The 54,719-nt window shown below is 66.9% G+C and carries 57 protein-coding genes and 1 pseudogene (1 of these 58 running past the window's edge); 17 read left to right on the top strand and 41 right to left on the bottom strand.

What is annotated here, in order from left to right; genetic code table 11:
- A protein-coding gene (locus DVH23_RS15005) for a hypothetical protein (RefSeq protein WP_114578247.1) crosses the window boundary here: on the bottom strand, positions 1-664 show its beginning. The gene continues 1,595 nt to the left of window position 1, outside the view; the window shows 664 of its 2,259 coding nt (coding positions 1-664); its start codon is at positions 662-664; the stop codon falls past the left edge of the window.
- A gap of 117 nt (positions 665-781) precedes the next feature.
- Here DVH23_RS15005 and DVH23_RS15000 point away from each other — a divergent pair, with 117 nt between their 5' ends.
- Together DVH23_RS15000 and DVH23_RS14995 are read left to right on the top strand one after the other, a co-directional pair.
- Positions 782-1,504, top strand: coding sequence for a V-type ATP synthase subunit D (locus tag DVH23_RS15000; protein WP_114578246.1), 723 nt, complete (start codon positions 782-784; stop codon positions 1,502-1,504).
- A gap of 7 nt (positions 1,505-1,511) precedes the next feature.
- Complete coding sequence (locus DVH23_RS14995) at positions 1,512-1,922, top strand: DUF6276 family protein (protein ID WP_114578245.1); 411 nt, start codon at positions 1,512-1,514, stop codon at positions 1,920-1,922.
- A 10-nt stretch (positions 1,923-1,932) separates the two neighbouring features.
- On the opposite strand, the gene prf1 is transcribed toward DVH23_RS14995, so the two are convergent.
- Complete coding sequence (gene prf1 / locus DVH23_RS14990; protein WP_114578244.1) at positions 1,933-3,192, bottom strand: peptide chain release factor aRF-1; 1,260 nt, start codon at positions 3,190-3,192, stop codon at positions 1,933-1,935.
- A 49-nt stretch (positions 3,193-3,241) separates the two neighbouring features.
- A complete protein-coding gene (gene argS, locus DVH23_RS14985; RefSeq protein WP_114578243.1) occupies positions 3,242-5,011 on the bottom strand; it encodes an arginine--tRNA ligase in 1,770 nt (589 codons plus the stop codon).
- A 129-nt stretch (positions 5,012-5,140) separates the two neighbouring features.
- Here argS and DVH23_RS14980 point away from each other — a divergent pair, with 129 nt between their 5' ends.
- Complete coding sequence (locus DVH23_RS14980) at positions 5,141-5,425, top strand: hypothetical protein (protein ID WP_114578242.1); 285 nt, start codon at positions 5,141-5,143, stop codon at positions 5,423-5,425.
- Between the two features lie 15 nt (positions 5,426-5,440).
- Here the strand turns inward: DVH23_RS14980 and DVH23_RS14975 are convergent, their stop codons facing one another.
- The 5 genes from DVH23_RS14975 to DVH23_RS14955 all read right to left on the bottom strand — a co-directional run bounded on the left by DVH23_RS14975 (position 5,441) and on the right by DVH23_RS14955 (position 12,070).
- Positions 5,441-5,980 carry an NUDIX domain-containing protein gene (locus tag DVH23_RS14975; protein WP_114578241.1) on the bottom strand — a complete coding sequence of 180 codons (540 nt, stop codon included), beginning with the start codon at positions 5,978-5,980 and terminating at the stop codon, positions 5,441-5,443.
- 1 nt (position 5,981) lies between these two features.
- Entirely contained in the window at positions 5,982-7,088 is a 1,107-nt protein-coding gene (locus DVH23_RS14970; RefSeq protein ID WP_114578240.1) for a pyridoxal-phosphate dependent enzyme, read from the bottom strand.
- Positions 7,088-8,044 (bottom strand): succinylglutamate desuccinylase/aspartoacylase family protein, encoded by a 957-nt coding sequence (locus DVH23_RS14965; RefSeq protein ID WP_114578239.1) that lies wholly within the window; start codon positions 8,042-8,044, stop codon positions 7,088-7,090. Before DVH23_RS14965 ends, DVH23_RS14970 begins: the two co-directional genes overlap by 1 nt.
- 24 nt (positions 8,045-8,068) lie before the next feature.
- Positions 8,069-10,843, bottom strand: a complete 2,775-nt coding sequence (locus DVH23_RS24300; RefSeq protein WP_198667941.1) for a glycosyl hydrolase family 28-related protein — start codon at positions 10,841-10,843, stop codon at positions 8,069-8,071.
- Between the two features lie 504 nt (positions 10,844-11,347).
- Positions 11,348-12,070, bottom strand: coding sequence for a hypothetical protein (locus DVH23_RS14955; protein ID WP_114578238.1), 723 nt, complete (start codon positions 12,068-12,070; stop codon positions 11,348-11,350).
- A 236-nt stretch (positions 12,071-12,306) separates the two neighbouring features.
- Here DVH23_RS14955 and aglF point away from each other — a divergent pair, with 236 nt between their 5' ends.
- Positions 12,307-13,038 (top strand): UTP--glucose-1-phosphate uridylyltransferase AglF, encoded by a 732-nt coding sequence (gene aglF / locus DVH23_RS14950; RefSeq protein WP_114578237.1) that lies wholly within the window; start codon positions 12,307-12,309, stop codon positions 13,036-13,038.
- A 42-nt stretch (positions 13,039-13,080) separates the two neighbouring features.
- On the opposite strand, the gene DVH23_RS14945 is transcribed toward aglF, so the two are convergent.
- On the bottom strand, positions 13,081-14,100 hold the full coding sequence (locus DVH23_RS14945; RefSeq protein ID WP_114578236.1) for a phosphoribosylaminoimidazolesuccinocarboxamide synthase: 1,020 nt from the start codon (positions 14,098-14,100) through the stop codon (positions 13,081-13,083).
- 123 nt (positions 14,101-14,223) lie between these two features.
- Between DVH23_RS14945 and cofH the strand changes: the two genes are divergently transcribed.
- On the top strand, positions 14,224-15,594 hold the full coding sequence (gene cofH, locus DVH23_RS14940) for a 7,8-didemethyl-8-hydroxy-5-deazariboflavin synthase subunit CofH (RefSeq protein WP_114578235.1): 1,371 nt from the start codon (positions 14,224-14,226) through the stop codon (positions 15,592-15,594).
- Positions 15,595-16,504: 910 nt separating this feature from the next.
- On the opposite strand, the gene DVH23_RS14930 is transcribed toward cofH, so the two are convergent.
- From DVH23_RS14930 to DVH23_RS14905, 5 genes are all read right to left on the bottom strand, one after another.
- Complete coding sequence (locus tag DVH23_RS14930; protein ID WP_114578233.1) at positions 16,505-16,786, bottom strand: hypothetical protein; 282 nt, start codon at positions 16,784-16,786, stop codon at positions 16,505-16,507.
- Complete coding sequence (locus tag DVH23_RS14925) at positions 16,783-17,160, bottom strand: helix-turn-helix domain-containing protein (protein ID WP_114578232.1); 378 nt, start codon at positions 17,158-17,160, stop codon at positions 16,783-16,785. The genes DVH23_RS14930 and DVH23_RS14925 overlap by 4 nt, the downstream gene beginning before the upstream one ends.
- A 291-nt stretch (positions 17,161-17,451) precedes the next feature.
- Positions 17,452-18,432 carry a transcription initiation factor IIB family protein gene (locus DVH23_RS14915; protein WP_114578230.1) on the bottom strand — a complete coding sequence of 327 codons (981 nt, stop codon included), beginning with the start codon at positions 18,430-18,432 and terminating at the stop codon, positions 17,452-17,454.
- A gap of 227 nt (positions 18,433-18,659) precedes the next feature.
- Positions 18,660-19,277: a GAP family protein gene (locus DVH23_RS14910; RefSeq protein ID WP_114578229.1), complete on the bottom strand. Its 618-nt coding sequence runs from the start codon at positions 19,275-19,277 to the stop codon at positions 18,660-18,662.
- 291 nt (positions 19,278-19,568) lie between these two features.
- Positions 19,569-21,026 (bottom strand): TIGR00341 family protein, encoded by a 1,458-nt coding sequence (locus tag DVH23_RS14905; protein ID WP_114578228.1) that lies wholly within the window; start codon positions 21,024-21,026, stop codon positions 19,569-19,571.
- Positions 21,027-21,330: 304 nt separating this feature from the next.
- Here DVH23_RS14905 and DVH23_RS14900 point away from each other — a divergent pair, with 304 nt between their 5' ends.
- Entirely contained in the window at positions 21,331-21,828 is a 498-nt protein-coding gene (locus DVH23_RS14900; RefSeq protein ID WP_114578227.1) for a DUF1269 domain-containing protein, read from the top strand.
- Between the two features lie 833 nt (positions 21,829-22,661).
- On the opposite strand, the gene DVH23_RS23600 is transcribed toward DVH23_RS14900, so the two are convergent.
- Positions 22,662-22,805: a hypothetical protein gene (locus DVH23_RS23600; RefSeq protein WP_157972409.1), complete on the bottom strand. Its 144-nt coding sequence runs from the start codon at positions 22,803-22,805 to the stop codon at positions 22,662-22,664.
- Between DVH23_RS23600 and DVH23_RS14895 the strand changes: the two genes are divergently transcribed.
- A complete protein-coding gene (locus DVH23_RS14895; protein WP_114578226.1) occupies positions 22,804-23,316 on the top strand; it encodes a hypothetical protein in 513 nt (170 codons plus the stop codon). The two genes, DVH23_RS23600 and DVH23_RS14895, sit on opposite strands and share 2 nt — an antisense overlap.
- 24 nt (positions 23,317-23,340) lie before the next feature.
- Here the strand turns inward: DVH23_RS14895 and cofG are convergent, their stop codons facing one another.
- From cofG to DVH23_RS14875, 4 genes are all read right to left on the bottom strand, one after another.
- Positions 23,341-24,477: a 7,8-didemethyl-8-hydroxy-5-deazariboflavin synthase subunit CofG gene (cofG, locus tag DVH23_RS14890; protein WP_114578225.1), complete on the bottom strand. Its 1,137-nt coding sequence runs from the start codon at positions 24,475-24,477 to the stop codon at positions 23,341-23,343.
- A gap of 40 nt (positions 24,478-24,517) precedes the next feature.
- Positions 24,518-25,141: a 2-phospho-L-lactate guanylyltransferase gene (gene cofC, locus DVH23_RS14885; protein WP_114578224.1), complete on the bottom strand. Its 624-nt coding sequence runs from the start codon at positions 25,139-25,141 to the stop codon at positions 24,518-24,520.
- A 131-nt stretch (positions 25,142-25,272) separates the two neighbouring features.
- A complete protein-coding gene (locus DVH23_RS14880) occupies positions 25,273-26,181 on the bottom strand; it encodes a complex I NDUFA9 subunit family protein (protein ID WP_114578223.1) in 909 nt (302 codons plus the stop codon).
- Positions 26,182-26,239: 58 nt separating this feature from the next.
- Positions 26,240-26,695 carry a hypothetical protein gene (locus DVH23_RS14875; protein ID WP_114578222.1) on the bottom strand — a complete coding sequence of 152 codons (456 nt, stop codon included), beginning with the start codon at positions 26,693-26,695 and terminating at the stop codon, positions 26,240-26,242.
- Between the two features lie 120 nt (positions 26,696-26,815).
- Here DVH23_RS14875 and tmk point away from each other — a divergent pair, with 120 nt between their 5' ends.
- Positions 26,816-27,400: a dTMP kinase gene (gene tmk / locus DVH23_RS14870; protein ID WP_114578221.1), complete on the top strand. Its 585-nt coding sequence runs from the start codon at positions 26,816-26,818 to the stop codon at positions 27,398-27,400.
- Here tmk and DVH23_RS14865 read toward each other — a convergent pair.
- Together DVH23_RS14865 and DVH23_RS14860 are read right to left on the bottom strand one after the other, a co-directional pair.
- Positions 27,397-27,720, bottom strand: a complete 324-nt coding sequence (locus DVH23_RS14865) for a hypothetical protein (RefSeq protein WP_114578220.1) — start codon at positions 27,718-27,720, stop codon at positions 27,397-27,399. The two genes, tmk and DVH23_RS14865, sit on opposite strands and share 4 nt — an antisense overlap.
- A gap of 118 nt (positions 27,721-27,838) precedes the next feature.
- On the bottom strand, positions 27,839-28,069 hold the full coding sequence (locus tag DVH23_RS14860) for an Lrp/AsnC ligand binding domain-containing protein (protein WP_114578219.1): 231 nt from the start codon (positions 28,067-28,069) through the stop codon (positions 27,839-27,841).
- Between the two features lie 104 nt (positions 28,070-28,173).
- Here DVH23_RS14860 and DVH23_RS14855 point away from each other — a divergent pair, with 104 nt between their 5' ends.
- Both DVH23_RS14855 and DVH23_RS14850 read left to right on the top strand, forming a co-directional pair.
- The gene (locus DVH23_RS14855) at positions 28,174-28,866 is read left to right on the top strand and encodes a TrkA family potassium uptake protein (RefSeq protein WP_114578218.1); all 693 of its coding nucleotides are present in this window, start codon (positions 28,174-28,176) and stop codon (positions 28,864-28,866) included.
- Positions 28,866-29,096, top strand: coding sequence for an Lrp/AsnC family transcriptional regulator (locus tag DVH23_RS14850; protein WP_114578217.1), 231 nt, complete (start codon positions 28,866-28,868; stop codon positions 29,094-29,096). Before DVH23_RS14855 ends, DVH23_RS14850 begins: the two co-directional genes overlap by 1 nt.
- 117 nt (positions 29,097-29,213) lie before the next feature.
- Here the strand turns inward: DVH23_RS14850 and DVH23_RS14845 are convergent, their stop codons facing one another.
- The 3 genes from DVH23_RS14845 to DVH23_RS14835 form a co-directional block, all read right to left on the bottom strand.
- Positions 29,214-29,705, bottom strand: a complete 492-nt coding sequence (locus DVH23_RS14845) for an Hsp20/alpha crystallin family protein (protein ID WP_114578216.1) — start codon at positions 29,703-29,705, stop codon at positions 29,214-29,216.
- Between the two features lie 163 nt (positions 29,706-29,868).
- Positions 29,869-30,675, bottom strand: a complete 807-nt coding sequence (gene pheA / locus DVH23_RS14840; RefSeq protein ID WP_114578215.1) for a prephenate dehydratase — start codon at positions 30,673-30,675, stop codon at positions 29,869-29,871.
- A 46-nt stretch (positions 30,676-30,721) separates the two neighbouring features.
- A complete protein-coding gene (locus tag DVH23_RS14835) occupies positions 30,722-32,047 on the bottom strand; it encodes an MFS transporter (RefSeq protein WP_114578214.1) in 1,326 nt (441 codons plus the stop codon).
- A 397-nt stretch (positions 32,048-32,444) separates the two neighbouring features.
- Here DVH23_RS14835 and serA point away from each other — a divergent pair, with 397 nt between their 5' ends.
- A complete protein-coding gene (gene serA, locus DVH23_RS14830; RefSeq protein ID WP_114578213.1) occupies positions 32,445-34,025 on the top strand; it encodes a phosphoglycerate dehydrogenase in 1,581 nt (526 codons plus the stop codon).
- Between the two features lie 80 nt (positions 34,026-34,105).
- The gene (locus DVH23_RS14825) at positions 34,106-34,300 is read left to right on the top strand and encodes a cold-shock protein (RefSeq protein WP_114578212.1); all 195 of its coding nucleotides are present in this window, start codon (positions 34,106-34,108) and stop codon (positions 34,298-34,300) included.
- Positions 34,301-34,456: 156 nt separating this feature from the next.
- On the opposite strand, the gene serB is transcribed toward DVH23_RS14825, so the two are convergent.
- Entirely contained in the window at positions 34,457-35,131 is a 675-nt protein-coding gene (gene serB, locus DVH23_RS14820; protein WP_114578211.1) for a phosphoserine phosphatase SerB, read from the bottom strand.
- Positions 35,132-35,240: 109 nt separating this feature from the next.
- Between serB and DVH23_RS14815 the strand changes: the two genes are divergently transcribed.
- Positions 35,241-35,519: a hypothetical protein gene (locus DVH23_RS14815; RefSeq protein WP_114578210.1), complete on the top strand. Its 279-nt coding sequence runs from the start codon at positions 35,241-35,243 to the stop codon at positions 35,517-35,519.
- A 32-nt stretch (positions 35,520-35,551) separates the two neighbouring features.
- Here DVH23_RS14815 and thrC read toward each other — a convergent pair whose 3' ends face one another.
- From thrC to DVH23_RS14800, 3 genes are read right to left on the bottom strand one after another with little or no spacing between them, the layout of a single operon-like run.
- Positions 35,552-36,814, bottom strand: coding sequence for a threonine synthase (gene thrC, locus DVH23_RS14810; RefSeq protein ID WP_114578209.1), 1,263 nt, complete (start codon positions 36,812-36,814; stop codon positions 35,552-35,554).
- Positions 36,815-36,854: 40 nt separating this feature from the next.
- The gene (locus tag DVH23_RS14805) at positions 36,855-37,238 is read right to left on the bottom strand and encodes a helix-turn-helix domain-containing protein (RefSeq protein WP_114578208.1); all 384 of its coding nucleotides are present in this window, start codon (positions 37,236-37,238) and stop codon (positions 36,855-36,857) included.
- Between the two features lie 43 nt (positions 37,239-37,281).
- Positions 37,282-37,572 (bottom strand): hypothetical protein, encoded by a 291-nt coding sequence (locus DVH23_RS14800; RefSeq protein ID WP_114578207.1) that lies wholly within the window; start codon positions 37,570-37,572, stop codon positions 37,282-37,284.
- A 135-nt stretch (positions 37,573-37,707) separates the two neighbouring features.
- Between DVH23_RS14800 and DVH23_RS14795 the strand changes: the two genes are divergently transcribed.
- Positions 37,708-38,172, top strand: coding sequence for a histidine kinase (locus DVH23_RS14795; RefSeq protein ID WP_114578206.1), 465 nt, complete (start codon positions 37,708-37,710; stop codon positions 38,170-38,172).
- A gap of 1 nt (position 38,173) precedes the next feature.
- Here DVH23_RS14795 and argF read toward each other — a convergent pair whose 3' ends face one another.
- From argF to DVH23_RS14745, 10 genes are all read right to left on the bottom strand, one after another.
- A complete protein-coding gene (gene argF / locus DVH23_RS14790; protein ID WP_114578205.1) occupies positions 38,174-39,079 on the bottom strand; it encodes an ornithine carbamoyltransferase in 906 nt (301 codons plus the stop codon).
- Entirely contained in the window at positions 39,076-40,182 is a 1,107-nt protein-coding gene (locus DVH23_RS14785) for a [LysW]-lysine hydrolase (protein ID WP_198667940.1), read from the bottom strand. The genes argF and DVH23_RS14785 overlap by 4 nt, the downstream gene beginning before the upstream one ends.
- The gene (locus DVH23_RS14780; RefSeq protein ID WP_114578204.1) at positions 40,179-41,324 is read right to left on the bottom strand and encodes an aspartate aminotransferase family protein; all 1,146 of its coding nucleotides are present in this window, start codon (positions 41,322-41,324) and stop codon (positions 40,179-40,181) included. Before DVH23_RS14780 ends, DVH23_RS14785 begins: the two co-directional genes overlap by 4 nt.
- Positions 41,321-42,187: an acetylglutamate/acetylaminoadipate kinase gene (locus DVH23_RS14775; RefSeq protein WP_114578322.1), complete on the bottom strand. Its 867-nt coding sequence runs from the start codon at positions 42,185-42,187 to the stop codon at positions 41,321-41,323. Before DVH23_RS14775 ends, DVH23_RS14780 begins: the two co-directional genes overlap by 4 nt.
- A gap of 84 nt (positions 42,188-42,271) precedes the next feature.
- Complete coding sequence (gene argC, locus DVH23_RS14770; RefSeq protein WP_114578203.1) at positions 42,272-43,354, bottom strand: N-acetyl-gamma-glutamyl-phosphate reductase; 1,083 nt, start codon at positions 43,352-43,354, stop codon at positions 42,272-42,274.
- Positions 43,354-44,232 carry a lysine biosynthesis protein LysX gene (gene lysX / locus DVH23_RS14765; RefSeq protein ID WP_114578202.1) on the bottom strand — a complete coding sequence of 293 codons (879 nt, stop codon included), beginning with the start codon at positions 44,230-44,232 and terminating at the stop codon, positions 43,354-43,356. Before lysX ends, argC begins: the two co-directional genes overlap by 1 nt.
- Before the next feature lie 103 nt (positions 44,233-44,335).
- Positions 44,336-44,500, bottom strand: a complete 165-nt coding sequence (gene lysW / locus DVH23_RS14760; protein WP_114578201.1) for a lysine biosynthesis protein LysW — start codon at positions 44,498-44,500, stop codon at positions 44,336-44,338.
- A 186-nt stretch (positions 44,501-44,686) separates the two neighbouring features.
- Positions 44,687-46,138, bottom strand: coding sequence for an argininosuccinate lyase (gene argH / locus DVH23_RS14755; RefSeq protein ID WP_114578200.1), 1,452 nt, complete (start codon positions 46,136-46,138; stop codon positions 44,687-44,689).
- Positions 46,139-46,141: 3 nt separating this feature from the next.
- Positions 46,142-47,380, bottom strand: coding sequence for an argininosuccinate synthase (locus DVH23_RS14750; RefSeq protein ID WP_114578199.1), 1,239 nt, complete (start codon positions 47,378-47,380; stop codon positions 46,142-46,144).
- A 280-nt stretch (positions 47,381-47,660) separates the two neighbouring features.
- Entirely contained in the window at positions 47,661-48,914 is a 1,254-nt protein-coding gene (locus tag DVH23_RS14745) for a hypothetical protein (RefSeq protein ID WP_114578198.1), read from the bottom strand.
- Positions 48,915-49,055: 141 nt separating this feature from the next.
- On the opposite strand from DVH23_RS14745, the gene DVH23_RS14740 reads away from it, so the two are divergent.
- Positions 49,056-49,562 (top strand): 2'-5' RNA ligase family protein, encoded by a 507-nt coding sequence (locus DVH23_RS14740; RefSeq protein WP_114578321.1) that lies wholly within the window; start codon positions 49,056-49,058, stop codon positions 49,560-49,562.
- Between the two features lie 8 nt (positions 49,563-49,570).
- Here the strand turns inward: DVH23_RS14740 and DVH23_RS14735 are convergent, their stop codons facing one another.
- The 3 genes from DVH23_RS14735 to DVH23_RS14725 form a co-directional block, all read right to left on the bottom strand.
- A complete protein-coding gene (locus tag DVH23_RS14735) occupies positions 49,571-50,494 on the bottom strand; it encodes a phosphotransferase family protein (protein ID WP_114578197.1) in 924 nt (307 codons plus the stop codon).
- A 61-nt stretch (positions 50,495-50,555) separates the two neighbouring features.
- Positions 50,556-52,730 (bottom strand): ATP-dependent DNA helicase, encoded by a 2,175-nt coding sequence (locus DVH23_RS14730; RefSeq protein ID WP_114578196.1) that lies wholly within the window; start codon positions 52,728-52,730, stop codon positions 50,556-50,558.
- A gap of 87 nt (positions 52,731-52,817) precedes the next feature.
- On the bottom strand, positions 52,818-53,759 hold the full coding sequence (locus DVH23_RS14725; RefSeq protein WP_114578195.1) for a cation diffusion facilitator family transporter: 942 nt from the start codon (positions 53,757-53,759) through the stop codon (positions 52,818-52,820).
- Between the two features lie 99 nt (positions 53,760-53,858).
- Between DVH23_RS14725 and DVH23_RS14720 the strand changes: the two genes are divergently transcribed.
- Both DVH23_RS14720 and DVH23_RS14715 read left to right on the top strand, forming a co-directional pair.
- Positions 53,859-54,380 (top strand): metallophosphoesterase, encoded by a 522-nt coding sequence (locus DVH23_RS14720; protein WP_114578194.1) that lies wholly within the window; start codon positions 53,859-53,861, stop codon positions 54,378-54,380.
- A 213-nt stretch (positions 54,381-54,593) separates the two neighbouring features.
- Positions 54,594-54,719 (top strand): annotated as a pseudogene (locus DVH23_RS14715) (transposase); the annotation flags it as partial.

The raw sequence follows: 54,719 nt of genomic DNA, 5'->3' as shown, positions 1-54,719 counted from the left end.
TCGCGTCCTCGGTTCGAACGTACTCGCCGTCGTAGTCGCCGATCCCCTCGTTCGCGTCGTCGGTCTCCTCGATGACCTCCGGGGGCCACTCGATGCCGATGACGTAGCCCAGGACGTACGGCGAGACGTCCGCGCGATAGGTCCCGTCGGCCTGGCCGACCCGCTCGGAGACCGAGAGGTCGCCGTGGACGGCGTCGACGATTTCCTCGATCCCCTGGCGATGGATCTCGACGACGGAGTCGTCGAAGGCGTCGCCGGCCTCGGCCAGTGCTGGCTCGGCGATCCAGTTGCCGTGGAGGACGAAGAGGGGCTCTTCGCGCTCTTCGTTGTGCTCGGCCAGCGCCTCGTAGAACCTCGGGGGATGGAGCGTGTACGTCCGAATGACGTTCGCGTTCATCTCCGAGATCCCCTCGAGCCACCGGGCGTACTCCGCTTTCGTGATCGCTGCCTCCCCCGGGAATCGTCCGGGTTTGGCCATGCCGAGATTCACCCCGTGGACCGGGAGGTCCCGCCACTCCTCGCCCTCGCGTCGCGTCCGGAAACTGCCGCTCGTAACCCGGCTCTCGATGTCCTGGGGTTCCGGAAGCGAATCGCGACCGAGACAGCCCGCCGTCGAAGCCACCGCCGCCGCACCGATCGCGCCGAGATAACGCCGCCTGTCCATTCGTCCGGCTGGATGATCGCCCGACGGTTAAACCACTCGACATAATTGGGTACTCCGTCGGAGCCCCGTCGGGAAAACCGTAAACAGTTATCCGGCTGTGGGCGCAAGGGGCCGATAATGGCCAAGGACGTCAAACCGACACGCAAGGAGCTGATGCAGATCGAGGACCGCATCGAGCTCTCCGAGCGGGGCCACGGCACCTTAGAGAAGAAACGCGACGGGCTCATCATGGAGTTCATGGACATCCTGGACAAGGCCCAGGACGTTCGTGGCGACCTGGCCGACGACTACGAGGCCGCCCAGACGAAGATCAACATGGCCCGCGCGATGGAGGGCGACGTCGCCGTCCGCGGGGCCGCCGCGGCCCTCCAGGAACACCCCGAGATCACCACCGAGTCCAAGAACATCATGGGCGTCGTCGTCCCCCAGATCGAGTCCTCGCGGGTCTCGAAGGACCTCGGCCAGCGAGGATATGGAATCATGGGCACCTCCGCCCGGATCGACGAGGCCGCGGAAGCCTACGAGGACCTCCTCGAGAGCATCATCCTCGCCGCCGAGGTCGAGACGGCGATGAAGAAGATGCTCACCGAGATCGAGACCACCAAACGCCGGGTCAACGCCCTCGAGTTCAAACTCCTGCCGGAGCTCTACGAGAACCAGGACTACATCGAACAGAAGTTAGAAGAACAGGAGCGCGAGGAGATCTTCCGGCTGAAGAAGATCAAAGAGAAGAAAGAACAGGAAGAAAAGGAGGCCCGCCAGGCCGAAGCCGACACCGGCTCGACCGGCGAGGTAGACGCAGAACAGGCCACCGCGGGCGGCGTCCCCGGCGGCGACTGACCGTCCCGTGGCCGCCTGCTGTGACGCCGACACGGACCCGATCGCCTTCCGGGTTCCGGCGTCCCATCGCGACACCCTCCCCGACCGCCCTCGCGAAACGGAGCCGGTCGCCACCCTCTGTCCGCGCTGTCTGACCCTCGAGTGGCCCACACCGGGCGACGCCGACGACGAACCCGACTTCTCACGGATCAGCGACGCGTTTCCGACCGGGGAGGCGGCGATTCCGTTCGCGCTCGCGCTGGGGCTCTGTTCGTCGCTCGCGGCCAATCGGGAGGCGATCGCTTCCCTCCTCGAGGACGTCGAACGGGCCGGGACAGATCCGTTGCTCGCGATGGACCGGCTGCTCGACGATCCAGGGGTCGAGCCGGCGATCGATCTGGCGCGTCGTCGCCACCAGGTCGAGCAGTTACTGTACTAACGGCTTAGGCTTAGATCCCCGTCGAGTACCGCAGAATGCCCGCGACGCCGCCGAAGGCGTTGAGGAGCTGGTCGCCCTTCTCGAAGTCTGTCGAGATGAACTTGGTCTCGGTGCCGCGCTGTTCGGCGAGTTCGATCAGGTGGTCGATGGCGTCCTCGCGGTCCTCGTCGCTCGCGAGGACGTCTGCGCCACAGTCACTGCAGGTGTGGTCGGGGATCGACGCGCGCTGGTCGATCATCTCGTAGTCGGTGTTAGCACACTCCGGACAGTCGAAGGTGATCGCCTCCGCCCGGAGGTCCTCGCTGATCAGGAGGCGATCGACCGCGCCCATCATCAGATTCCGGCGGGTCTGGGCGAAGCCGTAGGTCGCGCGTTCGCCCGCGTTGAGTTCCTCGAAGAACTCCTCCATCTCCCGCTTGTCCTTCATCACCTCGGCGTCCGCGAGGGCGTCCTCGGCGTTGTCCACGAGGTCGCGCAGGCCCGACTCGTCGGTGTAGGCAACGTCGAACTTTCCGAGGACCTTGTCCTGAAGCTCGTGGTGGAGGTAGTCGCCGTCAAGGAACTCGTCTTTGGTCGGCGAGGGGCCGCCGACCAGAACGCCCTCTAAGTCGTGGCGCTCGGGGACGAACAGGTCGTTGGCCATCCCCGCGACCTCCTGGTAGAAGTTGTCGATCGCCTCGAGCCGCAGGCGGGCGAACCGCTGGGCGGACTGCCCCCCTTTCCGTTGTTTGCCGGGGACCAGCGAGGAGGCGCTTTTGACGGGTTCGACCCGCTTACCCCGCAGCCAGCCGACGTTTGCCTCCCGCCGGTCGAGGACGATCAGGCCGTAGAGCCCCTGGTCGGCGAGCATGTGCTCCAAGGGCTCGGTGAGGAAATCGGAGTCGCAGTGATACCGGAAGGACTCGACGGGCTGGGGCGGACTCTCGAGGGTCCGGGTGATCATCTCGGTCTGACCGCCGCCCGAGTTGACGGCACCGGAAAAGAGCACCATCCCGTTTTCGGGGGGGTAGGTGTCGTAGTAGCGAAGCCGGTCTTTGATGCTCGTCAGGGCGTCCTGGACGTTGGTCCGGGTCTGCTTCGATTTGATGTTCGCCGCCTCGGAGTGTTCCTGGGTGACGTGGGCGACGACGTCGCTGACCTGGCGGTCCTCGGGGACGTAGATCGTCACGAGTTGGGTTCCCGACCCTTCGAACTCCTTGAGCTCCTCGATGACTCTCCGGAACTCGTACTTCTTTCGGTCGGACTGTTCGGTCGCGCCCTCCTGGCTCATTGTCTCTACGAAGCAGTGCCGGCGCTAAGTATCCTTTGCACCCCACCTGCTACATCGACCGTGGCGCCGCGACCCCGAGGATCGAGAGCGCGTTGGCCATCGTGTGCCGCGAGGCCGCCACGAGCGCGAGCCGGGCGTCCCGGAGATCCTCGTCCACGTCGGAAGCGAGGACGGGACACTCCCGGTAGAAGGCGTTGAACGCCTCGGCGAACTCGCGGGTGTAGGTCGCGACCCGGTGGGGCTCCAAGTCGTCGGCGGCCTCCTTGATGACCGCCGGGAACCGCGCGATGGTCTCCAGGAGGTCGCGTTCGGCCTCGGTCTCGAGCAGCGAGGGATCGAAGGCGGTCTCGACCTCGCTCTCGACGGCTATTCCGGCTTCTTCCAGAATCCCACAACAGCGCGCGTGGACGTACTGGACGTAGGGTGCCGACTGGGCCTCGAAGTCAAGTGCTTGATCCCACTCGAAGGTGATCGCCTTCGCCGGCTGTTTGGCGACGATGTCGTAGCGGACGGCGCCGATCCCGACCTGGTGGGCGATCCGTTCGATGTCCTCCTCGCCCAGATCGTCGTCGCGGATCCGGTCGTCGAGGCGATCCTCGACCTCCTCGCGGGCACGCGAGATGGCCTCGTCAAGCAGGTCGTCGAGTTGGACGCCCGTCCCCCGCCGCGTGCTCATCTTCCCCTCCGGGAGGTTGACGTAGGAGTAGATCACCTGGCGGAGCCGGTCCGCATCGTTTCCGAGCAGGTCGAGCGAGGTCCTGATTTGTTCGGCCTGGAGCTTGTGGTCCTCGCCCAGCACCGTCACCGCCCGGTCGAAGTTCTCTAACTTCCACTCGTGGTGGGCCAGATCCCGAGTGGGGTACAGCGAGGTGCCGTCCGAACGGAGAAAGACCATGTTCTTCTTGATGCCCTGTGCGCTCAGGTCGAGTTGCCAGGCCTCCTCCTCGTATATCGCCCCGTCGAGTTCTTTCAACCGCGCGACGACGTCGTCCGTCTGCCCGTCGAACATGAACCGGGTCTCCTTGACGAACTCGTCGAACTCCGCTGGCAGGCGCGCGAGACACTCGCGCATCCCGCCGAGGACGCGATCGACGACCTCGCTGACGCGCTCGTAGGTCGCCTCGTCGCCCGCCTCTAAGCCCTGCATGATCGACTCGATCTCGGCCTCGGCCGCTTCGACGGCGTCGTCGTCTGCGTTCTCGAGGAAGGTGTTTCCCTTCCGGTAGTAGCGCACGAGATCGTACTCGACGCGGTCGCGGGCGGGTTCGCTCTCGAGGTCCTCCTCGTCGAAGGTCTCGTAGGCCCAGGTGAAGACGGCCATCTGGCGGCCGGCGTCGTTGACGTAGTAGTGGCGGGCGACGTCGTAGCCCGCATACGCGAGGACGTTCGCGACGGCGTCGCCGACGATCGGGTTCCGGGCGCGCCCGACGTGGACCGGCCCCGTCGGATTCGCGCTCGTGTGCTCGACGACGACCGACTCCTCGCGATCCGCCAGACGGCCGTAGTCCGGATCGACCGCCGCCTCGAGGGTCTCCCCGAAGTACGCCTCGCTCGGCAGGAAGTTCAGATAGGGGCCCTGGGTCTCGACGCGGGAGACGAACTCCAGGTGGTCGGCGTCGATCGCGTCGGCAACGGTCGCCGCAATCTCCGGCGGCGGGGCGCCGGCCTCGCCGGCCAGCCGGAAGGCGACGCTCGAGGCGAGGACGCTCTCGACGTCCTCGGGGGGTTCTTCGATCCCGAGGTCGTCCGACGGAAGATCGAGGTCGGCTAGCGTCTCCCGGAGGGCAGACTCGACCTCTGCGCGCAGCGAAAGGAACATGCGAGAGCGTATTCGAGCCGCCAGTAAAGGGATATCGGGTTCGACCGGCGCTCGCCGGCGTCGGAACGTATCAACGGCTTTCGTGATACGGCACCAGCGCGATACCGTCACCTCCCCGCGACCGAGTGCATGACGCTGTTCCAAGAGACGGACGATTCGGAGCCGTCGAGTTCCGACGCGACCGAACGAGCCGAGGAGATCGCCGAGGGAACCCCGCTATCGGCGGGCGACCCGATCACCGTAGCCGCAGCGTTTTCGGTGGTCTACTCGTGGTACAACTTCTACGTAAAGGGCGACGAGGCGGCCGGGATCTTCGTCGGCCTCTGGGCGCCGACCCTGCTGGGCGCCGCGAGCTATCTCCAGCAGAAGGAGATCTACACCAAACTCGAGGAAGGCCTCTTTTTCGGCCGCTGAGCCGACCCGTTTTCCCTACTTTTCTCGTGCGATCGCGCGGAACCGTTCCTCGTGGATCGGGCGGAACCGCTCGTCCAGCCGGTCGAACTCCGCGGGCGTGAGAAAACGGGCGGCCGCGGCGTCCGAGCCGGCCGCCGGCTCCCCCGAGGTCTCCCTGCGATCGACGACGTACTGGAGCGAGAGCACCTGGAGTCCCTCCCGCGGCGGAAGCGCGGTCGCGTCGTAGAGTTCGAGCGCGTCCGGATCGACGACGAGTCCCGTCTCCTCCCCGAGTTCGCGGGCGGCCGCCTCCGCCGGCTCCTCCTCGCGGGCGGCGTCGATGTAGCCGGCGGGAAGCGTCCACTCGCCGACCCCGGGCGGGATCGCGCGCTCGACACAGCAGACGGCGTTTTCCCCCTCGCGATGGTCGACGACCGCGACGCCGGCGCCGGGAACGGGGTTGTGCCAGACGATCCGGTCGCAGTCCCCGCAGTATCGTCGGGCCTCTCCCTCGAGCGTCGTGCTCCCGAGTTCGGTCCCACAGTACGGACAGAATTTCGGTGGATAGTTGACCATCTCACTCCCCCTTGAGGCCGCTGCCGGTGAGGGGAACGACCACGTCCGCGCCGGGCTCTACGACCCCCAGTTCTCGATACCGTTCTACGGCCGCGGGCGCGACCGCCGACGTCGGCTCGACGTAGAACCCGCCGCGGTGGAGCCGGTCGAGAGCCGCCTCGATCCGCCCGTCATCGAGGGCGATCGCGTCCCCGTTCGTGACCTCGACCGCCTCTACGATCTCGGCGTGTCGAGCGGGCGCTTCGATCCTGATGCCGTCGGCGACCGTCGTCGCGTCGGCACTCTGGTCTCTCTCATCGCCGCCGATCGCCTCCGCGATCGGTGCCGCCGCCTCCGACTGGACACCCAGCAGCCGCGGGAGCCGGTCGGTGATTCCCGCGTTGTAGAGCGCACGAAAGCCACGATACGCCCCCAGTAACAGGGTGCCATGGCCGACCGGACAGACGACGGCGTCGGGAACCGACCAGCCGCGCTGGGCCGCAATTTCGAAGGCGAACGTCGAGGTTCCGGCGTAAAAGGCGGGGTTCCAGGCGTGACTCGCGTACCAGCCTTCGCCGCGTTCTACGGCCTCGAGGCAGGCCTCCGTGACGGCCGCCCGGCCGCCCTCGACGCGGACCGGGCGCGCGCCGGCGCGTTCGATCGCCGAAAGCTTCGAGGCTTTGACCCCCGCGGGCACGTAGATCTCCGCGTCGATCCCCGCCCGCGCGGCGTAGGTCGCGATCGCCGCGCCCGCGTTGCCCGAGGAGTCCTCGATCACTCGCTTGACGCCGAGTTCGGCGGCCCGCGAGAGCGTCGTCGTCGCCCCTCGGTCCTTGAACGACCCCGTCGGGAAGACGTACTCGAGCTTGAACCCCACTGCCTCGCCCCATCGCTCGCCCGCCGAAACCAGCGGCGTGAATCCCTCCCCGAGGCTGACCCGCCGCCTGACGGGAAGCCACTCCTCGAACGTCCACAGCCCCTCCCCGGGATCGACTGTCCGCCCTTGCGGGGAGTTCGGGGGAGGATCCGCGGCGAGCTCGAGGGGCGCGCCACACGAACACCGCCAGGGTTCGTCCGGTCCGGGAGCGTACTCGGCGCCACAGGCCGGACAGGAGAGGGGTGACGCCATCAGTAGGTGTCGACGTCGACGCCGATCGAACAGACGTACTCGCCCGTCGCGACCTGTGGTAGCCGACGGCTCCGCCAGAGGATGCCGTTCTCCTCGGCGGTCACCTCCGCTTTCCGCTCGCCGAAGGGGGTCGTGACCTCGAACAGCGGGTCTCCGGACTGGACCCGGTCGCCGAGGTCGGCCGCGAACTCGACGAGGCCGCCGCGGGGCGCGCCGTACTGGTCGAAGCCGGCCGCCCGCGTCTGGTCGCCGTAGTTCGCGTCGCCGGGCAGGAAGCCGTAGTTCGCGAGGACGTTGTAGAGGCCGTCGACGCCCGTCTGGACGCTCGCCTCGTCCCAGCCGACCGATCCCCCGAGCTCGGGATCGATCGTCGGTATCCCCTCGTCGGGTCCGGCTCGTGCGAGCTGGCCGTCGGGACCCTTCTGATCCAGGACGTAGCCCGCGCCGAAGACCTTCGCCAGCTCGAGACACTCCTCGTGGAGGCGGTGGCGCCGGCCGCATCGCACCCGGACCTCGTCGATCATCCGGCTGGTCGACCCCTGGTGGAGGTCGACGATCAGGTCCGCCCGGGAGGCCGCCTCGAAGGTCGCGTGGGCGATGCGCTCGCTGGAGGTCCCCTCGCTGTCGCCCGGATACGCCCGGTTCATCTTCGTGTCGTCGATCGGGTTCCGGTGGCGGGCGACCTGGAAGGCGTGGTAGTTGACGATCGCCGTCACCAGGATCGTCCCCGAGATCTCCGCTGGATCGAGCCGCGGAACGACCCGCCGGAGCACCCCCACCCCGTTCAACTCGTCGCCGTCGCTGACGGCCTGCACGTAGAGGGTCTTCCCGTCCTCGGCGCCGTTTATTACGGCGACCGGGAGGCCGAAGGCGGCCCCGTCTCGGGTCTCCCCCACCTCGAGGCGCCCCGTCGCAAGTTCGCCGGGTGCTGCCTCGGCCGTTCCGAACGTCGTCATACCCGGATCATGGACCCGCTCGACTTAGTGGGTTCGATTGCCGGCCCCCGAACGGAGGTCGGCGTTCTCCTCTACGGTCCCCGCGATCCGGAGGTCGCCGTTCTCGGCGTCGAGTCGGCCGACGACTGTCCCCTCGGACTCGAAGACGAACTCCCGGCTCTCGGCGTCGAAGGAGACGAACGCGCCGTGGTGGCCCTCCTCGTGGAGGTTGATCCGTCCGGTCTCTAAGGGCACGCCGTTTGCGACGGCGAAGTTCCCCCGGAGGTCCTCGCCGATGCCGTCCTCGCCGCGGTAGCGGATCCGGGCGGGCTCCTCGCCGTCGTCGTCGTAGCCGAAGACGTTGTTGTACCGGGGCTGGGAGGGGCCGTCGTCGTCGAAGACGATCCCGAGTTCCTCCCCGCGCATGTCCGAACACCGCGCACCCACGAACGTGTTGTACCGGCCCGTACACCGGGCGCCGACCTCGACGCCGTCGATCGCCGGCGCGACGAACGTGTTGTCGGTCATCGCCGACCACGTCTCGTTGTGGAAGTTGACGCCGTAGGTCTCCCGATCCAGGGCGTCTGCCTCGCTGGCTCGCGCCGAGGAGATCCCGATCCGGCCGCCCGAGAAGGCGTTGCCGTCGACCCGGCCCCCCTCCGTCGCCTCCAGCCGGACCCCTTCGACGCAGTCGACGACGTTCGCGATCCCGTACTGGCCGTTCTCGATGGCCTCCTCTCTGGCAAGAAGGTGGAGGCCGTACTCGAAGCCCCGGACGGCCAGGCGCTCGGTCGTCACCTCGTGGGCACCGTTGGCTCGGAGGCCGCTCCAGGGCGCCCCGAGGTTCCACCGCGAACGCCCGCTCATCACCCCGAGATCCCGCACCGTCGACGTGTCCACGACCTCGATCCCGACGGGCTTCGACGCCTCCCCGAGGTCGAAGCCGAGGGTGACCGACTCCGCCGACTCCCCCGCGAGGACGTGGCCGTCGAGCTCGAGGGTGTCGGTCAGGTAGTAGCCCGCCTCGGGTTCGGGGACGAACACCCGCCTCGAGTCGGCGAGCGCCCGCCGGAACGCGTCCGTATCGTCGGCCTCGCCGTCGCCGACCGCACCGTAGTCGGTGACGTCGGCCCACGACCCGTCCGTCGACGACGGGGCGACGTCCGTCGACTGTGCGCTTGCTCCCCCGCTTCCCCACTCCGTTTCTCCGAGGTAGCCGAGGTTGTCCCGCCAGACGCCCCGCGTGAGGTTGACGGCGTCGTCGTCCGGGCTGTTGGCCGGGAAGACGTCCCCGACCTCCCGGAGGTCACAGTCCCGGATCTCCAGGGAGTCGATCTGGTCGTCGTTGCCGTAGAGGTAGAACCCCTCCGTGACCTCGGTGTCGGTAAACGTCGCCCGATCTATCTCTGCCCACCCGCCCTTGGTTCCCAGGATCACCGCGTAGGTGGGGCCGTTCGTCGCGAGCCGGGAGTTCGTGATCCGTGCCGAACCGCTTTGGATCTGGAGGGCCGCTCGATAGGAGTCCTCGTTGATACAGTCGATCGAGACGTTCGAGAGGTGGACGTTCTCGCGGTCGATGCGGAGTGCGGCCGTATTGATCGAGCCGTCGCCGCCGTCGATGATCCGGACGCCGTCGAGCGCGAGGATCCCCTGTTCGGGGTTCGAGCCCGTACCGGTGACCTGGAGCGAGCGCTGGTCGGTCTGGTTTTCGATATAGACGTCGCGGTAGGTCGCGCTGCGGGCCTCCGCTCGCATCCGGGCCGTCGCGTTTTCCCCCGTCTCTTTGATTATCCGCAGTCCAACGACGGCGGTCCCGTTCGCCTCGTCGGCGTCGAAACAGACCCCCTGTCGTATCTCGTCGACGCCACGCGGGTCGTCCCAGACGCTCCGACAGGCGATCACGACGTCGCTGTAGCCGATCCGGATGTTCGCGTTCCCACAGTTCCTGGCCTCACACCCGACGAGGACGTTCCGCCCGGTACCGTCTTTCACGTAGTAGCCGTTGCCCCACCAGTTCTCGAGATAACAGCCGAGCCAGAGGTTCGTCCCGACGTGAGAAGGCTCGGCACCGATCCCGATCGCGGTGTTGTCCGACTGGACCGAGGGAATGTCGCCGTCGGGCATATCGATGTTCTGGTGGATCCCCATCCCAGCGGGATCGGTCATACAACAGAAGTAGCCGAACTTGCCACCCTCCTCGAGGCGGTGGGCCCGTTGGCCCTCGAGTTTCAGGTTTCTATTCTGAACCGTGTCGTCGACCCAGAACCGGCCCCAACCCGCGTCGTATCCGTTTCGACCGTCGACCACGAGCGTCAGGTTCTGCAGGGAAAGGCGATCGAACGCCCCACCGCGGCTATTGCCGAGCCACGCGAAGTGATCGACGTTCTGATCGTCGACGACCAGCCGGGCATGGGGCTTGCCGATCACCTGGAGCTGGTCGTAGCCGTCGTTCGGCGAGGTCCAGTTAAGCTCCGACTGGACCGAGTACTCCCCTTCGGGCAGGACGAAGACGCTGTTGGGGAACTCCCGGAACAGCTCCATGATGTCCCCGCCAGACCGATCCCCCGGATAGCCGTAGTTCGAGGCGTCGATGACGTTCCATCCCTCGACCGACAGCGAGTCGCTCTGGAGTGCTCCCGCGGCGGTGGCCTCCGAGTCTAGCACGTCGGTTACCACCTGATCGACCTCGATGTCGTCGAAACCGAGGTTCTCCGCGTCGATCGTCTCGGCAGCGAGCGTGCCGACGTCCGTGATATCATTATTCCCTAAATCTATATTGTTTTCCCACGATATATTATTATAAGATGGTCGAGATACCATAAACGAAGTTTCGGCAGGTCCGGGTCGGATAGCACCACCATCACTTGAATGGATACGAACTTCCACATATATCTCGTCCCCCGCTTGAGCGTCTAATTCGTCAATGACTGTTATACTGCCAAAATCTCCGTTCCTTCGGTCTGATTGTGAGACCAACTCTTCATTCTTATAAATCCTAGCTGATATGAGGGTGTCTTTGTCAATAAACTCTAATCGACCATCGAAATAGACCATGTATCGGCCCGGCTCTGGTACTTCAATACTATGATTATTTTGGTTGAACCCATCGAAATCATCATATGAAGCTTCATCAAATTGCATCCTATAGAATTCATTGGAGCTAGTACGCTGATAATCGGAATTGTATATCCTTGTCCCGATCTTCTGTACACGGTTTAAATTATTTTCTGAACTACTCATCTTTGTATACTTCCTTTATGGGGGTTATCAAACGATCATTTGCACTATGCTCTCGAAACGAAATCGTCTGCTGACGTATTCGAATCACTTTATCTCACCCCACACTTGAACGGTCGCCCCCTCAAGGGCGACCTGTTCGTCCCCGCCACCGACTTTCGCCTCGAAACCGAGGACGGCGTTGCGTTTGGGGTCGTAGGCCACTTGCGGGCCGACGACGGGAACCCGGGTCGGACGAGTTTCCGAAACGGTCTCCTGGACCTCGGAATCGGCCAGCGGGTCCCCGGAGGTGAGATCGACGAGCCGAACGGAGAGCGTCGAGTCGGGTTCAGAGGCGACGGCGGCGCCCGACAGCGAGACGAAACAGTTCGAGAACCCCTCGTCGAGCTGGTCGAAGGGAATCGTCACCGGGTTGGGCGCGTGCTGGCGGGTGAAGTGGGTTTCTCGGGGGGAGAAGACGCCGACCTCGTAGTTCTGGATCGGGACGAGCGCGCCGTCGAACGGCGACGTGCTCGTGGCGTGGAGGACGCCGTCGGAACCGACCGAGAGGTTCCGGCCCGCGAAGTCGGTGATCGGTTGAGAACGGGCAGCCATCGACAGCGAGCCCACGTTGGCGAGGCTGTGGCCCCGGAAGTCGACGTCGTGTTCCTGGGTACCGGTGGGACCCGGACCGGGGCCGGTCCCCGTGGCCGCGGTCGCGGACTGCGAACCCAACAGGAGTCCGCTGTGGCCCATCAGACTGAGCGTCGTCCGCCTCGAGAGCCCGACGTGATCGTCGGCAGCGTCGTTCGTCTGTCTATTGTCGCCCATGGTTATCGGTCGGTAATAACCGGACCGGACCGGGTGCACTTAATACTAGACATATTTGTTTGTCGCATGCAATTACGGTCATCCCATTTGTAATAATCGGTTTCTGCTGAACGTCAGGACGGGAGATAGGTACGCGGGACGGCCGCATCGGCCCGGCTCAAGCGGTCACGGTCCCTCTCTTTGGGCAGAACGCATCAACCGAAATACGTATAATCGGGGGCGGTCGTTGTAGGTCCATGCAAGCAGTCGTCCTCGCGGCGGGGAAGGGTACCCGACTCCGACCGCTGACCGACGAGAAACCCAAAGGCATGGTCGAGATAGACGGCAAGCCGATCCTGAGCCACTGTTTCGAACAGCTGGTCGAACTCGGCGCCGAGGAGTTCGTCGTCGTCGTCGGCTACGAGAAAGAGAAGATCATCGAACACTACGGCGACGCGTTCAAGGGCGTGCCGATCACCTACACTCACCAGCGCGAGCAGAAGGGGCTGGCCCACGCCCTGCTCTCGGTTCGCGAACACGTCGACGACGACTTCATGTTGATGCTCGGGGACAATATCTTCAACGCCAACCTCAAGGACGTCGTCCGGCGCCAGCGCGAGGACCGCGCCGACGCCGCCTTCCTCGTCGAGGAGGTGCCCTGGGAGGAAGCGTCGAGATACGGCGTCACCGACACGAACGACTACGGCGAGATCACCGAGGTCATCGAGAAGCCCGACGAGCCGCCGACGAACCTCGTGATGACCGGCTTCTACACCTTTACGCCGGCGATCTTCCCGGCCTGCGAGCTCGTCCAGCCATCGAATCGCGGCGAGTACGAGATCAGCGAGGCGATCGACCTGCTGATCCGCTCGGGGCGGACGATCGACGCGATCAAGCTCGAGGGCTGGCGGATCGACGTCGGCTACCCCGAGGACCGCGACGAGGCCGAGTCGCGGCTCCAGGAAGCGCGGGAGATCGAGGCCGAGTAGTCCGGTTTTCGGTTCGGAGTTCTTCGGGCGCGTGTTTGTTTTCTACAGTCCCTGGACGGAGCCGACCGCGCTCGAAAGCGGCGGTGCGTCGAAGAAGGGGGTGTCGGTGTAGGCGTTGGTCCCCGCACAGTAGACGTTCCGTGCGATCTCGATCACCCGGTCGTCCAGGGGCTCGGGCTCTCGGTCACAGAGCGTCCGCCAGTCGGCGACGTCCTCGCGTTCGGCTCGTTCTTTCGCCTCGCGGACGGCCTCGACCCAGCCCGGCTGGGTCCGCTTGTGGTACTGGCGGAGGACCTCCTTCGAGAGCTGGGTCCCCTCGTAGGCGAAGCGGTTCTCGTCGAAGGTGCCGACGACGTCGGCGACCCGGATCTCGCCGCCGTCGGAGAGACACTCGATCTTGCCGTCCTCGTGGGTCAACCCCGCCCTCTCGGCGCGCTCGGTGACGATCCGGTTGACCTCGCGAGCGACGTCCTCGAGTGCGTCGATGTCGGCGGCGCCGGCGATCGTGGCGGCCTCCGTCCGCGAGAGGTAGCGGTCGCCGGCCTCGAACTTCGTCGAGAACTCGACGATCGGCTCGGCGAGATCGACGGCTTCGTCTGGCCACTCCTCGCGGTCGAGGCCGTGATCGGCGGGTCGAGTGCGCCGCCGGAGGCTCGAGCCGATCGGGACCCGGTTTCGGAAGACGACCTCGAGAGGGATCAGGTAGTTGTCGCCGGCGGCGCCGTGGTAGGCGTCGTAGTCGTAGCTGCGGCCCTCGTGGGGGAGGTCCGGGACGGTGGTGAGGTCGATCGCCATCTCCCAGGGCGGGCGCGTGGTCTCCGCGAGGGGTCGGACGTCGCCGTTCTCGACGACGCCCCGGTAGTGGGTCGGGACGCCCTCGCGCTCGAGAAGTTCGAAGTTGAACGCGCCCATCGTACAGAGGGAGGCGCCCTTTTCGGGGATCCGGTCGGGCATCTTCCCCCAGTCGAAGACCGAGTAGTCGTCGGTGAAGACGAAGGTTCCCCGGCCAAGCGAATCGTCGGTCGCCGGCTCCTCGATTCGGAACTCCTTGACGCTCGTCATCCCTGCCACCCCGCAAAGGCCGCGCGGTCCATACCGGCACTCCTCGGGCGGGGCCCAAGAAGGTTTCAATCTCCGCCGCGCGTTCCATCACGTTTTTGGCCCCGTGCGCGCATCGTGTCGACGATGAACCGACCGGTGACCGAGGCCGACCTCGCGTTCGACGCCCGACCCGAGACCGACCAGTCCTTCGAGAACGCACTCGCGAAGGCGCGGGCGGGCGATCGGCTCTCGGTCGCGGACGCGATCGAACTGCTGACGACCGGCTCCGAGAGCGAGGGGATCGACCCGCGGCGCAAAGAGCAGGTGTTGGAAGCCGCGGACCGCCGCCGGGCGGAGGTCGTCGGCGAGGAGGTCACCTTCGTCGCGAACCTGAACAACAACGTGACGACGGCCTGTAACGTCGGTTGTCTGTTCTGTAACTTCAAGGACGCCGCCCACACCTTCGAGGAGAGCTACGAGGGCGAGTTCGCCGGCTTCACCAAGACGCCCGCGGAGTCCCGCGAGGTCGTCGCCGACGCCGTCGAGAAGGGGATCTACGAGGTCTGTTCGGTCTCGGGGCTCCACCCCGCGTTCGCGCTCGACGACGAGCACCTGGAGATCCTCCGGGCGCATCCCGAACCAAAGGAGGTCAACTTCAAACCCCCCGAAACCTACGATGTCGATCCCGGCACGTACACCGAACAGATCTCGGCGATGGACGTCGGCGGCGTCCACGTCCACTCGATGACCCCCGAAGAGGGCTACCACGCCCGCCGGGGGACCGACTGGTCCTACGAGGAGGTCTACGGCCGGCTGAAGGATGCCGGCCTCGACACCGTTCCGGGCACTGCCGCCGAGATCCTAGTAGACGAGGTCAGAGACGTGATCTGTCCGGGCAAGATCGGCGCCGACGAGTGGATGGAGGCGATGGAGGCTGCGGCCTCCGTCGGATTGGGTCTGACCGCGACGATCATGTACGGCCACGTCGAGAACGAGGCCCACCGCGCCCTCCACTTGGAGCGTGTCCGCGAGCTCCAGCAACGGGTCGACGGCGCGATCAGCGAGTTCGTTCCCCTCTCCTTCGTCCACCAGAACACCCCCCTCTACGAGCACGACGTCGTCTCCGGCGGCGCCTCCCCCGCGGAGGACGAGCTTATGATCGCCGTCTCGCGGCTCTTCCTCGACAACGTCGACCACGTCCAGTCCTCCTGGGTCAAGTACGGCGACGAGGGCGGGCTGAAGATGCTGAACTGCGGTGCCGACGACTACATGGGGACGATCCTTTCGGAGGAGATCACGACCCGCGCGGGCGGCGAACACGGCGAGTTCCGGTCCTTTGGCGACTACGTCGAGATGATCTCCTCGATCGGCCGGATTCCCGTCGAACGCTCGACGGACTACGGGACCCGCCGCGTCATTGACCCCGACGACCCGCCTTTTGGCCCGCGACTCGGACCACAGGCCGACGGGAGTCCGCTGCTTCCCGAGGAGCGGCCGACGGTCGCCGACGACTGACGGTGGTCACAAACGGTGGGCGGGTAACGGCGTGAAACCACGTCCGCCCGAGGGCGTTTCAGCTGCCATGTGGCCAGAGATAAACTCTATAGAATCAGATCGAATCCTGCGTTAGGTCGAGCGTGCGTACGTAACGCTGGCCCCGGTGGTGATCGCTGTAGTCATCCAGCTTGAGGTCGATAGGTCGGTTACGAGTCAGTGGACCGTCGATCGCAACACGATGGCGCGATCGAACGGGAAATCGTTGTAACCGACCCTCCGAGCTATCGACTTCTCACGGAGACGAGCGGCCCGAGGGAAACGGTTCGTTGGATTCGAGGGTCGCCATCAGAGCGGGTATCATCATCGCTGGTCGAGATACTGAACACATGGTCGGAGACGACGCCAGTGAGCTGGTTGTCGTCCGTTTCGACGAAGAGAACGGCCCGGCCGTTCTCTCCGGGGGCTTGGACGACGCCCCCCGTTCGTGAGACGACGTTCCCCGAGCGCGTCGACTCGTATTCGATTTCGACCTGATCGCCAGATGTGAGTTCCTCGTCCATGTCCGATTCTACGAGCGGGTGTGTTATCGCTTTGTTGATTACTTTGCTCACTCCCTCTCTCCGGACGTGGTAAGTCGCTCCCCTGTTTCGACCAGTTCATCAGTGGCGGTTGCCAGCGCATCGACCCGATCACTGAGCTGTGCGACCCCGACACCGGTCGCAGTCGATCGTTTCCTCGTCGGCCACTTTCGGGAGGTGGACATGGATCAACTGCAGGTAGAGTTCGATGGGCCTGGCGAGTACGCCCCACCGAACGATAACCCAGAGATTCCACAGCAGGACGCTCACCAGGACGAACAACGACCGGATGGCTGGATCAGAGGGTCGGTCGAGATCTCTAGCCGACCTTATGGTGGCGACACCGATGGTCAGTGGTCGAGATACAGCGAGTACATGACTATCGCGAGACCGATCGCGACGAGGAGGCTGTTGATGAGGACTCCCTGCTCGAGGGTGACCCCGAGGAACTGATTCGCGATTCCCGCGAGAAGCGCGCCGAGCGTGATCGTTCCGAACCCGATCGCCAACAATCGAAGCGACGTGGCACCGGTCCGGCGATGCGCTTTGTACGCGATATACGTCACCCCGCCTCCCAGCAGGAGGATGATCGTCTTGAGAGCGATGATGGCGGTGTCGACTATCGCGCTCATAGCTCGTCCCCCATCTCCGACCACATCTCCGCGAGGCGCTCGTCCGCATGTCTCGACGGTCGATCGAGTTCGATCGAGAACTCGCCGGTCTCGTCGATCGAAACCGAGACATCGGTCATATCCCGCTCGTACTGTGAAATCCGACCCCCCTCCGAGCCGACGCCGGTGCGTTCGTCGACGAGCGATGCCTCCGTCAGGAGGTCGAGCTTTCGGTAGACCGTCGACTGGGAGATGTCACACGTCTCAGCGAGTTCGGTTGCGGTCATCGGCTCGGTGGCTTCGCTCAGAATCGCCCGGCACTCGGGATCGCCGAGCGCATCGAGGACGGTTTGCAGCGCGGGCGGTCCTTCCGAGGAGGGGAGATCACGTACCATGGCTGGGCGGACCGTCGCGCAAGGAGCGTCCACTGGTGTGGCGATCGGACCCGTACACGGCGACCTACCGTTCCACATCGGCCACTGGTCCGCCGAGTCGCCGCTGTCCGCGATCAGTGATGTCGTACGTTCCACGCGTGGTCGACTCGATATATCCGTTTCCATGCAGGCGAGCACAGGCGTGGTCGATCGCGACGGGATGTTCCCCGAGCCGCTCGGCGAGATTCAGCACGTGAGTCGGCGTGCTCTCGCCCAGCGCGTGGGGAACGGCGACATCTAGGTCCCTCTGATTCATCCATCATCACCGTGTTCCCCGTAGATCTCGAGGAGTTCCTGGTAACGGTTTCGAACCGTGACTTCGCTCACGCTCGAGACTTCACTGACCGTCTCCTGTGTAAGTCGCTCGTTCGTCAGGCGTGCAGCGGCGTAGATTGCAGCGGCGGCGATCCCGGCGGGGCTTTTCCCGCTGTGGGCGCCGCGAGCCTTCGCGGTGTCGAGGATCTCCCGTGCGACACGCTCGGCCTCGTCGCTTACGTCGAGTTTCGAGGCGTACTGGCGGAGGTACTGTGTGGGATCCGCCGGTTTCATCTCGAGGCCGAGCTCCGTAGCGAGGTACCGATATCCTCGCTGGATCGGGAGTCTGTCCACCCGGCTGACGGACGCGACGGTATCCAACGTGCGTGGGGTGTCATGTTGCCTGGCGGCTGCATACAGGCTGGCAGTCGTCATCGCCTCGATCGATCGGCCCGGGAGCAACTCCTCGTCGACGGCACGCCGGTAGAGGACGCTCGCCGTTTCGCGACACGACTGGGGAAGACCGAGCGCCGAGGCCATCCGCTCGATCTCTCCGAACGCCTGCCGCAGGTTCCGTTCCTGGGCGTCTTTCGTCCGAAAGCGTTCGTCCCACGTTCGTAACCGCTGTATCTGCGCGCGCTTTCGCGACGAGAGGGAGTTCCCGTACGCGTCCTTGTCCTGCCACCCGATCGTCGTACTGAGTCCCCTGTCGTGCATGAGCTCGGAGGCCGGGGCGCCCACACGGCTTCGATCCTCGCCGTCGGCGCCATCGAAAGACCGCCACTCTGGACCACGATCGATCTCGTCCTCCTCGAGGATCAAGCCACACTCCTCACAGGCTCGTTCGCCGTGTTCCTCGTCGTAGGCGATCCGTCCATCACACTCGGGACATCTCGTCTGCGATCGGCTCGAGGACGTCGTTTCCGTCCCGTGTCGTGTTGACTCTCGTGTCTCGGTCGTCACGCGTGTCTCGGTCATGGAAGGTGGTGGCGCCAGAGTGCGGTGTGCCTCTGATCGTGTGCTGTTCTCTTTCAAGCGGGGGCATGAACGAACGGCGGATTCCCAGTCCGTGGGAACGGCGTCCGTGGCGACGTCCGGTCCGGGTAGGGGCTGCTCTCGAACGAAGAGACGGATGGCAACGCGGTGGGTCACGGTTCTTGGCGGGGCGGGCATCGAGAACCGTCAGCCAGGGACGGTCAGCGGTATCAGCCCAGGAGGTTGTTGAGGGCCAGTCCGATGAAAAACACGATCACCACCTCGTTTACGATCCACGAGTTCTCGTTCATCCAGTCTCGCGCCTTCGGAAGGAACGATTCCGCGCGCTCGCCGAACCCGACCAGGACGAGCGACGGGAGAGCAAGGACGAACAGCGTCAGCAGAACAAAGGGGACTGCGTCCGCCCACGGCGCGTCGTTCGCTGCGAGATAGGAGCCGACGGCGGCCGACGTGAGAACGTCGGTCGGGAAGAATCCGAGGAGGAGAAACCCCAGTCTGAACGAAAACCGCGGCGTTGCGGCTCCCAGTTTCCCCATCCATCGTGGTGGCTCCGACTCGTTTCTGGTCCGGTAGGTGTGTCCCATTGCGAGCAAGAGCACGCCCAGGATGATCGCGCTGAGGGTCGTATTCGACGCGTCCTGACCGACTGCGCCAACACCGAACACGTATGCGAGCGTGACGACGAGGGTGATCGAGAGCGATGCACCGGCGACGTACGCGGCGGAGTTTGCGCGCCAGTGCTCGGTCGTCGCGAGGAAGATCGGGGTGAGGATCTGTGGCCCCGCAACCATCACGAACACGAGGGGGAGGATCTCGAGCCAACTCATCGCTCGGGTTCCTCCGACTGCTCGATCCGTGCTTCCTGCCAGCGGAGGTGCCCGCGATGGGACCTGCCTGCGATGGTCGTTCCTGCCCGTTTCGGTTGCCGTTCGGGAGCCGTTTCGTGGGGTTCGGAACCGCAAGGACGAGTCTCGCTCGGATCTCTCGCTCCCTCGTGTTCGGACGGCCGGAGTCGTTCAGGGGAGGACGTCATGCGGAGAGAACACGCCTGGGGCGTGTCCGTCTGGAGTAGTTTCGCTCCGAGGACCGATAATACGCGGGTGTGGTACCGGTGACACTCACGGGTCGTTTACCGTTTCTCCGTGCAGGACGAACCGATGACGTCCCGCTCGTGGAACGGTCCTCCGCTCCCTCGGTTGTCCCGCCGGGGATTCGGTGACCCTTCGGGTTGTGCTTGGACCGATCTCTCCGTCGGGACGGTGGAAACGGCCGACCTCCGTCGGCGGAAGCGGCTCGGTTTCCTGAGTGACGACGAACTCGACCCGTACGGCCACATCCTCCCCGGTCGCCTCCTCGATGTCCCGTTCGAGGCGGTCTGCAAAGTCGGGAGGTGCAGCTGCAGGCTCGGCTTGTCCGACCACGACGGTGACGGCCGGTTTCGTGCCGACGAGGAGGTCGTGTGGCTCGTAGGTTATCCGTACCGAATCGAGTACGTACGCCGACCGGTCCGGGCCGTCGAAAAAGCGCTCCGTCTCGGTGGTTGCCTGATGGTCGAACGTCGTCGTCTGGTACGATGCAAGCGTAACGACTCCGAGCACGGCGGAAAGCACGACGAGCGCGACGACGAGTACCGTGGCACGCTTTCGAACCGAGGTGAACGCGGTCGTGTGGTGTTCAGCCCGTTCGGGTCGGTAGCCGCTGAGCCAGAAAACCACCAACGCCGAGAGATTGATCGAGAGGAGGTTGACCAGCACCAGCACCGACGCGGCCCCGGCGACCCCCAGATATCCCCAAGCGAGACCCAGTCCTGCCGTTGCTGCGGGTGGGATGAGCGCGACTGCGATGGCGACGCCAACCAAGGTCGATCCCGACCCCCGCGAGACGCTGATCGCACCGGCGATCCCCGAGCCAAACGCGAGAAACAGCGAGAGGAAGTTCGGGCTCGTCCGTTCGGCGACCTGGGGAATCGTCCGGATATCGATCCCCGGCGGAACGAGCACCGTCCCCCGAAGCACTGCCCCGAGCACCGCGGCGACACCGATCGCCAGCAGGAGGCCGGTAACTTGGAGGGTAACACCTCTGCCTGCGAGGTCGGGCTCGTTGAGGACGCTCCCGACGCTTGCAGTGATCGCCGGCCCCATCAGCGGTGCAACGACCATCGCGCCGATGATCGTGGCTGCCGAGTCGAGTAACAATCCGGTCGTGGCGATGAGCGTACTCAACACGATAAAGGCGAAGTACGTCGAGATCGCCGGAGCGAGTTCCAGGGCGTTTGCACGGAGTTCCTCCCGAGAGAGACGGGTTCCTGGATAGAGGGCCTGAAGGGCGTGAAGTCGTTGCGAGACGACGGTTCGAGTCGGGATGACGATCGTGTACGCGTTCTCACTGATGCCTGCGTGCCGGAGGTCGTGGAGGATTGGCTCGACGCCGGTCGGTGGAACCGGAAACTGGACCAGCGCTTCGAACTCGCCTCGACCGGTCTCGTCGAAGACGGCATAATCGATCCCGTGGTCGTCCAACGCACTCAATACCGACTCGCGGTTTCCGTTCGGAATCAGAACCTGTACGAGTCGCATGGCGACCGGACGACCCGTTCACGAATAAGTAATCACAGTCATATCGGCCCGAGCGCGACGGGATTCGCCGAACAGCCACTGGCATCGTCCATACGGCTGCTGTCCCAGGTTTTCGCGTGGTTCGTCTCGAGGAAGCGCGCTCGAGACCGCCAGTGACCGGTTCGTGGAGGCATCTAACGGCCGACCCGAGACCTGTTCGGTCAGTGGCTCGCGACTGCCACTCGTCGCCGTGGTTCCACCTGAACTGTATTATAGGCGGTCGTGTGAAGGATTTATCACTCTTCTAGATGTGCAAGCCTTGCAGATGAAAGAGCTCATCGTACTCGCGTTCGATTCCATGGACGGCGCGAAAACCGTCCGTGACGAACTCTACGACCTCCAGAAACAGGAGTTGGTACAGCTCGACGATGCCGCAGTCGTCGTCCGGGACGAGGACGGCCACGTGAAGGTAAAACAGGCGAGCAGTCTGGTCGGAGCGGGTGCACTCGGCGGTGCGTTCTGGGGATTGCTGATCGGGTTCATCTTCTGGATGCCGTGGCTCGGTCTCGCCGTCGGCGCGGCAAGCGGTGCGCTTTCCGGCAAGTTTGCCGACGTCGGTATCGACGACGAGTTCATCGACGAGGTGTCAGAGACGATCGAACCCGGCCACTCCGCGCTGTTCATGCTCGCACACGACATCTCCGAGGACCGACTGGTCGAGGATCTCGCGCCGTACGACCCCGAAGTGATCCGGACGAACCTCTCGCCCGAGGACGAGGACACCCTTCGAGAAACGTTCGCCGCCGAAGAGGTTGCGGCCTGATTTTCCCCGAGAGATCGGTTTTCCCGACTGTTCTCGATCCCGTTCGACCGCTACGACGCGTTCGTCGTAGTCGTCCCCTCCGATACGCTCGTCGAGCGGATGGACTTCCCCCGGACCGAGGGGTTTCGCCGGCTCACCGCCGAGAACCTCGCGAACCCCTTCTCCTGGTACGCGACCTTCCGCTACCTAATTCAGCGAGAGAGTCCCGCCGTTTACGGCCGTCCTCAGAACGCACGCGTTCTGATGGGCATCGCAAACCTTCGGTTTGCTCACGGGCGTGACTCGCGTCACTCAACGACAAAACCGCAAAAGTTAGGCCCACCGGAGTCGGTTATTGCGGTAACTCAATCGCCGAAACTTTCAACCGGAAGTTTGGTTGGGGCACTTCCCGCCGAAACGCACCGCAGGGATCTGTCGGCTGAGCCGACAGACGCGCCCGAGGTGCTGACAGAACCACTGCCTCTGAAACAGCGAGATGTGGTGACGGCTGAACCAAAGTGGCCCCTCCGGCGTGCGAGCCTGTCCACCGTGGCAGAAAGGACAGGCAGGCCGATGGCACGGCCCGTGTCGCCGACCACCGCGAGGCGGTCGGCGTCGTCCGATGCAGCGTCGGACGTTGTGCAAGGAGATACCGCGTCCCTGTCGGGACGCCGAACCCGCCACACCCTTCACGGGGCTCACGTACCGAGCACATACCCGGTACCTCTCTTTGAGAGGGAAGTTGCCCCCGTTGGACGGGTCTGTTCTGACCACCACTCTTGCGACGGTGGAACGGCCGGCCCGGCCCCAAGCGTACGGTTGGGGAAACCCCGGCGTGAACGCCGGGGAGGATGTCATAGCCACCCGCCGATCCCCGATCGGCGTTCCATCGGTGCCTCGAGGAGAACGGCGAGGGCGACGGTCCGCCGGCGTCGGGCGGCGCAGACCGAGAGCGCTCCCGAGTCACCTAAGACCCGGTGGAACCAACCTGTTCCCATGGAGAGCCCGCCGGGTCGGGAGGCCGAGGCTGCCCGCTCGCCAGAGCGCCGGACCTGGTACGGCTACGGGCGACTGGCCCGCGTCGAGAAGCGCGGGACGAGCCGTTACCTCCACGACCTGACCTACGCGTTCGCCGACGTCTCGGTCTTCTCGCTACCCGGCGTTCTCCTCGTCTTCCTCGCGGCGGGGACCGCTGCGTTCGGCGTCCGGACCGCGACGCTCGTCGCCTGGCTCTCGATGACCGCGACGGTCGCGGCGATCCGGGGCGGATGGGTCACGCCGCTCGCGACGACGGTCCCGGGGTGGGTCTCGATCACTCCGGCGCTCGTCGCCCTCCGCATAGCGTACTACAACGCCGCCCTCGCCGTCACGGTTGCCGGGAGCCTCGCGCTCGCCGGCGCCGTCGGCTCGCCGCCGGCCGCGATCGCGTTCGCGGCCGTTCTCGCGGCCCTGGCGACGCTCGCGTTCCCTGCCCTCGCCGAGGCGGCCTACCGGCGCCTCGCGGATTGAGAACCCGACGCGTGGTCCGGCCGCTCAGTAGCCCTCGCCCGCGAGCACCGAACGATACCGCTGCCCGGCCGCGTCGTCGGCCGCCAGCACTGCCCGAATCGGCCCCGAGAGCCAGTCGCCGTCGGCGACGCGGCCGTCGAACCCCTCCGTTCGCAGTTCCGTGGGGAGAAAGCGCTCGTAGACCGGCAGGCGTTCGCATAGCGGGACGCCGGCCTCCTCGGCGATCGCCTCGAGTTCCCGGAGGGCGGGCCACTTGTAGTCCGGGTTGATGTGGTCGTCGGTGATCGGGGAGACCCCGCCCAAGTCGTCGATCCCGCAGTCGACGAGATCGCGTGCGGGTGCCAGGTTCGGGGGGACTTGCACCGAGATCTCATCGGGGAGGGCATGGCGTGCCATCGCGGTCACCCGCCGCATCGTCTCCAGGTCGGGGGTTCCCCCCGACCACCGCTCGTTGTCGACGACGGGTTGGACGATTACCTCCTGGACGTGATCGTATCGCTCGTGCATCGCCCGGATCGCGAGCAGGCTCTCGGCGCGGTCTTCCCAGGAGTCGCCGATCCCGACCAGGATCCCGGTGGTGAAGGGGACCCCGAGTTCGCCCGCGGTCTCGATCGTCCGCAGTCGCTGGCCCGGCTCTTTCTTCCGGGGTCCGGCGTGAGCGCCGACCTCGGCGGTCGTCTCGAGCATCACGCCCATGCTCGCGTTCAGGTCGGCGACTTCGGCCATCTGCGCTTCGGTCTGGTCGCCCGGGTTCGCGTGGGGGAGCAGCCCCTCTTCGAGAGCCACTTCACAGACCTCGCGGAGGTACGTGTGGATCGAGTCGTGGCCCCACTCAGCCAGTTGGTCGTGAATTTCGGTGTAACGGTCGTCGGGGTCATCGCCGAACGTGAACAGCGCCTCCGTACAGCCCGCGTCGGCGCCCTCCCGGCAGATCTCCCGGACCTCCGCGGTCGAAAGGAGGGAGGCCTCGCCGGGCGGATCGAAGTACGTACAGTACGTACAGGTGTACCGGCAGGCGGTCGTCAGCGGGACGAAGACGTTCCGGGCGAACGAGAGTTCGGCTGCCGGCGAAACGTCCTCGGGGCCGACCGCCAACAGCCGGTCGACGTCGGCCTCCTCGATCGTCACGTCGACGCCGTACTCCGCCGCGCCGGGGATCATCACCTTGACCTGGCGCGGGCGAGCACATAAGTGTTTGAACTCACCGGCGGGCGACCCCCACACGCCCGTCCCGGACGGCGATCTCGAAGCCCATCCCCTCGAGGGCGTCCCGGCTCTCGCCGTCGCCGTGAACCAGCACCTCGACGACGTCCTCGGGTTCGTCGACGTCGGTCGCGAGCCGGAATGAGTCGACCGTTTCGACCACTGCGCCGACCTCGCGGGCGCGCTCGCGGTGGTCGAGATAGGAGACCCCGTGGTAGTCGACGCGAAAGTCGGAGTGGCGGACGACCAGGGCGTTCGTTCCGCCACCTCTCCCGGGCGCGACGACCACCTCTCCGTCCGTGGCGAACAGCCCCTCCAGGGCCTCAGGAGTGGCGAGCGCGAGGTCGGCCATCACGACCGCGACCGGCCCCTCGCTCTCGAGGCGGGCGTTGACGGCCGCCGAAAGCGGGCGCTCGTCGACGATCACCCGCTCGGCGAGGTCGGCGTCGACGGGTTCGGTTGCGAGCACGGTCGACTCCGCGCCCGCACCGGAGACGGCCGCGAGCACGTCCGACAGCATCGCACGGGCGAGCCGCCCGCGCTCTGCCGCCGAGAGCAGGGGCTCGAGTCGAGTCTTCGGGTCGGCTCCCGAAAAGGGGACGATCACGTGGGGGGGCGCCATCGCTCCCGGCGTTGGTCGGGGGGCGCCAAAAACGCGTCGGGACCCCTTTCATAGGGTCGGCTCCAAGTCAGTGCACCGTCGATCGCACCACGGTACTACGATCGAACGGTAGATCGTTGTAACCGACCCTATCAGGCTCGTGCCCGCTGGCGTCCGGGCTCGAGCCCGAGATACGACCGGAAGGTGGTGAGATCGCCCTCCTCGTAGCCGAAGACGTCGACGTCGTTGTCGTCGACGACGTTGTCGATCTCCAGGGAGCGCGCCTGATCGGGGCCGAGGGGGACCACGGGGATCGGTCCCGCCGCCGTGAGCCCGATCTTGGCCATCGCCATCGGTACCGGAACGATCCGCACGGGTTTTCCTTCGGACCGGTAGACGAGCCTCGTCACCTCGGCGAGCGTCAGGCGGTCGGGGCCGCCGATCTCGTAGGTCTTGCCGGGGTGTTCTTCGCCCTCGAGCGAATCGGCGATCATCGGCACGAGGTCCTCGACCCAGATCGGCTGAAAACGGGTCGAGCCGCCGCCGGGGAGCCCGGTCACGTACGGCGTCGTCACCAGCTTCGTGAAGGGGACGAACTCGGCGCCGTCGCCGAAGACCACCGACGGCCGGAAGATCACCCACTCGAGGTCGGAGTCCTGGACGACCTCCTCTGCCCTCCCTTTCGCCCGGAGGTAGCCCGTGTCGGCGTTTGGATCGACGCCGAGGCCGCTGATCTGGACGAATCGGGAGACGCCGCCCTCCTCCGCGGCCCGGAGCAGGTTCTCGGTCCCGCCGAGGTGGACCTCCTCGTGGGAGGTCCCCGACGGCGTCTTGAACAGCGGCGACAGCGAGACGAGGTTGATCACCGCCTCCTGGCCGGAGACGGCGGGCGCGATCGAGTCGTAGGCGGTGACGTCGCCCATCGCGACCTCGATACCCTCGGGCAGGTCGCCGTCGTCGGGATTTCGCGAGAGTGCGGTCACCTCGTGGCCCCGCTCGTGGAGTTCCCGACAGAGGCTCGAGCCGATGAATCCAGTTCCGCCCGCGACCAGGACCTTCATACCCGGAAATAGGTCGCCACGGATAAATAAGGGAGTGGCTACATGCGTCGGGGTCGGCTCACTGCGGCCGCGCGGGCCGACGGACTCCGCCGCGGAACGCCCGCAGTGAGCGGACGGTGACCCAGGCCAGGGCCACCAGACTCGCCGCCGCGCCGGCCGCGACCACCGGCTGGCCGTTCCCGATCCCGACCGCGACTCCCTCGACGAGGAGGTCCGCGAGGACGACGCCTGCGGCGAGGGAGACGGCCGCCAGGACTGCGTGGCGGGCGATCCGCCGGGGCCACGATCCCCGGTCGAGTTCGTCGAACCCGTGGAGGCGGACGCGGGCGATCTCCATCGCGGTGACGTAGCCCAGGGCCACCGCCAAAAGCGTGACGGCACCGCCCGTGGCAGGCTCGAGTCCGAACAGTTCCCCGATCGTCTCGAGTGCACCCAGGAGCGCGGCGACCGTGAGGGGAACGAACAACACGAGCGAGCCGGCCAGCACGGCGGCGGTGATCGCGTACTTTCGCACGAGTGAAAAGTTCGTTATGAAATTACATAGTCCTTTCGCCGGGTTCCGGACCCGTCTCGAACCGTGGGCGACGGAAGCGGGAACGAAGCCGTCATACCTCGGCGGAGACGACTGCCGGGCATGCTCGTCACGCTCGAGGGGATCGACGGCAGCGGGAAGACGACGGTCTGGGAGGCCTTACACGACACCTATCCCGACGCCACGTTCACCCGCGAGCCGACCGACTCCTGGTACGGCGAGGCGGTCGCCCGCTCGATCGGCGATCCCGAGGCGGACCCGCTGGCCGAACTCTTCCTCTACACCGCCGACCACGCCGATCACCTCTCGCGGGTGATCGAGCCCGCACTCGACGCTGGCCATCTCGTGATCTCGGATCGGTACGTTGATTCCCGGTACGCCTACCAGGGTGCGACCCTCCAGGGCCACCTCGAGCGGCCGATGGAGTACGTCCGGGGCGTACACAGCGCCTTCACGACCGAGCCGGATCTGACGATCTACCTCGATCTCGACCCCGAGACCGCCGCCGCTCGGGCGGGCGCGACGAACAAGTTCGAGCACGCGGCCTACCTCGCCGACGTCCGGGAGAACTACCGCCGGCTGATCGACGCCGAACCCGAGCGGTTCGTCGAGGTCGACGCCTCCCGCTCGCCCGAGGAAGTGCTCGATTCCGTCGAACGCGTCCTCGCGGACGTCCTGCGTGATTAGCCGTCGGCCCGTTCGGGGAGTTCGACTTCGTCGGGATGGGGCATCCAGAAGACGTCGATCGTGTAGCCAAGCGCCAGCGGCGCCACCACCATGAGCATGAGCGCCATCCCCGTCGAGCCGAGATCGGCGCCGATCCCGAGAGTGCCGGAGAGAAACAGCGTCGACGCGACGAGGGCGACGGGAACCAGAAGGACGGTGTAGACGGCCGGCCCCCACGTGCTCTCGAGGCGGATCCGGAAGAAGCGGGTCGCGACGGCTGCAATCACCGTATGGACGGCCATCATGACCAGCAGTCCGATCCCGGCGGCGAACGACACCATACTACCCCTATCGGCCCGACGCTCTTTTCGGTGTCGGTACTGTCTGCTGTCCGGGTTTCCGACGAAAATACGCGACTTGCGAGCTCGTCGGCACGGACGTACGGCAGTCCGTCGGAGGTCAGTCCATCGCGATGTAGGTCTTCGTGTCCGTCACGCCACCGATCCCCTGGATCTTAGAGGAGACGGTCTCGAGGACGTCGTAGACCTCCGCGGCCTCGACCTCCGCGATGACGTCGTAGTTGCCGGCGACGATGTGGGCTCCCTCGACCGCTCCGACCCCACGAATGTCCTCGAGGAGCCCTTCGGACTCCCCGGCCTCGGTCTTGACCATGATGAACGCGTGGACCATCTCTCGGTGTGGTACTTCCCCACATGACTAAAGCCTTTGCCCGATCTCGTGCCGCCAGCGGGGCAACCTTATTGACGGGTGGGATCGTATGTGGGTCCATGACAATGCGGTTCGTCATCGTCGGTGCGGGACGGGTCGGGCTCCGGACGGCCCGGGTTCTCCGGGAGGAAGGCCACGAGGTCACCCTGATCGAGCGGGCCGGCGACCGGGCAGACCGGGCGGCCGAGCAGGGCTTTACGGTCGTCGCCGGCGACGGCGCTCGCGAGGAAGTCCTGGTGGAAGCGGGGATCGAGGACGCCGACGCCGTCGGCGCGCTCACCGGCGATCTGAACGTCAACTTCGCCGCGTGTATGATCGCCGACCACTACGGCTGCCGAACGATCATGCGCATCGACGAGGACTACCGCGAGGAGATCTACCGGAAGTACGCCGACGAGGTAGACGAGGTGATCTACCCCGAACGCCTGGGCGCGATGGGTGCGAAGAACGCCTTACTGGGCGGGACGATCCGGGCGATCGCCGACATCGCCCAGAATCTCCAGGTCGTCGAGCTCACGATCACCGCCGAGGCGCCCGTCCGGGGGTATACGATCAGCGAACTCCAGCTTCCGGCCGACGCAACCCTCCTCGCGTTCGGCAAACGCGACGGCGAACTGGGGATTCCCAGCCCCGACGAGTCCCTAGAGGAGGGCGACCGCCTCGTCGTCCTCGCGGACTTCGCGGTGTTGAGCGACGTCCGCCAGATCCTCGTCGGCGAACCGGAGAGACGGGCCGCCGTCGAGGGGGGTGTCCGCTGATGGTCACCGCCTTCGTCATGGTGAAAGCGAACACGGGCGAGGCCGACCGGCTCCGTGAGTCCATCGAGAGCATCGAGGGCGTCGAGTCGGCCCACATCGTCGCGGGCGACGTGGACATCATCGCGAAAGCCAGCGTCGAGACCCCCGCGGAGATAAAGGGGATCGCGGCGACCGAGATCCAGGGAATTCGAGGCGTCGAGCGGACCCAGACCTACATGGCGATGGATTAGGCGGCGAACGACCGGCGTCATGCCTCCCTCGCCGCGGGCCGGTCGAGTCCCCGGCTTCGTCCTCGCTCGAGGGGCTCATCGGCTCGGGGCAACGGCGACGCTGATAAATCCGGGACCTCAGTCGATGTCGATCCGCCGGGAGTCCCCGCCCGGCGAGAGCTTCGGCAGGGTTACCGTCAGCACGCCATTTGCGTACGACGCCGAGACTCCCTCCTCGTCTACCGGCTCCGGGAGCCGGAGCCGCCGGCTCACGGACTGGCGGGTCCGCTCGCGTCGGATGTAGTGGGTGGGCTCGTCGTCGGCCGTCGTGATCTCCGTGCCCTCGTCTTTCCCGTCGTCGCTCCCGATGCCGACATCGGCCTCGTACTCCCGGCGGTCCTCGCGGTCGGCCTCGATCCGGAGGGTGCCCTCGGCGAGCCGGAGATCGATGTCGTCGATCTCGTAGCCGGGGAGGTCGGCGGTGACGACGTACTCGTCATCGTGGTCGGCGACGTCGACCGCGACCGAGCCGGGCGACGGAAAGCCCGAGCCCCGTGCCATCCCCTCCTCGACCTGTCTGCTGAGGCGGTTCAACAGTTCCTCGACCTCGTCGAACGGGTTCCGTCCCATGGAGGCGAGTACGGGATCGGGGAGGATAAACGCAACCCCTTCCTGCTCTCGAGGCTCCTGCCACCCGGGCCGACCCCGGCTCATAGGGTCGGTTACAACGGTGTCCCGTTCGATCGCAGTCCCGTGTTGCGATCGATGGTGCACTGACTTGGAACCGCCCCTATCACTCGACGACGTGCTCGATGTCGTAGGAGCCGAGCCGCCGGACCCACCCCTCGCGTACGATCGCCTCTACGTCCTCGATCGCGGCCTGCGTACGGGCCTCGTAGAGCCCCGCGGCGACGTCGATGTGGAAGACGTAGTCGCCGAGACGCTCGCCGCTCGGGCGTGACTCGACTCTGGTGAGGTTGACGTCGCGCTCGGCGAAGGGCTCGAGCAGTTCGAGCAGGAGTCCGGGGTAGTTCGCGTCGGGGTAGACGACCAGCGAGGTCTTCCCGCCGCCCGTCGAGCGTGCGGCGGCGGGCGCGAGGACGAAAAACCGGGTCGCGTTCGAGGACTGGTCCTGGATGTCCTCGGCGAGGACCTGGAGATCCCCGCCCGCGTTGTCGGGGTGGCCGATCCCCGCGACCGAGGAATCCTCGCGAGCGCGTTCGACCCCTTGGGCCGTGCTCGCGACGGCCTCGAGGGCGACGTCAGGGTACTCCCGTTCAAGGTAGTTGCGACACTGTGCGAGCGCCTGTGAGTGGCTCGCGACCGTCTCGAAGGTGGGTCCCTGGGCGAGCAACGCGTGTCTGATCGGGGTAACGATCTCGCGGACGACGGCGACGTCGTACTCCGCGAGGGCGTCCAGGCTCTCGGTGACGCTGCCCTCGATGCTGTTCTCGATGGGGATCACCCCGCGGCCGTCGGTGCTTCCGGCGACGTGTTCGACGATCGCCGTCACCGACTGGCGAAAGTCGACGTCGTCGCCGACCGTCCGGGCCGCACGATGGGAGTAGGTCCCTTCGGGACCGAGGGTGACTACGGTCATCGTCGGCGTCTACGGGGGGAGGGAGAAAAGGCCGTCGGGTTCCGTCTCAGTCGCCGGCAGGGGTTCCCTCGCTGGCGTCGGCCGCGGGCGGCTTCTCGACGAGCCAACCGCCGGTCGTCGCCTGTTCGGCGACGTGGGGCTGGAATACCCACGCCGCGAGGACGAGGATGGGGACCATCGTGCCCGCGACGACGGCGTATCCCAGGTGGAGGTTCGGGAGGAAGGCCGCCGAGAACACCAGCGGGTAGATCGAGCCGCCCGAGGAGCCGATCCCGCCGACGACGCCGGCGACCGACCCCGAGCTATCGGGGAACATCGCGGGCACCTGCGCGAAGATCGCGCCCTCGGAGAACGCACAGCCCATCCCGACGAAAAAGCCCGCGACGACCGCGACGTAGATGTTGCCGGTCAGGCCGGCGGCGGTCATCCCGACCATCGCACAGACGACGAAGACCAGCGTCGCGAACGTCCACTGCTCGCGGTAGCGCCCGTCGAACCACGGCAGGAGCTCGATCTCGTCGCGGGCGACGCGGTCGCTGACGTAGCCTCCGATTGGCCGGAGGAGCCCGGCGGCGATCGAGAACGTCGCCGCGAACGTCGCCGCGATCACGAGGTCGCCCTCGCCGAAGGCCTCCCGGTAGTAGGTGCCGAGCCAGCCGTTCATCGCCAGCTCGAGCCCGAAGGTCATCACGTAGGCGACCGAAAGCACGACGGCGCCGTAGCGGGTGGCGATGTAGAGCCACTGCTGGGGCGTCACGCCGGCCTTGGTCGCCTCGCGCTTCTTCGTGCTCTTTGCAGCGTCGCCGAAGAGGAAGTAGACGACGCCCAAAACGATCGCGAGCACGCCGGTGTAGAAGAAGGCGGCCCGCCAGTTGGTCGCAAAGAGGGGACCGGCGTAGCCCTCGCCGAAGATCCGCGGGAGGGTGAAGTAGGCGCCGATCCCCGCGCCGGCGTTGCCGATGCCCGCGAAGATCCCCTCGGCGGTGCCGAGTTCCTCCTCCTCGAACCACTCGGAGACGTGCTGGATGCCGATGACGAAGGTGATCCCCGCCAGCGAGGCGACGATTCGCGAGGCGGTAAAGACCTCGTAGGTCGTCGCGTAGGCGCTGATGATACAGAACACCCCAACGGTTACCATCGTGGCCCCGGCGGTCACCGGCGCGCCGAACTTATCGGTCAGCGGGCCGATGACGATCCGCCCGAGCGGGACGGCAATGACCGCGGCACTCGAGACGATTCCCAACTCTGCGACCGAGAGGCCGAACTCCTCTGCGATGCCGCCGGTAAAGGGCGCGAAGGAAAACCAGATCACGAACCCGAGGTTGAACATCGCCGTCGCCAGCAGGAGGTTCTTCCACTTGCCGGCGATCACGGCCGGTCACCTCCCGGGGTAGACGCCGGTGGCTCGACGGGCACTTCGGACAACGTCGGTTCCGAACACGACGAGAGATCGCCACCATCGTTTCCTGATTGTTCACTATCGTCCACTGATTTCCCGAGTTGCACCCTGTTTGTGCACATCTTCCTGTACGGCCGCACCCTCCCACACAATATAAACGTGATTATGTGGAAACCGGAAACATATATACTGATATTAGGAATATCATCCAAACACCGTTTCGAACCGGCGGGGGTCAGTGGGGGAATTCGGAACGGGTGCGTTCGAGGGTGGATTCCGGGGAGCGGAGAGAGCAGTGATACCGAGGCCCATAGAGCCACTTTCTGCAGGCAACGGAAGCGTTTACCCGCTCGGCACGAGTGACTCGCGCATGAAGGTCCTGGTCACGGACCCCATCGCCGAGGCGGGGCTGGCCGTCCTCCGCGATGCGGGCCACGACGTACAGACGGGGTACGACCTCGAGGGCGAGCGACTCCACGAGGCCGTTTCCGACGCCCACGCGCTGATCGTTCGGTCGGGCACCGAGGTCACCGCCGACCTCCTCGAGTCCGCCGAGGAACTCGTCATCGTCGGACGCGCGGGGATCGGGACGGACAACATCGACCACGATGCCGCAACCGACCGGGGCGTGATCGTCGCAAACGCGCCGGAGGGCAATGTCCGGGCGGCCGCAGAACACACGGTCGCGATGGCCTTTGCCGTCGCCCGGTCGATCCCCCAGGCCCACACCCGACTCAAGACCGGCGAGTGGGCGAAAGGCGACTACATGGGTCGGGAGTTAAAGGGCAAGACCCTGGGCGTCGTCGGCTTCGGCCGGGTCGGCCAGGAGGTCGCCAAGAAACTCGACTCCTTGGGGATGGACGTCGTCGCCTTCGACCCCTACATCTCCGCCGAACGCGCCGAGCGCATCGGCGCCGAACTCGTCGAACTCGAGGACTGCCTCGAGCGCGCGGACTTCCTCTCGATGCACACCCCCCTCACCCCCGAGACGGAGGACCTCATCGGCGAGGCCGAACTCGAGAAGCTCGAAGGAGGGTACGTCATCAACTGTTCGCGCGGCGGCGTCATCGACGAGGACGCCCTCGCGGCGAAAGTAGACGACGGTACCGTCGCTGGCGCGGCCCTCGACGTCTTCACCGAGGAGCCCCTTCCCGAGGACTCTCCCCTGTTGTACGTCGAGGACGTTATCGTCACGCCCCACCTGGGCGCCTCGACGGAGGCCGCCCAGGAGAACGTCGCGACCTCGACGGCCCGCCAGGTCGTCGCCGCCCTCGCGGGCGAACCGGTCGCCAACGCCCTGAACGCCCCCTCGATCGACGAGACCGCCTTCCCGCGGCTCGCACCGTACATCGAGATCGCAGAGACCGCTGGCATGATCGCGACCCAACTGCTCGACGGCCGGATCGAGGCGGTCGAGGTCACCTACGAGGGCGAGATCGCCGACGAGGACCTCGAGTTCGTCACCGCCTCGGCGCTGAAGGGCGTCTTCGACCCCCTCGAGTGGCAGGTCAACGCCGTCAACGCGCCGGGGATCGCCGACGATCGAGGGGTGGACGTCACCGAGTCGAAGACGCGCCAGGCCGAGGACTTCCAGAGCCTGATCTCGGTGACCGTCAGCGACGGCGAACGCGAGGTCGCCGTCGACGGCACTCTCTTCGCCGGCGAGGACCCCCGGATCGTCCGGATCGACGGCTACCGCGTCGACGCGATCCCCCACGGGAAGATGGTCGTCACCCGAAACACCGACGAACCCGGCGTCATCGGCCTCATCGGCACCGTCATGGGAACCCACGGCGTCAACATCGCGGGGATGTTCAACGCCCGCGAGACGATCGGCGGCGAGGCACTTACGGTCTACAACGTCGATGGCGACGTCCCCGACGCCGCACGCGAGGAACTCGAGGGCGACGACCGGATCGTCGAGGTCCGGTACCTCACACTGAACGGCTGACCCGCTCTACTCACCCCGGCGGTCGCGGTACCACGACCCTCGCAAGGGTTATCCGTACACCGGGGCTACGATTGGTTGCAATGGCAAACGGAACGGTTGATTTCTTCAACGACACGGGCGGTTACGGTTTCATCGAGACTGACGACGCGGACGACGACGTGTTCTTCCACATGGAAGACGTTGGCGGTCCGGACCTCGAAGAGGGAACTGAGATCGAGTTCGACATCGAACAGGCCCCCAAAGGCCCTCGCGCGACGAACGTCGTCCGCGAGTAATTTCTCGTTCACTGTCGCGGAAGCGACACTGACCGACGACTTCACTTATTTGAGACGCTCGCGAGTCACTGGCTTTTAGGGCTCCCACCCGACTCACAGCTCCGACCAGCGACGTTCCATCCGGAGTGGCGTACGGGCCACGGAGGCCGCGACACCTCACTCCACGGCTACGAGCACGTCCTCCTCCGCGAGGACCTCCCGTAACTCCGCCATCGAGGAGACGACGACGTCGCAGGCGGGTTCGACGGCGGGCTTGGGCTCGAAGCCGACCGCGAGACCGGCGACCTCGAGCATCGGGAGGTCGTTCGCGCCGTCGCCGACCGCAACCGTCTCCTCCATCCCGACGCCCTCGGTTTCCGCGAGGTTCTCCAGAGCCGTGTCCTTCGTTCCCTCGACGAGCGGTCCCCCGACCTCGCCCGTGAGCTCGCCGTCGGCGGCCGGCAGTCGGTTCGCGATCACGTGATCGACCGTGACGCCCTCGTGCTCGAGAGCGGCTTCGACCCCGCGCTGGAACCCTCCGGTGAGGATCGCGGTCGTGACGCCAGCGGCGTTCAAGGCGGCGATCAGGTCGGCGCTTCCCGGCCGGAGCGCCACCCGGTCGAAGGCGGCCTTGGCGTCCGAAAGGGAGAGCCCCGAGAGCAGGCCCGCGCGCTCGCGGAGGCTCTCGGCGTAGCCGATCTCGTCGTTCATCGCGCGGGCGGTGATCGCGTCCATCTCCTCGGCGACCGGCTGTTCGCTGTCGGGGTTCAGTTCGTCGATCCGTTCGCCGAGCAGGACGGTCATCTCGGAGTCAGAAAGCGTGCCGTCGAAGTCGAACGCGACGAGGGTCATGGCGGCGGTTCGTCCGGCGGGGTTGAAAAGAACCCGTTTCGGACGGAGCGTATACCGATCACGTCAAACGTACAGTAACTTTGATCAACCCTGACGAGAATCCGTGCGTATGAATGGCGAGGGAGAGACCGCGACGGACGGCGGGACGACCGTCGTCGATCGGGACGAACTCGATGCCGTCGTCCGAAACGCGGTCAGAGGCGCGATGCTCGACGTCGCGGGAACCCTCTTCCTGCTGGTGCTCGCGCTCCTGTTTCTCGGGAGCGGGATGCGGGGCGTCTTCGTCTCGTCGTCGGGCGCCGGGATCGCGTTCTCGGGTGCCCTCCTCGCTTTCGGACTCCTCCTGGCCGGGATGGCCTTTGATCTCGTTCCCCCGTTCCGCGATTGATTCCGCGGTCAGCCCGCGGACTCTCTCTCTCTCTACCGATCGCCGACCAGATGGGAAAGCACGCCGTCGGTGTCCGCCGGAACCGGCTCGGGATCCGCTCCCGCGGCGGCTGCGGCGTCGGGATCCTTCAGCAGGTGGCCCGTCGTCAGGCAGGCGACGCGCTCGTCGTCGCCCACGACGCCCTGCCCGCGGAGTTTTCGCAGGCCCGCGAGGCTCGCGGCGGAGGCGGGTTCGACACCGACGCCCTCGCGCGCGAGGTCGCGCTGGGCATCCGTGATCTGCTCGTCGCTGACGGCGACGGCGGTCCCGCCGGTCTCGCGGATTCCGGGGAGGGCTTTCGGCGCGTTCACGGGGTTCCCGATCCGGATCGCCGTCGCGCGGGTCTCGACCGTCTCCCAGCGCTGCACCTCGTCCGCGCCCGCCTCGATCGCTTCGACCATCGGCGCCGCGCCCTCAGCCTGGACGCCAGTGAGCTTGGGAACGTCCTCGCGGTCGATCGCGCCTGCCTGGAGCAGTTCCCGGAACGCCTTGTAGAGCGCCGCGGTGTTTCCCGCGTTGCCCACCGGGAGAACGATCCGGTCCGGGAAGGCGCCATAGTCGGCCTCGAAGGCCTCCATTATCTCGAGCCCGATCGTCTTCTGGCCCTCGAGCCGGAAGGGGTTCAGCGAGTTCAGCAGGTAGGCCTCGCCGCGCTCGGCGAGTTCCTTGACGACGTCGAGGCAGGCGTCGAAGTTGCCGTCCACTTCGAGGATGCGCGCGCCGTGGAGGGCGGCCTGGGCGACCTTCCCCGCGGCGACCTTCCCCGCGGGCAGCAAAACGAGCGTCTCCATCCCCGCCCGCGAGCCGTAGGCCGCGAGCGCGGCGCTCGTGTTCCCCGTCGAGGCACACGCGAGGCGTCCGACGCCGAGTTCCCGTGCCACCGCGACCCCGACGGTCATTCCGCGGTCCTTGAAGCTTCCCGTCGGATTCATCCCCTCGTGTTTGATTCGGAGGGTCTCGACTCCGACCTCCTCCTCGAGTCGCGGGACTTCGTAGAGCGGCGTCGCGCCCTCCTGTGTAGTGACTCCCGACGAAAGCGGGAGGGCCGACTCGTAGCGCCAGACGCCGGTTCCCGAGAAGTCCGCGAAGGTGGGGAGGGAGGCGTATTGGACCTCGAGCAGACCGCCGCAGTCACAGGTGTAGCGCACGTCCGCGAACGGCGGATAGGAGTCGCCACAGGCGATGCACTCGAGCCAGGCGCCGTCGGTCGCCTCGTCGGGCGGTGCCGGCCGTTCGGCCGAGAGGTCGAGAGCCATTGTCCGGCGGGAGGGAGCCAGGAGGGAAAAAGGGGTCGGGTCAGGGACGGTCGCCGTCGAAGCCGTCGATGACGCCGTGGACCGAGTCGGTCCACGTCTCGAGGGCATCGTGGAGCATCGCCTTTGCCTCGGGGAGCGCGATCGCCGTGTACTGGTAGACGTAGCCGCCGCCGTCGAGGAGCCGGCGGTCCCGACGGACGAGCCCGCGTTCGGTGAGCGTCGAAAGCGACCGGTTAACCGTGCTCCGGTCGCGTTCGAGGGCGGCCGAAAGCTCCTCGACGGTGCTCCCCGGCCGGTCCAGCAGGGCGAAGTAGGTCCGGGTCTCGTGGTCCTCGATCCCGAAGACGCAGCTCATCACGGTCCGGAAGTCGGGATCGGAGCGCTCGATCAGTTCGTCTAAGCGGTGGCGTGGCCCCTCGTCCATACCTGCCGTAGCACGCGGGGGGCGAAAAAACGCCCGCAGGGAGTCACCCGCGGCTCTCGTCTCTCCTGTCGTCGCCGGTGTCCGCATTCGGATCCTCGTCCTCGCGTCCGTACCCGTTGTTCCGGATGCACGTGCGCATCTCCGATTCGGTCTCGTGGCGGTGCAGTCGCGTCGGCGTGTCACAGTAGTAGATCGCCCCGTCGTGGCGCAGCGTCACCTCGTGGTCCTCGCCGAGCACGGTCGTCGTCACGACGACGCGGCGCCCGTCGTGGATGGCGTCGATGATCGCGTCGGCCCCGAGCTCGCCGGGCGTTACGTACAGCGGTCCCGCCATCGTTCGATACCCCTCGCCGACGCCCAAAGAACCTTCAGGTCGCCGTCCCAGCCGTCCCGGAGTAGCTGTCGCGGTCGTGTTCGGGACGCGCCAGACCGGGATACCGATACACATACCCACGACCCATGGAGACGTATGGCATCCGAAACCGCCACTCCGACGGACGACCGAACCGCAACCCCCCTCGCGCCCTGGCAGGCCGGCACGATCGCTGGGATAGCCGGCGCCATCGCGATGGGCGCGCTGATGACGATGCAGATGCCGGGCGTCGTCGAGAACGCGATCCCGGCGCTGTACGGGCTCGCAGGCGGCGCCGCCGGCTTCGCGATTCACGTCGCCCACGGCGCCGTCCTGGGGGTCGTCTTCGCCGCCGTCCTGGTCGCGTCGGGCCGCTCGCCCTCGGTTCCGGCCGCCGCGGGGGCGGGGCTCGTCTACGGCGTCGTCGTTTGGGTCCTGCTGGCGGCCCTGGTCATGCCGGTCTGGCTCTCGACGGTCGGCTTTCCCATGGCTCCGCCGGTCCCCAACTTCGATCCGACGAGTCTCGTCGGCCACGCCGTCTACGGGCTCGTCCTCGGAATCGGTTACGCCGTCCTCGAGTAGGTCACTCGACGAGCGTCGCGAGCAGTGCCTTCTGGGCGTGCAGGCGGTTTTCGGCCTGATCGAAGACGATCGAGCGCTCGCTCTCGACGACGCTATCGGTGATCTCCTCGCCGCGGTGGGCGGGCAGACAGTGCATGACCCGCGCGTCGCTGCCCGCGAGCAGGTCCTCGTTGACCTGGAACCCCTCGAAGCGCTCGAGGCGGGTGTCGCGGGTGTCCTCCTGGCCCATGCTCACCCAGACGTCGGTGTAGACGACGTCGGCGTCCGCGATCGTTCCCTCGGGATCGGTCGTCGTCTCCGGGGCCTCGCCGAGTTCCCCCGCGCGCTCGACGACGGCTTCGTCGATCCGGTGTTCGGGCGGGGTGACGACGGTGAGGTCGATCCCGGCGAGCGCACAGCCGAGCGCGAACGACTGGGCGACGTTGTTGCCGTCGCCGATCCACGTGACCGAGACGTCGTCGAACGCCCCTAGCTCCTCGCGAATCGTCAGCAGGTCGGCGAGCGTCTGGCAGGGGTGGGCGTCGTCGGTCAGCCCGTTGACGACGGGCACGTCGGCGTACTCCGCGAGCACCTCGCAGTTCTCGTGGTCGAAGACGCGTGCCATCACGCAGTCGACGTACCGCGAGAGGGTCCGGGCGGTGTCCTTGAGGGGCTCGCCCCGACCCAGGTGGATGTCGTCCTCGCCGAGGAAGACGGCGTGGCCCCCAAGCTGGGTCATCCCGGTCTCGAAGGAGACCCGGGTCCGGGTGCTCGGCTTCTGGAAGAGCATGCCCAGCGTCTTCCCGGCGAGGTCGCCGTGGTCCTCGTCGGCCGCGAGCGCACGTTTGTATCCCTCAGCCCGATCGAGGACGGCAAAGAGTTCCTCGCGCGAGAGGTCGTCGACGTCGAGGAGGTGGTCGGCGGTCATGTCTCTCTCACCATCTCGCTGGCGACGCGGGTCAGGACCGCGACCGAGCGGTCGAACTCGGCGAGAGAAAGGCGCTCGTCGGGCGCGTGATCCAGTTCGGAGTTGCCGGGTCCGTAGGTGACCATCGGGCAGTCCCAGTCTGCGGCATAGAGGTTCATGTCGCTCGTCCCGGTCTTCCGCAGGAGGCGTGGATCGCCCGCCTCGGCCCGGATCGCGACCCGGAACGCGCGGGCGACCTCGGTCCGGGGACTCTCCATCACCGGCGGGATCGGCTCGGCCCAGGTGACGGTGCCGATCTCGAGGCCGGCCTCGGCGGTCTCTCTGACGCTCTCGGCGTCCAACGAGGGCGGGATCCGCAACTGGACCTCGAGGGTCGCCTCGACCGAGAGACCGTCCGCGCTGATCCCGCCGTCGATGTCCACCGGTTTGGCGGTCACGCCCTCGAAGACGGGCGTGTACTCGTCGGTCTCGAAGGCGTCCTCGACCCCGTTCCACCAGCCGGTCGCGTGCTGGATCGCGTTCGGTTCGGGCCGTGAGGTGTGGCCCGACTCGCTGGTCGCGACGTAGGTTCCCGCGAGAAAGCCCCGGTAGCCGAGCGTGATTCCCGTGGTCCCGCTGGGCTCGCCGTTGACGACCGCTCCGGGTTCCGCTCGGTCCGCGACGAGATGACGCGCACCCCGCGAGTCGGTCTCCTCGCCGACGACGCCGACGAAGGAGACGCCGGTCCGGGCGGCGGCGACGGCCATCGCCGCCAGCGGACCCGTCGCATCGACGCTGCCCCGACCCCACAGCACGTCCTCTCCTTCCTCGTCGGCGACCCCCACCTCGACGTCCTCCCCGGAGGCAGGACGGACCTCGACGGGGATCTCGCCGGGAACGGTGTCGATGTGGGAGGTGAGCAGGACGGAATCGTCCGCGGGAGCGCGGACGTTGCCGACCTCGTCGATCCGGGCCTCCCGTCCGTTGGCCGCGAAGAACTCGACGAGGCGCTGGGCCGCATCGCTTTCCTCGCCGGAGGGCGAGGGGAGCGAGACGAGATCGACCAGCAGTTCGCGGGCGTCCTCGTCGGAGACCTCGGCGGTGTCATCCATCGCCGCGGTCATGATTCGCCCTCCCCGACCACGCTGGCCATCGCCTCGACGAGCTGATCGGCATGGGGCTCCTCGATCACGAGCGGCGGGAGGAGCCGGAGCACCGTCCGGCCCGCCGGAAGTGCGAGAACCTGCTGATTCATCGCGAGATCGCGGGCGACGCGGTTCGCGCCGCGTTTGACCTCGATCCCGACGAGCAGGCCCTCGCCGCGGACCTCCCGCACGGAGTCGCCCAGTCGGGACTCGAGTTCGTCGGCGAGATAGTCCCCGATACGGGCGGCGTGGGCGGGCCATTCCTCGGAGACGATCGTCGAGACGGTCGCCGCGACGGCCGCGGAGACGACGGGCCCGCCGCTGAACGTCGCGTTGTGGGAGGCCGCGCCGTCGGCGACCCACTCGCTGACCGCGAGCGCGCCGACCGGCAACCCGTTGCCGAGCCCTTTCGCCATCGTGAGGATATCGGGCGTGACGCCCCCACCTTCGCAGGCCCACATCGAGCCGGTGCGGCCCATTCCGGTCTGGACCTCGTCGAAGACCAGCGCCGCACCGGCCTCCTCGGTGAGTTTGCGGGCGGTCTCGAGATACCCCTCCGGAGGAACGTTGATCCCGCCCTCGCCCTGGATCGGCTCGAGGATCACCGCGGCCGTCTCGTCGTCGACGGCGCCCGCGAGTTCCTCGCCGTCGCCGTAGGGGACGAACTCGACGTCGCCGGCCAGGGGCTCGTACGGCTCCTTGTAACTGTCCTTCCAGGTCGCCGCGAGCGCCCCCATCGTCCGTCCGTGAAAGGAGCGGGTCGCGGCGACGATCCTCGAGTTCCCCGTCGCCGACCGCGCGAACTTCAGGGCAGCCTCGTTGGCTTCCGTCCCCGAGTTACAGAACCAGGCGCTCTCGAGGCCGTCGGGTGCGGCCGCGACGAGGGCGGCGTAGGCGTCCTCGCGAGCCTGGACGGGGTAGGAGGAATCGACGAACGTCAGCTCGCCGATCTGTTCCTGGACCGCTTCGACGACCGCGGGATGGGAGTGGCCCAGCGGCGTGCAGGCGTAGCTCGCGCCGGCATCGAGGTACTCGGTCCCGTCGGGCGTGTAGAGGTACGGACCCTCGCCGCGCTCTACGGGGATGGGTTTCCCGCCGGAGACGAAGTCGAGGTCGCTCACTGGGCCACCTCCTCGCCGTCCGTCTCGCCGTCGGCGAGCGCACCCGGTTCGAGAGTCGTCCCCTCGCCCGCGAGCGCGGCCGTGATCGGCTCGTCGGCGTTCGCACTCGCGACGATGACGGAGGTCGCACCGCCCTCTAACGCCTCCCGGGCGGCCATCACCTTCTTCGTCATGAACCCCTCGGCGGCCGCCTCGACGGCCGCGAACTCCTTGGGGGTCGAGGCGGAGTCGATCCGCGTCGCCTCGTCGTCGGGATCCTCGTAGATCCCCGAGACGTCGGTGAGCACGACGAGATCCGCACCGAGCGCCCCGGCGACGGCGGCCGCGGCGCGGTCGGCGTCGGCGTTGACCGCCGTGTAGCCGCCCGACTTTTCTCTCCCCAGCATCGGGACCGAGACGACCGGGGTGTAGCCGTCCGCGAGGAGGGTCTCGAGCAGATCGGAATTGACGGACTCGATCTTTCCCGAGTGATCGCCGCGCTTGATCTTCTTCTTGCCGTCCTCCTTCACTCGAACCGCGGACTTGCGTTTGCCTTCCAACAGCTTGCCGTCCGTCCCCGAGAGCCCGACCGCATCGACGCCTTCGTTCTGCAAACTCTCGACGAGGTCGGTGTTCAGCTTCCCCGGCATGACCATCTTGAAGACGTCCATCGTCTCCTCGTCGGTAAAGCGCCCGACGACCCCGCCGGGGGTCTCGACGTAGGTCGGCTCCTGGCCGAGCTCCTCCAGAGTTTCGTCGACGGCGGTCGAGCCGCCGTGGGTGAGGACGACCTCTCGGCCCTCCTCGACCAAGGAGGCGACGTCCGCGAGCGCGCCCGCGGGATCGACGGCGCGTGCGCCGCCGATCTTTACTACGACAGTCACGCGAGCCACCTCCGGTGGCGAGTGTGACTAGACAAGTCGCAGCCCGCGCAGTACCGTGAGCAGGAACGTCTTGGCGTAGTCATCTCAGGGCGCCCCCACGGGGTGAAGTCCCGCGAACTCGAGGCCCGCGGTCTCCTCGAATCCGAGCGCGACGTTGGCGGCGTGGACCGCCTGGCCCGCGGAGCCCTTCATCATGTTGTCGATCGCGGAGAAGACGACGACTCTCTTGTTGGCTGGATCGAGTTCGAAGCCGACCTCGGCCATGTTGGTCCCCGCCACCGATTTGGGCTCGGGGTAGCGATAGACGCCGGAGCCGCCGGCGGCCATCCGGACGAACGGCTCGTCCTCGTAGCAGTCTCTGTACGCAGACCAGAGGTCGCCTTTCGAGACCGGCCCCGAGGGAAAGACGTGGTTCGTCGCGCTCGCGCCCCGGACCATATCAACGGCATGGCACGTAAACGCCACCGAGGTGCCGAGGAACTGCTCGATCTCGGCCTCGTGGCGGTGGCCCGTCGGCGCGTACGGCCGGACGACGCCCGACCGTTCGGGATGCGAGGAGGCGTCGCCGCCTCCCGCACCGCCCTCCGAGGAGCCGACTTTCACGTCGACGACGATCTGCTCTCCGCCTTCCAGAATATCGTGCTCGAATAGCGGGTACAGTCCCAGGATCGTCGCGGTGGCGTTACAGCCGCCGCCGGCGATCAGGTCGGCACCGGAGAGATTGTCGCGGTTGATCTCGGGGAGGGCGTACTCGGCCCGCTCGAGGTATTCGGGTGCGTCGTGGCCGTCGTACCACTCGTCGTACTGTGCTTCGGTATCGAGCCGGAAGTCCGCCGAGAGATCGACGACCGTATCCGCGATCTCGAAGAAGTCGTCGATCCTCCCCATCGAGACGCCGTGGGGCGTCGCGGCGAAGAGGACGTCGACGCTCTCGAAATCGTCGGGTTCGCTAAAGCGCAGGTCGGTCCCCCGCAGCGGCGGATGGACAGAGCCGACGCTCTTGCCGGCTTTCGACCGGCTCGTGACCTCCCTGATCTCGAAATTGGGGTGGCCCGCAAGGATGCGGAGCAGTTCCCCCCCGGTGAAGCCGCTCCCGCCGATCACGCTCGCGGTGACGGTCTCCCCGCTCTCCGCTTCTTCCTCCCGCGTTCCCGCACCCGTCGCCATCAGGCGGTCACCTCGATCCCGTCGTCGGCCGCCGAGGCCGCGGTCTCCTCCAGCCAGTCGACGACCCGTCCCGCGACGTCTTCCTCGACGGCGCCATCCAGGGCTTTGAACTCGACGGTGTGGTTGACCTCGTGGACGGTGTAGTCGTCACCGGCTTCCATCAGGTCCACACCCAGCAAGCCGCCGCCGACCGCGGCGCTCGCCTCGGCGACGAGTTCCTCGGCACGGGCATCGAGTTCGAAGGGCTCGGTTTCGGCCCCCTTGGCGGCGTTCGTGAGCCAGTGATCCGACGAGCGCGCCATCGCGGCGATGGGCTCGCCGTCGATGGCGAGCACGCGAACGTCGCGTCCGGGCTTCTCGACGAACTCCTGGACGTAGAACACCTTGTGCTCGTAGTGGCCGAGCGTCGCCTTGTGTTCGAGGATGGCTTCGGCGGCGTCTCTCGAGTCGATCTTCGCCATCAGCCGGCCCCACGAGCCGATCACCGGCTTGAGGACGCAGGGGTAGCCGAACGCCTCGATCGACTCGAGGGCGGCCTCGGTGGTGAAGGCGACGTCCGTGTTCGGCGTCGGGACGCCCGCCGCTTCGAGGGCCAGACTGTTCTTGACCTTGTCCGAGCAGACTTCCGCAGTGTCGTGGCTGTTGACGACGGGGACGCCGTAGGCCTCACAGAAGCGGGTCGCATAGAGGCTCCGGCTGGTTGCCAGACAGCGATCAACGACGATGTCCAACTCGGCGAAGGCCTCGGGTGCCTCCGCTAAGTTGAACCGCTGTTTGCGGACGTCGATCTTGGTCACGTCGTGGCCCCGGTCGCGAAGCTCCGACAGCAGGAGCTTCTCGTCCTTGCGGATCCGCGAGTAGAGGATGCCGACGTTCATTGGCTGCGTTCGCTCCGATGGGTCGCGTGTTCGTGGTCGCTGGTATCGCTATGTCGGTCGTGGCCGTCGATGGCGGGGAATGTGGCTGTGACGGTTCCCACGCTCACTCACCCCAGTCCTCTTCGAGCTCCGGGGCTCGCTCGAGGACTGGCGGCTCGGTCTCGACGACTTCCAACTCCGCGCCACAGGTGGTACAGTCGACTATCTCTCCGACCTCCAGATCGTCGTGCAGGGTCACGTCCGCCCCACACTCGACACATTCGGTCATCGTACCCCTACCTGGGAGACGACGTACCTTAAACCCTTCGAACTTACCAGAAAAATTATACTATCTGCACCGTCGTCTACTCGCGGGAGAGCCCTGCCGCGTGCCGGTTGGAAGCCGTCGTATCATGGTGTCGGTAGTTCGTCCCCCGGCGGGGACGGCGGTGGCGGCCGTCGAAGGACGGCTGCTTCAGACATAGCCGGCCACCTCCTCCCCGAGGGCGACCCGGGCCGCCTCGATGGCCTCCCGGCGCTCGGCTACCCGCTCGCGATCGGCCGCGAGGCCGTCGGCGCTCGCTTCGAGGCTCGCCTCGACCGCCTGGGGGGCCGGCCCGCCGAGCGAGTCCCGGCTCGCGACGCTCTCGGCGGGGTCGAGGGCAGCCTCGACGGCCGCCGGTTCGACGTAGCTCTCGAGGGATTCGCCGAGGACCTCCCGGGAGGCAGCATCGAGCGCGTCGTAGTCGGCCCCGTTCTCGGCGGCGACCGCGACCATCTCGTGGGCGGTCCGGAACGGGAGCCCCTCGGCCGCGAGCAGGTCGGCGACGCCGGTCGCCGTCGAAAAGCCTGCGCCCGCCTCGGCAGCGAGTACTTCCTCGTTCCAGTCGGCGGTCGCCACGGCGCCCGCGGCAACGGTCGTCGCCTCGCCCACGGCATCGACGGTCTCCCAGGCGTGGGGTGTCGCCCGCTGGAGGTCGATGTTGTACGCGCGGGGAAGTCCCTTCAGCGTCGTCGCGAGCCCGCTTACGCCGCCGGCGGCGTCGCCCGCGACCGCGCGAACGAGCTCGAGGCTGTCGGGATTCTTCTTCTGGGGCATGATTGACGACGTCGAGGCGTAGTCGTCGTCGACCTCGACGAACCCCCGGCTCGCGAAGACGACGAGGTCCTCGGCGAGCCCCGAGAGGGTGGTCGCGAGCGCGGAGAGCGCCGCCGTCGTCTCGAGCAGGAAGTCCCGACTCGAGGCGGCGTCCATCGAGTTCTCGAGCACGGAGTCGAACCCCAGAAGATTGGCGACGCGCTCGCGGTCGACGTCGAACGTCGTCCCCGCAAAGGCTGCGGCGCCCAGCGGCGAGCGGTTCACCCGGCCGTAGGCGTCGAGCAAGCGTTCGGTGTCGCGGCTCACGGCCTGCTCATAGGAGAGCGCCCAGTGGGCGACCGTGATCGGCTGGGCGGGCTGGAGATGGGTGTAGCCGGGCATCGTCGTTCCGACGTACTCGCGGGCGACGGTCCGGAGGGCCTCCCGGAGATCGAGGGTCGCCTCCAGGGCCTCGAGTACGTCCTCGCGGAGGCGGTAGCGGATGCAGGTCGCGACCTCGTCGTTGCGCGACCGGGCGGTGTGCATCCGCCCGCCCTCCTCGCCGACGCGCTCGATCACTGCGGTCTCGATGGCCTCGTGAACGTCCTCGCCTTCCGGTAACGCCCCGTGACTCGCGTCCTCGATCCCGTCCAACGCCTCGAGGATCTCGCCGGCGACCTCGCTCCCGATGATCCCGCACTCAGCGAGCATCACCACGTGCGCGCGATCGACCGCGATGTCGGCCGCGAAGATCCGCCGGTCGGCCGAAAGCGAAGAGAGGAAGCTCCGGGCGGGGCCGCCGCTGAAGCGGTCCCGACGGACGACGCCCTCGGTGTCCTCTCCCGTCATGGATCACTCCTCGTTCGCTTCGTCGGCCTCGCCGCCGTCGGTTGCGACCGAGACGGCGTCTTTCTGCCCCTCGATCGCCGCGTTCGCGAGGCGGCGCTGGAAGCCGTGGTATTTCGCGACCCCGGTGGCGTCCTCCTGGCTGATCTTCCCGACGGCCTCGGTGTTGAACGAGGCGTGTTCGGCCGAATACGCCGCGTACTCGCTGTCGCGCCCGACCGGGCGCGCACGCCCGCCCTCGAACCGGATCGTCACCGTCCCGGTCACGCGCGTCTGGGTCTCGTTGATGAAGCCCTCGAGCGCGGAGACCAGCGGGGCGTCCACGAGCCCTTCGTACCCCTTCTTCGACCACTTCTGATCGATTCCCTGCTTGAACTCGCGTTCCTCCTGGGTGAGCACGAGCGCCTCCAGGGCCTCGTGGGCGTTGAGCAGGGTCGTCGCCGCGGGGTGTTCGTAGTTCTCGCGAACTTTGAGCCCGAGCATCCGGTCTTCCATCGAGTCCGTCCGCCCGACGCCGTAGGCGCCCGCACGCTCGTTTAGCTGTTCGATCAGTTCGACGGGCTCGTACTCCTCGCCGTCGACGGCGACCGGATACCCCTCCTCGAAGGTGATCTCTATCTCCTCGGTGTCCCCGCCGGGTTTCTCGGTCCACTCGTAGATCTCCTCGCCGGGGACGTAGCTCGGGTCCTCGAGCTCTGCGCCCTCGACCGAGCGGCTCCAGATGTTGGTGTCGATCGACCACTTCCCGCCGCTCCCGCCCTCGACGGGGAGGTCGCGTTCGGCGGCGTACTCCTGTTCCCACTCGCGGGTGAGTCCGAGTTCGCGCACGGGCGCACAGACCTCGAGATCGGAGTCACGCCAGATCGCCTCGAACCGGAGCTGGTCGTTTCCCTTGCCCGTACAGCCGTGGGCGAGCGCGTCACAGCCCTCGTCCTCGGCGACCCCGAGGATCGCCTCCGCGATCACCGGCCGCGCGAGCGCCGTCCCCAGGGGATACCCCTGGTAGGTGGCGTTCGCCCGCACGCCCTCGAGACAGAGGTCGGCGAACTCCGCTTTGGCGTCGACGACGTAGTGGTCCAGACCGAGCGCGTCGGCGGTCTCTGCGGCCTCCTCGAATTCCTCTTCGGGCTGGCCGACGTCGACCGTGACGCCGACGACCTCGTCGTAGCCGTACTCCTCCTCGAGCAACGGGACGCAGACCGTCGTATCGAGCCCGCCCGAGAACGCGAGTGCAACGCGTGTCATGTCGTACCCGAACGGACCGGGAGAACGGACTTAAACTCGTCGGTATGGATGTCGTAATTTACGGACAAAGCGGTCGCTTCGTGGAAAATCGTCGATTTGTGGGAACGAGATAACGCGGAAACTGGAGTGGGGATAATGGTGGGCCTACCGGCCCGGTCGCGGTCGTCGGGCGGCCGCATCGCTCGCCTGCGGCGAGCGTGGCGCGGACGCGGCGTCGATCATCGAGTGACCATCTAGCGGGATCGATAATAAAACCTTCCGGCGGGGCAAATCTTGGGGATCAGCCGTCGCCGGCGGGGCCGCCGGAGTCCGTGGCGGCGTCGCCAGCACCGCTGCCGGTATCGCTTTCGCCGTCGTCCACCGCGAGGACGTTCTCCCGGCCGATCCGGAACACCTCGATCTCGCCGTCCTCGCGGAGCCCGCTTACGACCTGGCTCGTCTTTGCCTCCGTCCAGTCGAGTTCGGTGACGACCTCCTGTTGTTTGATCCGGCCGCCGTGGTCCTCGAGCAGCCCCAGGACCCGCTCCTCGTTGCTCAGCAGTTCCGGCGGCGGCGCCGACGCCGACTCAACGGGCTCGTCGCCGTCGTCGGGGGTCGGGGCGGGAGCCGGCTGGGCCGGCTCGGCCTCGGCCGCCCCTCCCCCGTCGTCGGTCCGCGTTCGGCTCCAGACGACGGCGACCGCCGCCCCGAGCACGACGAGGGCGACCATCAACGCGCCGGCGCCGACCATCCACGTGAGGGGCAGCCCTTCCTCTTCTTGCTCGCCGGACTCGACGGGTTCGCCGCCGGTCGCGATCAGCTCGATGTACGGTTCGCCCTCGACGAACTCGCGGGTCTCGTCGCCGTACCAGAGGACGTTGTTCCCGCTCTGGTCGTCGGGCTCGGGCTGGACGGTGACGTTCTCGTACTCCTCGGGCCAGGAGACGGCGAGCTGGGTCCGTTCGTCCATCGTAAAGCCCGAGAGGGCCGGCCCGGCCTCGATCCGGTTGACCTCGACGAGAGCGAACGCCGACCACTCGAAGGTAAACCGAACGTAGCCGTAGGCCTGGGGCGAGGAACTCTCCTCGGTCTCGACCGAGTAGTTCGACGTCGACATGTTGCGGTCGGTCGCGTTCTCTGCGTCGGAGACCAGCCCCGCGTTTCGCTCGCGGAACATGAGGATGTACTCGCCCGGTCGATCGCTGACGTTCTCGCTGAGGCTCTCCCAGTCGGCCGTCGCGTTCTCGTCGTCGAGGCGGTAGCGATACTCGATCGTCCACGCGGCCGACCCGTTGCCCCGGAGGTCGATCGCGACGTTGACCTCGTCGAACCCGTCTATCGAGGGTTCGTCGTCCCCGTCGTCCGAGGTTTCCCCGTCGTCCGCGGCGCCGCTCTCCTGGGCCGTGCTCACCACCCCGGTCGGGGCGGATGCCTGGCTCGCCCCGTCCGACCCACCCACGGCGTCGGCGGCGGCGAGCGCCGGGCCGACCGCCGCGCCGGCCCCCCACAGCACCACGAGACAGCAAAGCAGCACCCTGACCGCTTTGGCGTCCATTACCCTCCGATGGAGGGGCCCCCTAAATAGATCTTTCCGACTGACCTCCGGTTAGCGCCCGAGATGACGCCCGAATCACACGTTCTCCCGATCGAGCCGACGACCGCCGAACTCATATCGGCCCCCGCCGTAGCCGCCCGCGTGTACAGCGTCAACGCCCCGGTCCCGGGGCGCGTCCGCGAACTCGCCTCCCGGCTCTACCCCCGGCTCGTCGGCTTCGAGACCGTCCGCGAGACCCACTCGCTGCTCGTCAAACGCCTCGCCACCGACGAGGATCGGCCGGTGTCCGCCCTGGGGCGGCGGGTCCACCGCGCTCTCGAGGGCGCCCCCGCCGTCGAGGCCCGAATCACGGGAATCGACTGCTTCGCCGACCCGCCGCTGGGAAGCGCGCCCGTCGTCTATCTGGCCGTCGAGAGCCCCGGCCTCGAGGCGATCCACGCCGATCTCGCCGACGTCTTCGATCCCGTCGCGGGGCTCGAGGGCGACGACTACGTCCCCCACGTCACCCTCGCCCGCGGCGGGGACCCGGAGGCTGCCCGCCGGCTCGCCGACCGCTCGATCGAGCCGGTGACCTGGACCGTGGGCGAACTCGAGTTTTGGGACGGAACCTACGAGCTGCCGGTGAGCAGCGTCTCGCTGCCGGCCTGACGGGCGACTCAGCCGCCCGCGTCCTCTACGGTCTCGACGATCAGCCGCCGCATGTTCTCGGCGCGTCGCTCCCGTTCGTCCGCTCCGAGGTTCTCCTGGAGGTACAGGGACTCGAGAAAGGCGACGAGGTTCAGCAGACGGAAGGCGGGCCGGCGCTCCTCGATCCCCGCGGGAAGCTCGCGGACCGATTCGTACCCCGCCTGGAACGCCCGGAGCGCCGACGTCCCCACGCCGTCCGCCGCCTCGAAGTACGGCGTCGCCGCCCGCCAGTAGTCGTACTCCGCGGGCGCACCCAGCGCGTGTTCGAAATCGATCGCGGTCGCGGTTCCGCCGTCGGTCCGGGAGAGGTGTTCGGGGTGGACGTCGCCGTGACAAAGAACCGGCCCGCCACAGCCCTCGAAGACCCCCGGGTTCTCGCCCAGAAACCGATCGACTGCGTCGGCGACGTCCGCGTGGCCGACCGTTTCGAGGAACTCCTGGTGATACGCGATCCGTTCCCGGGCGGCGTCGGTCCAGCGGTCGTGGACGTCGATCGTCAGTCTGGTCCCGTGGTCACGGGGACGTCCGAACCCCGGGAAGGCGTCCGCGGTGTCGGCGTGGAGTCCCCCGAGCCACGCTCCGGCGATGTGGGCCCACTCCTCCTCGATCGGCGTCGGCGAGCCCTCGAACGCATCCTCCCAGTCGGTCACGTAGTGGTCGTCGCCGACGGCGATCACGTTCGGGACCTCCATAGAGGTCTCGCTCGCGACGAAAGCGTGGACCCGTCCCTCGTCGGCCGCGTGCCCCCGCGAGTGGTCGTCGATCTTGAGGACTCCCCGCCGGCCGTCAAGGGAGACCTCGTAAACCCGATAGGGTGGGACGGCGTGGAGTTCCTCGAGAACGCGGGCGTCGTTGGCGTACTGTGCGATCGTCGTTTCGGGTTCGCGTTTCATGATATCCGCCGGGCGGCGCGGCCGCTCCGGCCGAGTCGAGAACGGACGAACGGATGGAGGCTCAGGGCGCGGGCGGCTCGCCCGGATACGCCTCGTGGTCGGTGTAGAAGTTCAACATCGCGAACTTAAGCTTGTCGGGCGCGATATCGATGAGCTCCTCGCGTTCCTCGTGGGGGAAGGTGCCGTTGACGCTGTACTTGCCCAGGTCCGATTTCGCCCGCCGGGAGTAGCGGCGATCGAGCAGCGCCCGGACGCCGACCTCCTCGGGGCTGCGGATTACCCGCCCGAGGGCCTGGCGGGTCTTCCTGACGGTGGGAATCTCGACGGCGTAGCGCCAGCCCGTGTCGGTCCCCTCGAACGCCTCGTCGTAGGCGTCCTGGACCGCCTCCGCGCGGTCGTCGAGGTGGGGGTAGGGGACGCCGACGACTAATACTGTTCGGGCGTCCTCGCCGTCGAAGCTCACCCCCTCCGCGAGCGTGCCCCACAGCGAGGTACAGAGCAGGGCGTCGTCGTCCGCGACGAACCGCTTTCGAAGGTCCTCGGCGGCGACTCCGGGCTCGTCGAGGTAGATCGTCGTCCCCTCGAGTTCGCCGCCCAGACGCTCGGCGTACTTCGCGGCCTCGGCGTAGTTCGGGAAGAACGCGAGGGTGTTACCGGGAGTGAGGCGGACGGCGTCGCCGACCGTCCCCGAGACCTCGCCGACGACCGCGGGGTCGTCCCGGTCGCTCGCGAACAGCGCGGGGGTCTCGACGGCGTACGTTCTCCTGTGTTCCTCGGGGAATCCCAGGCCGTAGGCCATCGTGACCGGCTCCTCTATTCCGAGGACGTCCTCGGTGACGTCGAACGGCTGGAGGGTCGCGCTCATCAGGACCGTCGAGGCCACTTCCTCGAACAGTTCGCCGGTGACCGTCCGGGGGAGGCAGGTGTAGAGTTCCGCGCGACCATAGACCTCGTCGGTGCCCGCGTCGCGGCTGACGGCGACGACGGGATACAGTCCCCGGCTGTCGCCCTCGTCCATCCACGCGCTCACGAACGAGGCGGCCTGGAGGGTCTGACACTCGGTTCGCGTGGCGGTCTCGCCCTCGCGGTAGGCCTCCTCGTACTCCTCGTCCAGGTCCCCCCCGAGCGCGAGCGCAGTGTCGAGGTCGTCGTCGATCCCCTGGCCCGAATACGCCTGCAGGAAGGCGAGCGTGAGGTCGTCCCGTCGGCCGTCGTTGGCGACCGAAACGTCCTCCCAGCCCTCGCCGACTCCCTCGCGGTCGCCGAACCCGAAGGAGTCCTCGTAGGTCTCGACGAGGGCCGCTCGAAAGGCTCCAAGGACGTTCGCGGCGTCGCCCGTTCGGGGATCGCTGCTGTCCTCGAGTTCCTCGATGGCCTGGTCGAACGTCCGCTCCGAGCAGGTCCGGGTCGCGTGATCGCGGGCGGCGTCCTCGACGTTGTGGGCCTCGTCGAAGACCGCGATGACGTCGTCGGGATCGCGGCCGAGCCACCGGAAAAACTGCTCGCGGATCCCCGAGTCGAGCAGGTGGTGGTAGTTACAGACGACGAGGTCGATCCCTTCCATTCCCTCCTTGAGGAGTTCGTAGCCACAGAACCCCTCGCGTTCTGCGTACTCGTAGATCTCGTCGGGACGGCGGACGTCGTCGAACAGCCAGGCGAAGAAGTCGTCGGTGTCCTCCTTCAGGTTGTTCCGGTAGTACTCACAGACGTTGGCGTCCTCGACGTCCTCGATCTCCTCGTCGAGCGACTCGAGTTCTTCCATCACAGCGCCCCGGGCGTCCGCTGCTTCCTCACTCCCTTCCCGGCTCTCGGCGAGCAGTTCACGCTGGCGGCGTTCGAGGCGGGCCCGGTCGCGTTCGTCCTCGACCAGCGAGCGGGTGGTGTCCCGAAGGGTCTGGCACTCCTCGTAGCCGACGTCGATGTGACACATCGACCCCTTGCCCTTGAAGACGACCGCTCGAAGCTCCTCTTTCCGGGTGATCGCGCGGGCCTCCTCGACGAACTGGCGCATCTGCTGGTGGACGCTTGTCGTGATCACCACGGTCTTGTCCTGCTCGCGGGCGACCTCAAGGGCCGGCACGAGCGCCGAGAGCGTCTTGCCGGTCCCACAGGCCCCCTCGAAGAGGACGTCCTGGCCGCGCACCAGGGAGTTGTAGACGCGGTCCATCGCCTCCCGCTGGTTCTCGTAGGGGCGATCGTAGGGGAAAAAGCGCATGTACCCGGCAGTCTCGGACACATCTCTGTCTGATGGCTTCTCGAATATAAGGCTAACCCGCCACCGTTGAGAGCGAACCGGCGCCCGCCGTCGTCGAGACGGACCCGACTACTCCGGCTCGACGTAGACCCGCTGCACCTGGCTGCTGTGCGCGGTCAGTGCGGCCTCGATCTCGGTGATCCGGTCGTCGATCTCGCCGGTGTCGAGTCCGGGGTCGAACCGGACGTCGGCGACGACCAGGAGTTCCTCGGGACCGAAGTAGACCGTCCGGAAGTCGACGATCTCGCGGACCCCGTCGCCGTCGGCGATTATGTCCCGTAGTTCGCTCTCGGCGGGCGCGGGGAGGCTCTCGCCGAGCAGCAGGCGCTTGTTCTCCCAGGCCAGTGCGATGGCGAATCCCATCAGGAGAAAGCCGATGAGCAGCGCCGCGGCAGCGTCGTACAGCCCGTTTCCGGTGACTCGGGTCAGGTAGACCCCCGCGAGGGCGATCCCGGCGCCGGCGAGGGCGATCGAGTCCTCGGTGAAGGCCGTAAGCGTCGTCACGTCGCTGGTCTTGCGAAACGCCTCGCGGTACGTCTCCCAGCCGTGTTCGTCCATCTGGCGGCTCAGTCCGTCGTTGGCCTTCTTGAGCGCGTAGGTCTCGAAGACGATCGCTCCGATCAGGACGACGTAGTTGACGTAGACGGGATCGAACGTCGCTCCAAGCAGCGTGACGTCCCCGGCGGCCCGGTGGACGCCCCCCTCCTGGAGCGCCTCGTAGCCGTGTCTCGCGCTCTCCCAGCCGGCGATGCCGAAGAGAATGACGCTGACGAGGAAGCTGTAGAAGAACTGGGCCTTCCCGTGGCCGAACGGATGCGTGCGGTTCGCGTCCTGGGCGCCGTACTTGATCCCGATCAACAGGAAGACCTGGTTGCCGGTGTCGGAAATCGAGTGGTAGGTCTCTGAGAGCATCGCGGGACTTCCGGTCAGGAGAAAGCCGCCGAACTTCAGGATCGCGATCGCGCCGTTGGCGAACAGCGCGGCGAGAACCACCGAGGTGCTACTGGCCATCGACCCCCGTTTCGGGCGAACCGTCAAAAACGTGGGCGGTTCGTCTGCCGGGACGGACCCGGTCGTAACGCCCGTAACCCCCCGCGCCGTACTCCGGCCGTGCTCGCGATCTACGCCGACACCCACGCGACCGACGGCCACCGTCTCGAGGGACCGGCTCTCGAGGCCGCCCGCGATGCCGACCTCGTGGTCCACGCCGGCGACTTCACGACCGAGCGGGTCCACGCCGCCTTCCGCGAGGAGGCCGAGCGACTGGTCGCCGTCCACGGCAACGCCGACTCCGGGACCCTCCGAGAGCGCCTGCCCGAAACCCGATCCGTCGAGTACGAGGGTGTCCGGGTCGCCCTCACCCACCGCCGCGACGGCGGGGAGACCGGCCTCGAGCTGTTCGGGCGCTCGCGGGCGGCCGACCTCGTCGTCTCGGGACACAGCCACCGCCCCGGCGTGACGGTGGCCGGCGACGTGACCCTGTTGAATCCGGGGAGCCACGTCCAGCCTCGGGGGAATCGCCCCGGGTTCGCGACGCTCTCGCCGACCGACGAGGGGCTCTCGGGGCACCTTCGGGAGCCCGACGGGACGACGATCGAACGGTTCGAGGTTACACTCGGCGGGGAGCCGTGAACCGCTCTCTCATCGAAGAGGGGGATCCGATGCTCCTTGACATGACTTTCCACGGTGATCGATCCGTGTTACAGACGGTGGCAGGAGGTAACACACCGGTCGCGATCCTCTAGTATCTGTTATGATACATAGTGCGAGCGCATACCCGCGTCTTCAGGCGCGGGTCGAGCGGTAGGCATAGTGCGTCTGGGCTATGTTGCTACGAACGGCTGAGGGTTGGAGATTGTTGACCTCACCGTCCAACCCGACCACGTTCATTTGTTCGTGAGTAGCCCACCGAAGCACGCCCCGTCACTTCTCGCCAACTGGTTCAAGGGAATCAGTTCGCGGAAGTACAAT

This window comes from Saliphagus sp. LR7 (assembly GCF_003344565.1).
In the GTDB taxonomy this organism is placed as follows: domain Archaea; phylum Halobacteriota; class Halobacteria; order Halobacteriales; family Natrialbaceae; genus Saliphagus; species Saliphagus infecundisoli.
The sequence above is the reverse complement of the archived record's forward strand: the minus strand, read 5'-3'. Positions and strand labels throughout refer to the sequence as shown.

What these genes read in the sequence shown, in the direction of transcription:
- pheA (WP_114578215.1), bottom strand. Translation starts at nt 30,675, where the DNA reads ATGACCGTAGTCACCCTCGGTCCCGAAGGGACCTACTCCCATCGTGCG.
- argH (WP_114578200.1), bottom strand. Translation starts at nt 46,138, where the DNA reads ATGACGGGAGAGGACACCGAGGGCGTCGTCCGTCGGGACCGCTTCAGC.
- DVH23_RS14895 (WP_114578226.1), top strand. Translation starts at nt 22,804, where the DNA reads ATGGAGAGCCCGCCGGGTCGGGAGGCCGAGGCTGCCCGCTCGCCAGAG.
- DVH23_RS14965 (WP_114578239.1), bottom strand. Translation starts at nt 8,044, where the DNA reads ATGACGACGTTCGGAACGGCCGAGGCAGCACCCGGCGAACTTGCGACG.
- DVH23_RS15000 (WP_114578246.1), top strand. Translation starts at nt 782, where the DNA reads ATGGCCAAGGACGTCAAACCGACACGCAAGGAGCTGATGCAGATCGAG.
- DVH23_RS14970 (WP_114578240.1), bottom strand. Translation starts at nt 7,088, where the DNA reads ATGGCGTCACCCCTCTCCTGTCCGGCCTGTGGCGCCGAGTACGCTCCC.
- DVH23_RS14900 (WP_114578227.1), top strand. Translation starts at nt 21,331, where the DNA reads ATGAAAGAGCTCATCGTACTCGCGTTCGATTCCATGGACGGCGCGAAA.
- DVH23_RS14915 (WP_114578230.1), bottom strand. Translation starts at nt 18,432, where the DNA reads ATGACCGAGACACGCGTGACGACCGAGACACGAGAGTCAACACGACAC.
- DVH23_RS14725 (WP_114578195.1), bottom strand. Translation starts at nt 53,759, where the DNA reads ATGGCCAGTAGCACCTCGGTGGTTCTCGCCGCGCTGTTCGCCAACGGC.
- argF (WP_114578205.1), bottom strand. Translation starts at nt 39,079, where the DNA reads ATGACCGCCGACCACCTCCTCGACGTCGACGACCTCTCGCGCGAGGAA.
- DVH23_RS14825 (WP_114578212.1), top strand. Translation starts at nt 34,106, where the DNA reads ATGGCAAACGGAACGGTTGATTTCTTCAACGACACGGGCGGTTACGGT.
- DVH23_RS14905 (WP_114578228.1), bottom strand. Translation starts at nt 21,026, where the DNA reads ATGCGACTCGTACAGGTTCTGATTCCGAACGGAAACCGCGAGTCGGTA.
- aglF (WP_114578237.1), top strand. Translation starts at nt 12,307, where the DNA reads ATGCAAGCAGTCGTCCTCGCGGCGGGGAAGGGTACCCGACTCCGACCG.
- DVH23_RS14750 (WP_114578199.1), bottom strand. Translation starts at nt 47,380, where the DNA reads ATGACACGCGTTGCACTCGCGTTCTCGGGCGGGCTCGATACGACGGTC.
- DVH23_RS14955 (WP_114578238.1), bottom strand. Translation starts at nt 12,070, where the DNA reads ATGGGCGACAATAGACAGACGAACGACGCTGCCGACGATCACGTCGGG.
- serA (WP_114578213.1), top strand. Translation starts at nt 32,445, where the DNA reads ATGAAGGTCCTGGTCACGGACCCCATCGCCGAGGCGGGGCTGGCCGTC.
- DVH23_RS14975 (WP_114578241.1), bottom strand. Translation starts at nt 5,980, where the DNA reads ATGGTCAACTATCCACCGAAATTCTGTCCGTACTGTGGGACCGAACTC.
- DVH23_RS14845 (WP_114578216.1), bottom strand. Translation starts at nt 29,705, where the DNA reads ATGGGACGGAACCCGTTCGACGAGGTCGAGGAACTGTTGAACCGCCTC.
- cofH (WP_114578235.1), top strand. Translation starts at nt 14,224, where the DNA reads ATGAACCGACCGGTGACCGAGGCCGACCTCGCGTTCGACGCCCGACCC.
- DVH23_RS14855 (WP_114578218.1), top strand. Translation starts at nt 28,174, where the DNA reads ATGCGGTTCGTCATCGTCGGTGCGGGACGGGTCGGGCTCCGGACGGCC.
- DVH23_RS14945 (WP_114578236.1), bottom strand. Translation starts at nt 14,100, where the DNA reads ATGACGAGCGTCAAGGAGTTCCGAATCGAGGAGCCGGCGACCGACGAT.
- DVH23_RS14795 (WP_114578206.1), top strand. Translation starts at nt 37,708, where the DNA reads ATGGCATCCGAAACCGCCACTCCGACGGACGACCGAACCGCAACCCCC.
- cofC (WP_114578224.1), bottom strand. Translation starts at nt 25,141, where the DNA reads ATGGCGCCCCCCCACGTGATCGTCCCCTTTTCGGGAGCCGACCCGAAG.
- DVH23_RS14880 (WP_114578223.1), bottom strand. Translation starts at nt 26,181, where the DNA reads ATGAAGGTCCTGGTCGCGGGCGGAACTGGATTCATCGGCTCGAGCCTC.
- lysX (WP_114578202.1), bottom strand. Translation starts at nt 44,232, where the DNA reads ATGAACGTCGGCATCCTCTACTCGCGGATCCGCAAGGACGAGAAGCTC.
- DVH23_RS14800 (WP_114578207.1), bottom strand. Translation starts at nt 37,572, where the DNA reads ATGGCGGGACCGCTGTACGTAACGCCCGGCGAGCTCGGGGCCGACGCG.
- DVH23_RS14785 (WP_198667940.1), bottom strand. Translation starts at nt 40,182, where the DNA reads ATGACCGCGGCGATGGATGACACCGCCGAGGTCTCCGACGAGGACGCC.
- DVH23_RS14910 (WP_114578229.1), bottom strand. Translation starts at nt 19,277, where the DNA reads ATGAGTTGGCTCGAGATCCTCCCCCTCGTGTTCGTGATGGTTGCGGGG.
- DVH23_RS14860 (WP_114578219.1), bottom strand. Translation starts at nt 28,069, where the DNA reads ATGGTCCACGCGTTCATCATGGTCAAGACCGAGGCCGGGGAGTCCGAA.
- argS (WP_114578243.1), bottom strand. Translation starts at nt 5,011, where the DNA reads ATGTTCCTTTCGCTGCGCGCAGAGGTCGAGTCTGCCCTCCGGGAGACG.
- serB (WP_114578211.1), bottom strand. Translation starts at nt 35,131, where the DNA reads ATGACCCTCGTCGCGTTCGACTTCGACGGCACGCTTTCTGACTCCGAG.
- DVH23_RS14930 (WP_114578233.1), bottom strand. Translation starts at nt 16,786, where the DNA reads ATGAGCGCGATAGTCGACACCGCCATCATCGCTCTCAAGACGATCATC.
- DVH23_RS14735 (WP_114578197.1), bottom strand. Translation starts at nt 50,494, where the DNA reads ATGAAACGCGAACCCGAAACGACGATCGCACAGTACGCCAACGACGCC.
- tmk (WP_114578221.1), top strand. Translation starts at nt 26,816, where the DNA reads ATGCTCGTCACGCTCGAGGGGATCGACGGCAGCGGGAAGACGACGGTC.
- prf1 (WP_114578244.1), bottom strand. Translation starts at nt 3,192, where the DNA reads ATGAGCCAGGAGGGCGCGACCGAACAGTCCGACCGAAAGAAGTACGAG.
- DVH23_RS14805 (WP_114578208.1), bottom strand. Translation starts at nt 37,238, where the DNA reads ATGGACGAGGGGCCACGCCACCGCTTAGACGAACTGATCGAGCGCTCC.
- argC (WP_114578203.1), bottom strand. Translation starts at nt 43,354, where the DNA reads ATGGCGACGGGTGCGGGAACGCGGGAGGAAGAAGCGGAGAGCGGGGAG.
- DVH23_RS14865 (WP_114578220.1), bottom strand. Translation starts at nt 27,720, where the DNA reads ATGGTGTCGTTCGCCGCCGGGATCGGACTGCTGGTCATGATGGCCGTC.
- DVH23_RS14815 (WP_114578210.1), top strand. Translation starts at nt 35,241, where the DNA reads ATGAATGGCGAGGGAGAGACCGCGACGGACGGCGGGACGACCGTCGTC.
- cofG (WP_114578225.1), bottom strand. Translation starts at nt 24,477, where the DNA reads ATGATCCCCGGCGCGGCGGAGTACGGCGTCGACGTGACGATCGAGGAG.
- DVH23_RS24300 (WP_198667941.1), bottom strand. Translation starts at nt 10,843, where the DNA reads ATGGTATCTCGACCATCTTATAATAATATATCGTGGGAAAACAATATA.
- DVH23_RS14745 (WP_114578198.1), bottom strand. Translation starts at nt 48,914, where the DNA reads ATGGACGCCAAAGCGGTCAGGGTGCTGCTTTGCTGTCTCGTGGTGCTG.
- DVH23_RS14925 (WP_114578232.1), bottom strand. Translation starts at nt 17,160, where the DNA reads ATGGTACGTGATCTCCCCTCCTCGGAAGGACCGCCCGCGCTGCAAACC.
- DVH23_RS14850 (WP_114578217.1), top strand. Translation starts at nt 28,866, where the DNA reads ATGGTCACCGCCTTCGTCATGGTGAAAGCGAACACGGGCGAGGCCGAC.
- DVH23_RS14980 (WP_114578242.1), top strand. Translation starts at nt 5,141, where the DNA reads ATGACGCTGTTCCAAGAGACGGACGATTCGGAGCCGTCGAGTTCCGAC.
- thrC (WP_114578209.1), bottom strand. Translation starts at nt 36,814, where the DNA reads ATGGCTCTCGACCTCTCGGCCGAACGGCCGGCACCGCCCGACGAGGCG.
- lysW (WP_114578201.1), bottom strand. Translation starts at nt 44,500, where the DNA reads ATGACCGAATGTGTCGAGTGTGGGGCGGACGTGACCCTGCACGACGAT.
- DVH23_RS23600 (WP_157972409.1), bottom strand. Translation starts at nt 22,805, where the DNA reads ATGGGAACAGGTTGGTTCCACCGGGTCTTAGGTGACTCGGGAGCGCTC.